The sequence below is a fragment of the Nonomuraea sp. NPDC049784 genome, from assembly GCF_040659615.1.
Taxonomy (GTDB): domain Bacteria; phylum Actinomycetota; class Actinomycetes; order Streptosporangiales; family Streptosporangiaceae; genus Nonomuraea.
Genome location: NZ_JBFAMX010000015.1, coordinates 1 through 56,506 on the forward strand (window position 1 = coordinate 1; position 56,506 = coordinate 56,506).

Below are 56,506 nucleotides of genomic sequence, written 5' to 3' on the forward strand. Positions count from 1 at the left end.
GGGCGGGCCCGTTGAGCCCGGCCAGCCATGCCTTCTCGAAGGAGCGATAGGTCTTGTCGTTCGCCAGCGCGGGCGTGCTCGCGGGCGCCGCCACGGGCCTCGTGCTTGTCGCGTTCGGCAAGAGCATGCAGACGACCACCACCACCCCTACCGCGGGTGTTGTGCCCAAAAGCATCGACATCCCCGCGATCGACCTCGAGGCGCCGCTGATGAAGCTCGGGCTGTCGAAGGACGGCGAGGTCGAGCTGCCGCCGTACGAGAAGCCGAAGGTGGCCGGGTGGTACTCCGGCAGCGCCGTGCCAGGCGAGAAGGGCGCCTCGGTGATCATCGGCCATGTCGACACCAAGACGGCCCCCGCCGTGTTCTACCGGCTCAGGCAGTTACGCAAGGGCGAGACCGTCAAGGTCGAGCGCAGTGACGGCAAGGTCGTGAGCTTCAAGGTCGACTCGATCGAGCAGGTCCACAAGGACAGCTTCCCCAGCAGACGCGTGTACGTCGATGACGGGCTCAAGCTGGTCACGTGCGGCGGCAAGTTCGACTACGCCAAGGGCGAGTATGTGGACAACATCATCGTGTACGCCTCCAAAGCCTGAAAACGGCTTGCACCCCCCGAGACCATAGAGGCATGAGCGTAGACACGAATCCGCCCGCGTCCGGCGTACGGGTGCCCTGGCACGAGGTGCACCCGCAGGTGCGCACGGCGGTGGAGGAGTTCCTGGGCGGGCGCGTGGCCGAGGCGGTCACCCAGCCGGGAGGCTTCTCCCCGGCGGCCGCGGTACGGCTCCGCACGGAGAACGGCAGGCGCGCTTTCGTCAAGGCCGTCGGCCCCGAGCCGAACCCCGACTCCGTCCGCCTCTACCGCGACGAGCTCAGGATCGCCGCGGCCCTGCCGGAGTCGGTTCCCGCCCCCAGGCTGCTGACCGGGTTCGAGCTGGAGGGCTGGGTCACGCTGGTCTTCGAGGACGTCGAAGGGGAGCACCCCGAGATGCCGTGGCGGCGTGACCAGCTCGACCTGGTGCTCGACGCCGTCGAACGGATGTCGGCCGCGCTCACCCCGTCTCCGATCGATCTGCCGCCGATCGGAGAGACCCTGGGCGCGTCCTTCCACGGTTGGCGCAACCTGCTGGAGGAGGGCGCCGACGGGCTCGACCCGTGGGTGGCGCGCCACCTGGAGGAGCTCGCCGAGCTGGAGTCCGGCTGGACCGCCGAGGCGGCGGGCGACACGCTGGTCCACGGCGACCTGCGGGCCGACAACATCCTGCTCGCCGGAGATCACGTCTACCTCGTGGACTGGCCATGGGCCTGCGTGGGCGCGCCCTGGGTGGATCTGGTGTGCATGCTGCCGTCGATCGGCATGCAGGGCGGGCCGATGCCGCACGAGCTATTCACCGATCCCGATCCCGCCGTGACCGCGATGGTGGCCGCTCTCACGGGATACTTCGTGGAGCACGCGCGGCTGCCTGACCCGCCGGGGCTGCCCACGGTCAGGGCGTTCCAGCGGGCTCAGGGGGTCGTGGCGCTCGACTGGCTCAAGCGCCGTACGGGCTGGGCATAAGTGCATACGGGCTGGGCCTGACCTGTTCGGCGGGTAGGCTAGACAGCCGTGCTGGTCCTGGCCTTTGATACCGCGACACCCGCCGTCACCGCCGCGCTCCACGACGGCGAGCGGGTGCTCGCCGAGCACACGACGATCGACGCCCGGCGTCACGGCGAGCTGCTCGTGCCCACCATCGAACGTGTCGTGAGCGAGGCGGGCGCGACGCTGCGCGACGTGAGCGCCATCGTGGCCGGCAGCGGCCCCGGCCCCTACACCGGGCTGCGCGTGGGGTTGATGACCGCGCAGGGGCTCGCCACCACGCTGGGCGTGCCCGCGTACGGCGTGTGCACGCTCGACGCGGTCGCCTACGGCAGCGGGCTGGCCGAGCCGTTCCTGGTGGCCACCGACGCGCGGCGCAAAGAGGTGTTCTGGGCGCGATACTCCAATATGCGCACCAGGCTCGACGGGCCTTTCATCGACCGGCCCGCCGACGTGCCGGTGGAGGGAGTGCCGGTCGTGGGAGCCGGCGCCGCGCTCTACGCGGAGATCCTCGGGACGAACGACGCGCCACCGTACCCGTACGCGGGAGCCCTGGCCGCGCTGGCGGCCGAGCGCCTCTCCGAGGGCACGCCGCTCGGCCCGCCGCGCCCGATCTACCTGCGCAGGCCCGACGCCGTGGTGCCCGGGGCGCCCAAGAGGGTGACGGCGTGAAGATCAGGCAGATGACCGAGGCCGACCTGCCGGCGGTCATGGCGATCGAGCAGGCCACGTTCCCGCTCGACGCGTGGAGCGAGGGCATGATGCGTGGCGAGCTGGCCGACGTGCCGCGCTCGCGCCACTACGTGGTGGTGCTCGTGGACGACAAGATCGTCGCGTACGCGGGGCTCGCCGCCGCGGCCGACCAGGCCGACGTGCAGACCATCGCGGTGCTCGAGCAGTACCGTGGCACGGGCATCGGCGGCGCGATGCTGACCGAGCTGCTGGCCGAGGCACAGCGCAGGGGGGCGCGGGAGATCTTCCTGGAGGTACGCGCCGACAACCCGCAGGCGCAGGCGGTTTACCGGCATTACGAGTTCGAGGAGATCGGCACCCGCCGCCGCTACTACGACGACGGCACCGACGCGATCATGATGAGAAGGAAGCTTGGTGACTGACGCACCCCTGGTCCTGGGCATCGAGACCTCCTGCGACGAGACCGGCATCGGCATCGTCAGGGGCCACACCCTGCTGGCCAACTCGATCGCCTCCAGCATGGAAGAGCACGCGCGCTTCGGCGGCGTGGTGCCCGAGGTGGCCTCTCGCGCCCACCTGGAGGCCATGACGCCGACCGTCGAGGCGGCGCTGGCCGAGGCGGGCCTGAAGTTCTCCGACATCGACGCCATCGCCGTCACCGCGGGCCCCGGGCTGGCGGGCGCGCTGCTGGTGGGGGTGGCCGCGGCCAAGTCCTACGCGCTCGGCCTCGGCGTCCCCCTCTACGGTGTCAACCACCTGGCCGCTCACGTCGCCGTCGACCAGCTCGAGCACGGGCCGCTGCCCAAGCCGTGCATCGCCCTGCTGGTGTCGGGCGGCCACTCGTCGCTGCTGCTGGTGCCCGACGTGGCCCAGGACGTGATCTCGCTCGGCTCGACGGTCGACGACGCGGCCGGTGAGGCGTTCGACAAGGTCGCACGGGTGTTGGGGCTGCCGTTCCCCGGCGGGCCGCACATCGACAGGTCCGCCCGCGACGGCTCGGGCACGGCCATCGCGTTCCCGCGCGGCAAGCTCGACGACGGCACGCTGGACTTCTCCTTCTCAGGGCTCAAGACGGCCGTGGCCCGCTGGGTCGAGGCCCGCGAGGCGTCAGGGCAGTCCGTCCACGTGCCCGACGTGGCCGCCTCGTTCCAGGAGGCCGTGGTGGACGTGCTGACCCGCAAGGCGCTGCAGGCGTGCCGGAAGTACGACGTGCACGACCTGCTGATCGGGGGCGGCGTGGCGGCCAACTCGCGGCTGCGCGCGCTGGCCCAGGAGCGGTGCGACGCGGCCGGCGTGCGCCTGCGGGTGCCCCGCCCGGGGCTGTGCACCGACAACGGCGCCATGGTCGCCGCCCTGGGCTCCAACCTGGTCACGGCGGGGATCTCCCCTTCGACCCTGGAGATCCCCGCCGACTCGTCGCTGCCGATCACGACAGTCCACGTGTGAGCCCCTCCCGCACGCTCGGGTAGACGGGAGTCCACCCGAGCTCACGCTTCGCTCTGCCGTTTTCCTGCCGGATCCGCGTGCGGACGGCCGGCGCGCACAGGACGGGGGCTGCCTACGCCCCCGGTCCTGTCCGACGGCCCTTCAGTCCTTGGTTCGGCTCGGGCGTAGCAGGGCCTCGGCCAGGGCCAGCATGGTCTCCTCCAGGGCGCCCAGGCGCTTGGTGAGGTCGTCGGCGGCAGGCTGGACGATGCCGGTGACCGTCTCGGCGAGCTGGTCGCGGTCGGGGCGGGACGTGACGAGCTCTGTGAGGACGTTCGTGGCGGCGGCTAGGCGTTCTGCCTGGTCTCCCGTGTGCGTCTGGAGCAGCTCGCCCTGAGTGGCCAGAGCGTCCGGGAGCCGGCCCACGCGCTCACTGACGGCCTCGATGCGGTCGTCGACGGACTCCAGGTGCGCGCCGGTCTGCTCGGCGCGGGCGGCCAGGCCGTTCATGTGGGTGTCGAGCCCGTTGAAGCGGGTGTCGATGCCGTCGAAGCGGCTGCTCAGGTGCTCCTCGGCCTCGATCAGGCGCTCGTCGATGGCGTCGATCTGGGTGTCGAGCTTGTTGAAGCGGCCCTCGTTGCGGGTGGCCGTCTCGTTGAGCCGCTGGTCGCTCGTCACCATGCGATCATCGAGCGCGGTGAAGCGGGCGTCGATGCGTACGTCGAGAGCGTCGAACCTGTCGTCGTGGCGGCCCAGGTGGCCGTCCACCGTGCCCAGCCGCTTGTCGACCCCGCTGAGCTGGCTGTCCACGGACGTGAGCCGCTTGTCGACGCCGCCCATCCTGCCGTCGAGCCCGTCGAGCCTGGTGTCGATGTCGGCCAGGCACTCGTCGGCAGACTCCAGCCGGCTGTCGAACCCGGTGAGCCTGGAGTCGAGGCCCGTGAGCTTGCCCTCCACCCGGTCGAGCCGGGCGTCCACGCCGCTGAGCCTGGCGCTGAGGCGCTGCTCGCTCTCTCCGAGCTGGACGGCGAGGTGCTGGTCGGCCTCGTCGAGCCTGGTGGTGAGCCGGAGCTCGACGTCGGACAGGAGGCAGGAGAGCTGGTCGTCGGACTCCTTGAGGCGGCTGGCGAGCCGCTCGTCCGCCTCGACAAGGCTGGTGGCCAGGCGCTGGTCGGTCTCGTCCATCCGGATGGTGAGCCGCTGGTCGGTCTGGTCGAGTCTCTTGGTCAGGCGCTGGTCGGTCTCGCCCAGTCTCGCGCTCAGGCGCTGGTCCGTTGCGTCGAGCCTCGTGCTCAGGCGCTCGTCGGTTTCGTCCAGGCGTGTGGCCAGATGCTGGTCCTGCTCGCTCAGCCGGGCCGTCAGGTGCTCTGACATGTCGGTGACCACGACCTCGACCCGATCAGTACGGGTGGTCAGCTCGGCCATCGACTTGTCGAGCCTGGTGAAGCGGCTCGCCGCGGCCTCCATGCTGGTGTTGAGGGTGGCCAGCTTGGTGGCGAAGTCGGACATTCCCCTCGTGATGCCATCGGTGGAGTCGAGCACCGATTGCAGGCGGTTGAGGGCTTCGTCCACACTCTCGCCCACCGTGCCCAGGTCGGCCCACAGGCTCGGCAGCTCGGCCACGGGGCCGAGGTGGACGTCCACGTGGCCCACCTTCTCCCCGACGGCGTCCACGTGGTCGCGCACCGCCTCGACGTGCTGGGCCAGCCCCTCCGCCCACATCGGGGGCTTGGCGGCGATGTCGTCGAGCCGCCCGCTGACCGCGTGCAGCGTGCCGCTGAGGCCGCCGAGCTCGCGCTCGCGCACCTCGCGCAGGAGCCATTCCATGCCTTCGAGCCGCTGGCGGATCTCGTCTAGTACTGCCCCCTGTGTGCGCTGCTCGTACACGTGATCCTGTGCGGCACGCGCGAGCAGATCCCGCATCCTCTCGGAGATGCCGGATTGGCCTCCTGCCTGGAGAAGGGTGGTGTGGTTGGAATGGTCCACCGAAAGCTCCTTTGGCTCGCCGACGGTCTGCCGCGCAGCGGTGGGGATAGGTCCGATTTGCAGATTGAAAGAGCGAGAACGCGGTTAACCGCGTCAGGGGGAGCACTCCCGCCCGCCCACCTTAGTCTTTCGATCAAGGTCCGTCAGCGGCGAATTGAAAGATCGTCGTTAACGGAAGAATGTCAGGGTTCATGCAGGTAGGGCGGTGTCGCAGATGATGACTGATGGCTTATCGATGATCCTGGTAAGGATGATTACCGCGGATTTTTCGCCATTTAGTCGGAGGTCTGACCGGAGGCGTTCGATGTCGACAGCAGAGCCACGCTTCTTGATGGTGACATTGCCGATTCGCCGCTCACGGAGTAGCGCGCGCAGCTTTTTCAGCGAAAATGGAAGAACGTCTGTTATTTCGTATCTGGTTGCCCATGGGGTGTCGATCGGATTGTCGCCGGTGATGTAGGCGATCATCGGGTCGAGCAGGCGTCCGTTCACCATTTCGGACACCTCACCCACGAGGTGTGCCCGGATGGCCGCGCCGTCCGGCTCGTAGACGTACCTGCCGACGGGGCCGACCGGGGCCTCGGCTCCTGTGGCGGTCAGCGTGTGCCCGCCGGGCAGCAGGGTGGCGCGCCGCTCGGCCCCAGGGAGGCCGGTCCAGAGCGCGGCCTCCTTGACCTCGCCCTTGTACGAGACCCACTCGGCCTCGGCGCCGCCCGGGATGAACTCGTACGGGATGCCCGGGGCGACCTTGACGCATGCGCGGGCGGCCCTCGAGATCAGGTCGAGCACCACCGGCCAGGGCGGGGAGTAGGCCATGGGGTCGAATGTCCTGCCTCTGCTCGTCCGCCTGGCCGGGTCGGCGAACAGCACGTCGTACGCCTCCGGCCGGACGTCGGCCGCGTCCGTCACGGACACCGTCACTCCGCCGCCCAGCCCGAGCGCCTCAGCGTTGGCCCTGGCTACGGCGGCGGTCAGCGGGTCGGTGTCCACGGCGGTCACGGTGGAGCCGGCGCGGGCCAGCGCGAGGAAGTCGCCGCCGATGCCGCAACAGGCGTCGACCACGCGGGGCGGATTCGGCCATGATCGGGCCAGACGGCGGGCGCGGTGCTCGGCGACCTCTGCCCGGGTGGACTGCTCCAGGCCGTGCGGCGTGAAGTACATACGCTCGGCGTCCTCGCCGAACTTGGCCCTGGCGCGCTCCCTCAGCCCGGCCTGGGTCAGCGCGGCGGAGGTGAGGGCCGCGTCGTACGTCTTGCGCAGCTTCGTGGCGGCCGCGACCGGATCCGCGCCCACCAGCTCCCCGGCCTCCGCGAGGGCTCGCTGTCCGCGCGGGGTCAGCAGCTCGTTGAAGGCGTCGAGGTCCACATCACCCGACGTTAGCGCCACGCCCGAGCGAGTCGGACCGTCGACGTAGTGTGGAACGGGCACAGTTGGGGTGCTTATCGCTCTCAGCAGACGCGTTCGTGTTGACTGTCAAGCCCCTCTTGCATATGTTTCCTGTTGGCACTCTCCCCTTGAGAGTGCCAACGTGCGACGAGGCAGGTCTGACACCCGCGACGGCAGGCCCAGCTGGTCGCCTCTTCTAGATCATTCAAATCTGAAGGGGAGGTCCGATCGTGACGACCGCCACTAAGGTTCCCGTTAAGCCGCTCGGCGACCGCATTGTGGTTCAGCCGCTTGAGGCCGAGCAGACAACCGCATCCGGCCTGGTCATCCCAGACACCGCGAAGGAGAAGCCGCAAGAGGGCAGGGTCCTCGCGGTGGGTCCGGGCAACTGGGACGAGGACGGCGACAAGCGGATTCCGCTCGACGTCTCTGAGGGCGACATCGTCCTCTACAGCAAGTACGGCGGCACCGAGGTCAAGTACGGCGGCGAGGAGTACCTCGTGCTCTCCGCCCGCGACGTTCTCGCGATCATCGAGAAGTAAGCCGGTGTGTCGGGCCCCGGGCGCTCTTGAGGGCGGCCGGGGCTTTCGACGCTAGGAGAGGACTTTCAGCAATGGCGAAGATCCTGGAGTTCGACGAGGACGCCCGCCGCGCGCTCGAGCGCGGTGTGAACGCCCTCGCGGACGCCGTGAAGGTAACCCTCGGCCCGCGTGGCCGCAACGTCGTCATCGACAAGAAGTTCGGTGCGCCGACGATCACGAACGACGGTGTGACCATCGCTCGTGAGATCGAGCTGGAGGAGCGCTACGAGAACCTCGGCGCCCAGCTCGCCAAGGAAGTTGCCACCAAGACCAACGACATCGCGGGCGACGGCACCACCACCGCGACCGTCCTGGCCCAGGCCATGGTCCGCGAGGGCCTGCGCAACGTGGCCGCCGGCGCCTCGCCGCTGTCGCTCAAGCGCGGCATCGACAAGGCCGCCAAGGAGATCAGCGACAGGCTGCTCGCCAGCGCCCGTCCGGTCGAGGACAGGAAGGAGATCGCGAACGTCGCCACGATCTCCGCTCAGGACGCGCAGATCGGCGACCTGATCGCCGAGGCGTTCGACAAGGTGGGCAAGGACGGTGTGCTCACCGTCGAAGAGTCCAACGCCATGGGCATGGAGCTCGAGTTCACCGAGGGCATGCAGTTCGACAAGGGCTACGTCTCCCAGTACATGGTGACCGACCCCGAGCGGATGGAGTCCGTCCTCGAGGACGCCTACATCCTGCTCACCCAGGGCAAGATCTCCTCCATCGCGGACTTCCTGCCGCTGCTGGAGAAGATCGCCCAGACGAAGAAGCCGCTGCTCGTGGTGGCCGAGGACGTCGAGGGCGAGGCCCTGGCCGTCCTGGTGACGAACAAGATCCGCGGCACGTTCACCTCCGTGGCCGTCAAGGCCCCGGGCTTCGGCGACCGCCGCAAGGCGATGCTGCAGGACATCGCCATCCTCACCGGCGGCCAGGTCGTCAGCGAGGAGGTCGGCCTCAAGCTGGAGCACGTCGGTCTCGAGGTGCTCGGCCAGGCCCGCCGCGTCGTCGTCACGAAGGACAACACCACCATCGTCGACGGCGCCGGTGACCAGGCGGCCATCGAGGACCGCGTCAAGGAGATCAGGCTCGCGATCGAGCAGTCCGACTCCGACTGGGACCGCGAGAAGCTGCAGGAGCGCCTGGCCAAGCTCGCCGGCGGTGTGTGCGTGCTGCGTGTCGGCGCCGCCACCGAGGTGGAGCTGAAGGAGAAGAAGCACCGCCTCGAGGACGCGATCTCCGCGACGCGCGCCGCGATCGAGGAGGGCATCGTCTCCGGCGGTGGTTCCGCGCTGATCCACGTCTCCAAGGTTCTCGACGACCTCGGCCTGTCGGGCGACGAGGCCACGGGTGTCGGCGTCGTCCGCCGCGCGCTGGTCGAGCCGGCCCGCTGGATCGCCGAGAACGCCGGTCGCGAGGGCTACGTGGTGACGCACAAGGTCGCCGAGCTGGAGGCCGGCCACGGCTTCAACGCCGCGACCGGCGAGTACGGCGACCTGATCGCGCAGGGTGTCATCGACCCGGTGAAGGTCACGCGCTCCGCGGTGCAGAACGCGGCGTCGATCGCGGGCATGCTGCTCACGACTGAGGCGCTCGTCGTCGAAAAGCCTGAGGAGGAGGCCCCGGCCGCCGGCCAGGGTCACGGTCACGGCCACGGCCACTGACCCGTCCCCCTTCTCTCGTCACGGCCCGCACCCTCAGGGGTGCGGGCCGTGCGGCTTTTGCGGGGTCCGAAGCCCTGTGCGGAACTGGCCGCCTCAGATATCAACGCCCTGGCCAACCTGGCCCGTACCGTCTCTGAGCTGGTCACGGCCACTGGTACGCGCCCCACCACGCTGACCGGCCAGGTACGCGGGAGCGTCGCGGGTGCAGCCACATGTCGGCGACGCCTGCGGCCAGGCTCGGCCACGGCCGGATGCCCGCGGCCCGGATCTCGACCTCCAAGTCGGACCCCAGCGCTCGCGGAAGGCGGCCGGGTAGAGAGCGACGAGCCGACTGGCGAGACCCGTGCCTGGCGGCTATTCGGGCGTGTTGAGCATGCCGGGTTCGTACGGCGGGGTTTCGGGCGTGCGGCTCATCTCGGGTTCGTACGGAGGCTCTTGAGGCGTGCGGCTCATGCGGGGTTCGCCCCGAGGCTCTTCAGACCCGCTGCGGCTACCCGAGCCATGACGCGCGGCTCCTGCTCCATCACCTCGCGGCACCGCGGTGGTCGTGTCCGCCTGGGGGTGTGGGAGCTCGCCCCCACAGGGCGCTACCCGAGCTCCCGGCGCGCGTGGCGCCCCTCTGCGAGCACCTCGCCTTCGGGGGGATCGAAAGGGGGCTTGCCTCCCTGGGAGGGGCCGTCTGGAGCCGGCTCGCGCGAAGCGCATCCCCTGCGGAGGGCCATGCGGTTCCCCGGGGCGTCCTGGGCAACCCTTGCTACCCCCTTGGAGTCTGGGATCGGCTCACGGCGTTTGGGGGGAAGTGGGGGAAAAGGTGGATTATTGGAGTAAACCGGAAGTGAGGGATAAGCGTCGGGGGTCTGACAATTATCGCGCATTCCGGGTTATGAGGTGAAATATTATGTCAACGGTTAAGGCTTAGTGTGGTCAATCGATTACTGCTGGTTATCGTCGCTTCAATGTGACCAATCCGTAGCCGTTCGCCATGACGACAGGCCGGATCAGTGCGGGCATCATGCCTATCGTGAGCGAGGGAAGCGTCGCCGACGCCAAAATTGGGGTAAGGCTCGCGTCGAGACTTCCGGCACGGACGGATGACTCCGACCTTAGGGAACTGACGAGCCTCGCCGTGCAGGGAGATCGCACTGCGATCGAATCCCTGCTCGGTGAGTTGCGTCCGATGGTGGTGCGGTATTGCCGCGCCAGGCTGGGCAGGGTTTCAGGGCAATATCACATTGCCGATGACGTAGCCCAGGAGGTGTGCATCGCGGTCCTGTTCGCGCTGCCGCGATACCGGGATATGGGGCGGCCGTTCGCCTCCTTCGTGTTCGGGATCGCCTCGCACAAAGTGGCCGACGCGCTGCGGAGTTCGGTGCGCTCGGCCGTACCGACTCAGGATCTGCCCGACGGCCCGGACGACGGGCCGGGGCCCGAGGAGACGGTGGTCCGCTACATAGAGGTCGAGCACGCGCGCAGGCTGCTGGCCAGGCTGCCCGATAATCAGCGCGAGTTGCTGCTGTTGCGGGTGGTATCGGGATTGTCTGCTGAGGAGACCGGTAATGTACTCGGTATGTCACCGGGTGCAGTACGCGTCGCCCAGCATCGGGCGCTGGCCAGGTTGCGGCAGATGGCCGAGCTGGAGTCGGCTTGACGCCAGAGGAAGAGACCGACGCGCTGCTCGATGCGCTCGGTCGTGGAGAGACGCCTGACTCAGGCGATCCAGCAGTGCGGTTGCTGGCCGCGCTGCTCGATGATGTCGGTCAGCGGCGCTCCTCCGTGTCGATGACGCCGTCGACATAGCCTCTGGCGTACTCCCAGCTGACATAGTCCGCCGGGTCCGGGTGAAAGGCCGGCTCGTGGACCTGCGGCTGGCCCTTCTCGATCATTTGTCGTAGGTTGCCGCGCAGCAGCTCCCAGTCGAAGAAGTGCTGCTCGCCGCATTCAGGGCAGTCGAGTACGAGACCCAGCACTCCCTGCGGCTCTAGCAGGGAACGAAAGACCTCGACGTCGGCGAGGTCCGTGATGGCCTCGTCACGCTCGGCCGCGGTGAGTGGCTCGGCGTCGTCGAGCGCGCCCATCGCCGAGGAAGGGTCGTTCGGGTCGTCCGCGAACGGGTCGCGGGGGACGTCTTCCAGCACCTTCCCACCATATGACCGAAGCGGCCTGAGCGGTGGACATTACCTCAGCCATCCGCGCCGGGCGGCTTCCACACCTGCGTGGAAGCGTGATTGAGCACCCAACTCCGTCATGGCGTCCGCGAACCTCGCCCTGACCGTTCGGACCGAAACCCCTAGCTGGCGGGCTATGGAGTCGTCGCACATGCCCTGGGCCGCCAGACGGAGGACTTGGACCATCCCCTCGCTCCTGCGGCCCCACGGCAGCGGCACGGCCCTGGCCCACAGCTCTCTGAACAGCGCCCGGAGCAGGCCCACGACGATCGGCGTGCGTATGAGATAGAAGTTGTACGCGTGATCGGGCAGGTTGCCGCCCCAGAACGGGGGCAGGCCCGCGACCTCCGACCCCGCGGTCATGAACCAGCTCGGCACCCGGTCCAGCGTGCGTACCTTGCCGCCCGTCTCGAGCAGGCGCATGAGTTGGTCGCGTACGCCGGGCAAAACCAAGGTCGATACCGGGATGATCGCATGAACCGTGAGAAGTTTTCGTTTCTGCGCATCAATCCACGGATCCGCAAATTTCCGGGCAAAGTCTGTCATCGTGCGCTCGTCAGGAAGCGCGGTCATTAATTCCATTGGCGGGGACTGTACGGCTATGCCGACCACGCTCTCGTACAGCACGTCCGCCCCGTTCACCATCTCCACAGTGAAGGGGCCGCTCTGGTAGTCGCGCCCGGCGTCATAGTCGCGGATCAGCGACCGGATAGAGCCGAGCGCGGTGTCGATCCTGCGGCTCTCCTCCGCCAGCCGGTCGAGCCGCTCGGCGATCACCCTGCCCAGGGCCGCCGCGGGGTGTCTGGCCAGGTATTCCCCCGACTGCTCGTCGACCACGCCCAGCTTGACGAGGTCATTCAGCTGGCGGCCGACCTTCTCGACGGGACCGTCCATGGCCTGGGCGAGATCGGTGAGGGTCGCTCGGTGCAGGCGCAGTACCGCGGAGTACAGCGCGGTCTGCGCCGAGTCGAGGCCCAGTGTCTCAAAAGGATCAGACACTGTACGGGGATGGTTGCGCATTTGGGGCGGCTCCGGCGGGGGGACACGGGCGTGCCGTGAGAATAACCCCGCATTGGGCTCGTGTCCCCCCGTTGCTGTGACTAGGCGGAGGCGAAGTGCAACTTCGTGCACTTTCACCTTTTCACATTGCGTTGTGCCGTTGAGTAACGCACTCTTTACCTAGCGTCGGCATCCTGCGAGGGTTGTGGTGGCACCGGCCATCAGGACGCGGAGGGGGGTTCGGTGGCGTAGGGCGCTGCCTCACCCGGGTGCCGGTGGCCGGGGGATGGGACGGATCACCGACCGGCCCATCCCCCGGCACTTTTCATGCCGGGGGTACGACGGGCCGTGGGGGTCATCGTGCTCCCGGCATCCCTTCCGGCATCGACTGAGGACCCTTTTGGGTGAATGGCGGGGCGACGGCGCTGTGAGGGGCGGTGGAGTGAGGCGCCGCGGGGGTGCGGGCGTAGCCGGGTCCGGGGTGTGCGGGGCTCGAGATTGGCGTGGGCGTGGGCGCTGGGGCGCGGTTTGGAGGCAGGGCCTAGACTTGGCTCAATCAGAGCAACGGCAGGAGGGGGCCGCAGCATGTCCAAGTTCACCGAGATGGGTTTGACCTTCGATGACGTGCTGCTGGTGCCCGCATATTCAGACCTGCAACCAGGCGAGGCCGACACCAGCTCCCGCCTGTCCCGCAACATCACGTTGTCCATCCCGCTGGTCTCCGCGGCCATGGACACCGTCACCGAGGCCCGCATGGCGGTCGCCATGGCCCGCCAGGGCGGCATCGGCATCCTGCACCGCAACCTGTCGGTCGAGGAGCAGGCCCAGCAGGTCGACCTGGTCAAGCGGTCCGAGGCCGGCATGGTGACCAACCCGGTGACCTGCAGCCCCAACGACACGCTGGCCGACGTCGAGCGGCTCTGTGGCACGTACCGGATCTCGGGTGTGCCCGTGACGGACGTGGACGGCACGCTGCTCGGGATCGTGACAAATCGCGACATGCGCTTCGAGACGGACCAGTCCCGCCTCGTACGCGAGGTCATGACCAAGATGCCGCTCGTCACCGCCCCGGTGGGCGTGTCGCGCGACGAGGCGTTCGCCCTGCTGAGGCAGAACAAGATCGAGAAGCTGCCCCTGGTCGACTCCGACGGCAGGCTGCGCGGCCTGATCACGGTCAAGGACTTCACCAAGAGCGAGCAGTACCCGCTGTCCACCAAGGACGCCGACGGCCGGTTGATCGTGGGGGCGGCCGTCGGCGTCGGTGGCGACGCCGAGCTGCGGGCCAAGGCGCTGATCGAGGCCGGCGTCGACGTGGTGGTCGTCGACGTGGCCCACGGTCACTCCAAGGGCCTGGCCGACATGGTCGGCAAGATCAAGGCCAACAGCAAGGTCGAGGTCGTCGCCGGCAACATCGCGACCAGGGCCGGGGCGCAGATGCTGGTCGACGCGGGAGCGGACGCGGTCAAGGTGGGGGTCGGGCCCGGCTCGATCTGCACCACGCGGGTGGTGGCCGGGGTCGGCGCGCCGCAGGTCACGGCCATCTACGAGGCCTCCAGGGCGTGCGGGCCCGCGGGCGTGCCGGTCATCGGCGACGGCGGCCTCCAATACTCCGGCGACATCGTCAAGGCCATCGCGGCCGGCGCGGACACGGTCATGCTTGGCTCGCTGCTCGCCGGGTGCGAGGAGTCCCCGGGTGAGCTGATCTTCATCAACGGCAAGCAGTTCAAGTCGTATCGCGGCATGGGGTCGCTCGGCGCCGTGCGCAACCGCGAGCGCGGCGGCACCTCCTTCAGCAAGGACCGCTACGCCCAGGCCGACGTCGGCGGCGAGGACAAGTACATCCCCGAGGGCATCGAGGGCCAGGTGCCCTACCGCGGCCCGGTCGCGGCGGTCGCCCACCAGCTCGTCGGGGGCCTGCGCCAGGGCATGTGGTACGCCGGCTGCCGCACGATCGTGCAGATGCACACCGACGGGCAGCTCATGCCGATCACGTCGGCGGGCCTCAAGGAGAGCCACCCCCACGACATCCAGATGACCGTGGAAGCTCCGAACTATCACAGAAGGTAAGTTCATGACTCAGCAGGTGGAGATCGGCCGGGGTAAGACCGGGCGGCGGGCGTATTCGCTTGACGAGATCGGCCTGGTTCCCTCGCGGCGCACCCGGGACCCGGAGGAGGTCTCGATCGCCTGGCAGATCGACGCCTACCGGTTCGAGTTGCCGGTAGTGGTCGCCCCCATGGACAGCGTGGTGTCGCCGGCCACCGCGATCGAGATCGGCCGGCTCGGCGGTCTCGCGCCGCTCGACCTCGAAGGGCTCTGGACGCGGTACGAGGACCCCTCTCCGCTGCTGGAGGAGTGCGCCGCCCTCGACGCGGCGGCGGCCACCAAGCGGCTCCAGGAGATCTACGCGGCCCCCATCCAGGAGGAGCTGATCGGCCGGCGGATCGAGGAGATCCGTGCTTCCGGCGTGACCGCCGCTGTGCGGCTGTCCCCGCAGCGCACGGTCCAGTACCACAAGGCCGTGATCGACGCCGGCGTCGACATCTTCGTCATCCGCGGCACCACCGTGTCGGCTGAGCACGTGTCGGGCCGGGCCGAGCCGCTCAACCTCAAGCAGTTCATCTACGAGCTCGACGTGCCGGTCATCGTGGGCGGCTGCGCGACGTACACCGCGGCCCTGCACCTCATGCGCACGGGCGCGGCGGGCGTGCTGGTGGGCTTCGGCGGCGGCGCCTCTCACACGACCCGCAACGTGCTGGGGGTGGCCGTGCCGATGGCCACCGCGATCTCCGACGTGGCGGCGGCGCGGCGCGACTACATGGACGAGTCGGGCGGGCGTTACGTGCACGTGATCGCCGACGGCGGCATGGGCACCTCCGGCGACATCGCCAAGGCCATCGCCTGCGGGGCTGACGCCGTGATGGTGGGCTCGCCGCTGGCCCGGGCGGCCGAGGCCCCCGGCCACGGGTTCCACTGGGGCTCGGAGGCGCACCACCCGGACCTGCCGCGTGGGCGGCGGGTCGAGTTCGGCACGGTGGGCACGCTCGAGCAGATCCTGCACGGGCCGTCGAGCGTGGCGGACGGCTCGATGAACCTGATGGGCGCGCTGAAGCGGACCATGGCCTCCACCGGCTACTCGGACATCAAGGAGTTCCAGCGGGTCGAGGTCGTGGTGGCTCCGATCCAGCGCTGACGCTCATGCCGGAGGCCGCGGTCGAGCGGGTGTTCCGCGAGGAGTACGGCAGGGCGGTCGCCGTGCTCGTGCGGGTCTTCGGCGACATCGACGTCGCCGAGGAGGCGGTGCAGGAGGCCTTCAGTGTGGCGGTGAAACAGTGGCCGTCCTCCGGGGTGCCGCCGAGCCCAGCGGGATGGATCATCACGACCGCACGTAACCGGGCCATCGACCGGTTGCGCAGGGAGTCGGCGCGGCCTGGCAAATACGCGCAGGCCGCGCTGCTGCAGGCCGCCGGCGAGCCCCAGGACGTGGGGGCCGTACACGACGACCGGCTGCGGCTGATCTTCACCTGCTGTCACCCCGCGCTCGCCACGCATGCGCGGGTCGCTCTCACGCTCCGGCTGCTCGGCGGGCTGACGACGACGGAGATCGCCCGCGCGTTCCTGGTGCCGGAGCCGACCATGGCGCAGCGCCTGGTCAGGGCGAAGAGCAAGATCCGCGGTGCCCGGATCCCGTACCGGGTCCCGGAGGAGGCCGACCTGCCCGAACGGCTGCGGGCGGTGCTGGCCGTGGTCTACCTGATCTTCAACGAGGGGTACACGGCCAGCTCCGGCGATCGGCTGGTCCGGGAGGACCTGTGTGCCGAGGCCATCCGGCTCGGCCGGCTGCTGGCGGAGCTCATGCCGGACGAGCCCGAGGTCATGGGGCTGATCGCGCTCATGCTGCTGACCGAGTCGCGGCGCGCGGCCCGTACCTCCGAAGGGGGCGAGCTGGTGCCGCTCGCCGAGCAGGACCGGGAGTCGTGGGATCGCGCGCTCATCGCGGAGGGGCAGGAGATCGTCCGGTGGTGCCTGCGGCGCAACGAGCCCGGCCCGTACCAGATCCAGGCCGCGATCAACGCCGTGCACAGCGACGCGACGGCGGCGAAGGACACGGACTGGCGGCAGATCGTGCAGCTGTACGACCTGCTGGCGGCGTTCGATCCCGGGCCGGTCGTGGCGGTGCACCGGGCGGTGGCCGTGGCGGAGGTAGAAGGGCCCGAAGCGGCGCTGGGGCTGCTCGGAGGGCCCGATGATTACTACTTGTTCCACGCGGTCAGGGCCGATCTGCTGCGGCGGCTCGGGTGCGAGGAGGAGGCCGCGGCCGCGTACGAGGCGGCGATCGCGCGGGCGGGCAACGAGGTGGAGCGGGACTTCCTGCGGAGACGGGCGGGGTCATGACGAGGATCTGCGTGGTCACGGGGGCCAACCGGGGGATCGGGCTCGAGGTGGCCCGGCAGCTCGCGCTGGCCGGCGACACCGTGGTGCTGACGGCCAGGGACCTGCGGAAGGCCGAGAAGGCTGCCGCCGGGCTGCACGGGGCGGTGCAGGCCAGGCAGCTCGACGTGTCCGATCCCGGGTCCGTCGAGAGGTTCGCCCGCGAGCTGGCTCATGAGCGGGTCGACGTGCTGGTCAACAACGCGGCCATTCACTACGACACCTGGCAGCGGGCCTCCGGCGCGGATCTGGGCGTCGTACAGGAGGCGCTGGACACGAATCTGCTGGGGGCGTGGCGGGTGACGCAGGCGCTGCTGCCGCTGCTGCGGGCAAGCGAGCACGGCCGGGTGGTGAACGTCTCCAGCGAGGCCGGGTCGCTGGCCTCCATGGGGGCGGGGACGCCTGCCTACGCGGTCTCCAAGGCCGCGCTGAACGCGCTCACCAAGATGCTCGCCGCCGAGCTGCGCGGCGAGGGGATTCTGGTCAACGCGGTCTGCCCCGGGTGGGTCGCGACCGACATGGGCGGCCCCGGCGGGCGGCCGGTCGCGGATGGCGCGAAGAGCGTGTTGTGGGCGGTCGATCTACCGGACGGCGGGCCCACCGGAGGGTTCTTCCGCGACGGGCGCGCGCTGCCCTGGTGATCATGGACGTGGCCTAGCATGCGGGCATGGCCGACCTTCGCCACACGCACGAGCTGGCCTTCGCCGGCGACGTGGTCATCAAGCGCTACATGGACTGCAAGCCCGGCGCGGCCGAGCGCGAGTGGCGCGCGCTGAACCTGCTGGCCGAGTACGCCCCCGGCCTGGCCCCCGAGCCGATCGGCTACGAGGACGGCGTGGTGACGATGTCCCGGATCGACGGGGTGCCGCTGCGCGGGCTGCTCGCGAAGACCGTGCATGTCGCGGCGCTGGTCGAGGCGCTCACCGAGCTGCACACGGCGGTGCCGCCCGACGTGCTCCAGACCGTCCCGCTGCGCCCGTGGCAGCTCGAGGCGGTCGCCGACTGGGTACGGCGGCGCGGCGCGAGCTGGGAGCCGAGGGACCCGCTGGCGGACCGGGCGGTGAAGGAGGGCCTGCGGTGGCTGGAGGGCTGGTCGCCGGGCGAGTCGGGGATCACGCCCGTCTTCGGGGCGGGCGACGGCAACCTGGCGAACTTCCTGTGGGACGGCGTACGCGTCCGCATCGTCGACTACGAGGACTCGGGCCGCAGCGACCTGGCCTTCGAGCTGGCGGAGATGGCCGAGCACGTGTCGATGTGGGTGGACGGCGAGGTGGAGATCGCCCACCGGTTCGAGCTGAACCCGCGGGAGGAGCGGCGGCTGCGCGAATGCCGCAAGGTGCATGCCATGGTCTGGTTGTTCCTGCTCTCGCGCGAGCACCCACGCAATCCGCCGGGCACCTTCCTGCGACAGGTCGAACGCGTGCTGGCAACATTGGGCGCATGAGACTGGCAGGGAGCGCCGACAAGGCCGTCGTGGAACGCTTGGTGCACGACGCCTACTCGCCGTGGATCGAGGTCATCGGCATGCGGCCGCTGCCGATGGAGGCCGACTACGCCGCGCTCATCGACGCGGGCAGGGTGCACGTCACCGACGAGCTCGACGGGCTCATCGTGCTCGTCCCCGAGGACGGCGTCCTGCTGGTGGAGAACGTCGCCGTGCGCCCCGACCGCCAGGGCGAGGGCCTCGGGCGCGCGCTCATGGCGTACGCCGAGGAGGAGGCGCGCAGGCTGGGGCTGCCCGCGCTGCGCCTCTACACGAACGTCAAGATGGCCGCCAACATCGCACTGTACGAGTCGCTCGGCTACGTCGAGACCGGCCGCCAGGGCGTCGAGGGCCGCTCCGCGGTGATGATGCGCAAGCAGCTCACCCCGTGAGGACTCCAAGGAGGTGGCTGACCTCCCTGGCCACCGCGTCCCGCCCGGCCTTGAGGTATTTGCGGGAGTCGACGACACGCTCGTCGTGGGCCAGGTAGTCGCGCACGGCACCGGTGAACGCCTTGTTCAGGTGCGTCGCGATGTTGATCTTCTTCATGCCGTTCCGCACGGCCTCGCGCAGCACGTCGTCGGGCACCCCTGACGAGCCGTGCAGCACCAGCGGCACCGGCACCGCGGCCCGCAGCTCGGCGATGAGCTCCAGGTCCAGCACCGCGTCCTTGGTCGTCATGGCGTGGGAGGTGCCCACGGCCACGGCCAGCGCGTCCACGCCGGTCCTGGTCACGTAGTCGACCGCCTCGTGTGGCTTGGTACGCGCGCCGGGGGCGTGCACACCGTCCTTGCCTCCGACCTCGCCCAGCTCGGCCTCCACCCACACGCCTCGCTCGTGGCACCAGGCGGCGACCTCGGCGGTCGAGCGTACGTTCTCCTCGTCGGGCAGTGCCGAGGCGTCGTACATGACCGAGCCCAGGCCCAGCTCCACCGCCTCCTCCACGAGCGCCCGGTCGGTGGCGTGGTCGAGGTGGACGGCGACCGGCACCTCGGCGCGCCTGGCGACCGCCAGGGAGGCCAGCGCGACGGGCTCCAGCGCGCCGTGGTAGCGGACGCAGTTTTCGCTGATCTGCAGCACGACGGGCAGGCCCAGGGCCTCGGCGCCGGCCACGATGGCGGTGGCGTGCTCGAGCTGGATCACGTTGAACGCGCCCACCCCTGCGGGGGACTGGCTGACGATGTCGCCGATGGCGGCGAGGGGCATGACGTGCTCCTTACGTGATGATGATCTGGGGGTGTATGTCGGCGTACACGTCGGGGTCGAAGTCGCCTGCCACGGGCGCGGCCACGGCGGCCGCGCCCAGCGCCGCCGCCCGCCGGAGGCTGTCGGGCCACGGCGCCGACTCCACCAGGCCCAGCGCCAGCCCGGCGACGAGCGAGTCGCCCGCCCCCGTCGGGTTGCCCTGCACTTCGTACGGCATGCGCGCCGTGAACGTTCCCTCCCTGGTGACCGCCAGCAGCCCTTCGGCACCCATGGACACCACCACGGCCTCGGCGCCCTGGCTGCGCAGCGCCTGAGCGCCCTCGGCCGGGCTGCCGCCGGGCACGGCCCTGGCGAGCTCCTCCTTGTTGGGCTTGACCACGGTGGGACGGCCCTTGGGGGCGTGGCGCAGGGGGTCGCCGTCGGCGTCGACGATTGCCGGAACTCCGCGGTCCGCGGCGATGGAGGCCAGCCTGGCGTAGGTGTCGGCGGGGACGCCCCGGGGGAGGCTGCCCGAGATCACGACCGCGTCGGCGGTGGCCAGCAGCGATTCGTAGCGCCGCACGAAGCCCGCCAGCTCGCCGGAGGTGACCTCGGGTCCCGGCTCGTTGAACAGCGCGGTGCGCGTCCCGCGCTGCTCCGAGACGGCCAGCGTGGTGCGGGAGTCGGCGGCGATGGCGCACAGCGCGCCGGGCAGGCCCGCCGCCCGCAGGTCGTCCTCGATCGCCTGCCCGGTGGGTCCGCCCGCCAGCCCGGTGACCAGCACGTCGTGGCCGAGCGCGGCCAGCACGCGGGCCACGTTGACGCCCTTGCCGCCCGCCCGTCTGTGGACCGCGCTGACCCGGTTGACCCCGTCCCAGTCCACGTCAGGGACCTGGTAGGTCACATCGAGAGCGGCGTTGAGCGTAACGGTGAGGATCATCGGGGCTCCGTGACCCAGACGCCGTCCTTCATCACTCCGGCCACCTCCAGCGAGTCGGACAGCACGACCAGGTCGGCCGCCTTGCCCACGGCGATCGAGCCGATCCTGTCGGCCAGCCCCAGCACCCGCGCGGGCGTCAGGGATGCCACCTGGACCGCGTCGGGCAGCGACATCCCGACCTCCTGGACGCTGCGCCGGAACGCGACGTCCATGGTCAGCGTGGACCCCGCGATCGAGCCGCCCTCGACCAGCCTGGCCACGCCGTCGTCCACCCGCACCCGCATGGGGCCGAGCACGTAGTCGCCGTCGCCGAGCCCGGTGGCCGACATCGCGTCCGTGATCAGCGTCGTCCTGCCGGGGCCCGCCACCTCGTACGCCAGGCGCAGCATGGCCGGATGCACGTGCACGCCGTCGTTGATCAGCTCGACCGTCACCCGCTCGTCGTCGAGCAGCGCGGCCACCGGGCCGGGCGCGCGGTGGCCGAGCGGCGGCATCGCGTTGTAGAGGTGGGTGGCCACGCTCGCGCCCGCCTCGATGCCTTGGAGCGTCGTGTCGTAGTCGGCGTCACTGTGGCCGAGCGCCGCGATCACGCCTTCCGCGGCGGCCATGCGGATCGTGTCGAGCGCCCCGGGCAGCTCGGCCGCGATGGTCACCATGCGCACGTGCCCGCGCCCCGCCTTCACCAGCTGCGCGAACTCCCGCGGCGACGGCTCCCGCAGCAGCGTCGGGTCGTGCGCGCCGCAGCGGGCCTTGGAGATGTACGGGCCCTCGAAGTGGATGCCGGCCAGCAGCCCCTCATCGCACAGCTCGGCCAGCGCCGACGCGGCCCGGGTCAGGCCGTCGAGCGAGTCGGTGACGAGGCTGGCCATCGTCGTGGTGGTGCCGTGGCGCCGGTGCAGCTCGACAGCCTCACGTGCCTTGTCCTGCTCGCCGGTTGGGAACGAGCCGCCCGCCCCGCCGTGGTTGTGGATGTCCACGAACCCCGGTATGACGTGCCGCCCGCCCACGCTCAGGCCCTGACCTGGGGCGGATCCGCGGCCGACATGCGTGATGCGGCCGTCTTCGATGGTCAGCCACCCCTCGTGGATTCCCTCAGGGGTCACGATCCTGGCGTCGGCAAGAGTAAGGCTCATGAAGAAAGGATCACAGATCGCGTGAGGTGCATGGGCTCGTCGGGGTTCAGCCCTTGGGCGAACGCCCTGGCGACGGCCACCCGCTGCGCCCTGATCAGTTCGGCCATCGGGTCGAGCGCGGTCTCGAAGAACGTCCCGCCGGTCTCCTCGACCTGCCCGCGCAGGCCCTCGGGCGCGGTGCCGAGCATCCACGTCACGCGCCCGGGGGCGGCGATGCTGATCGGGCCGTGCCGGTACTCCATCGCCGGGTACGCCTCCGTCCACGAGCGGGACGCCTCGCGCATCTTCAGCGCGGCCTCCTGCGCCAGGCCGACCGACCAGCCGGTGCCGAGGAAGCTGAACTGCCCGGCCTTCACCAGCTCGTCCGGCAGCGGCGTGGCCAGGGCCTCCTCGGCGTCATCGATGGCCTGCGTGAGGTCCTCGCCGAGGCTGGCGCGCAGCAGGGCGAGCTGCGTGGTCGCGAACCTGGTCTGCACGACCGACCGCTCGTCGGCGTAATCGAGCACGACGACCTCTTCGGCGGCCTTCATGATCGGCGTGTTGGGGTCGGCGGTGATGGCCGTGGTCTTCGTGGACGTCCTGGCGAGCAGCTCCAGCACCTCGGTCGTGGTGCCGGAACGGGTCAGGGCGAGCACGCGGTCGTACGAGCGGCCGACGGGGGCCTCGGAGGCGGCGAAGGCGTCGGTCTCGCCGTGCCCGGCCCGCTCGCGCAGCACGGCGTACGCCATCGCGATGAACCACGACGTGCCGCAGCCGACGACGGCGACCCGCTCGCCCTGGCGCGGCAACGCGTCGGCGGGAACGCTCGCGACGGCGCGGCGCCAGCACGACGGCTGGGACGCGATCTCGGCTTCGGTGTGGGTGGTCACCCTTTGCCTCCCGGCGATTGATTGTTTCTGCTGGTTTTATACCAGGAAAGTGCATTAATGGACACCGATGGCTCTGGCCTGGGCCGCTGTGCCAGGCTTGCCCTTGTCCCCATTGCCCCTAGGAGGCCTCGTGTCCCGCTACGACCGCTGGAACGCCATCCTCGAGCTGCTGGCCCAGGAGGGCAGGCTGTCGGTGGAGGAGGCCGCCCAGGCGCTCGACGTCTCCACCGCGACGATCAGGCGGGATTTCGACCAGCTCGCGCAGCAGCAGATGCTCATGCGCACGCGGGGCGGGGCGGTCGCGCAGAGCGTGAGCTACGACCTGCCGCTGCGGTACAAGACGGCCAGGCATGCCGACGAGAAGCACCGCATCGCCAACGCGGCGGCCCAGCTGGTGACGCCCGGGGCCGTGGTGGGGCTCAACGGCGGCACCACCACGTCGGAGCTGGCGCGCACGCTGGCGACGATGTCGACGCTGGAGAGCGGGTTCACGATCGTCACGAACGCGCTGAACATCGCGGCCGAGCTGACCGTCCGGCAGCACGTCAAGATCGTGGTGACGGGTGGGGTGGCCAGGCAGCAGTCGTACGAGCTCATCGGGCCCCTGGCGACCGGGGTGCTGGAGCAGGTGACGCTGGATGTGGCGTTCCTGGGCGTGGACGCGCTGGACGTCGAGGTGGGCGCTTCGGCGCATCACGAGGGAGAGGCCAGCGTCAACAACCTGCTGATCAGCCGGGCGGCGCAGGTCGTCGTGGTGGCGGACTCCTCCAAGATCGGCAAGCGGGCGTTTTCGCGGATCTGCCCCGTTGGTCAGATCGACACGCTGGTCACCGACGCTCAGCTCTCCGATGCGCTGGCTGGGGAGCTCACGGACGCCGGGGTGAAGGTCGTCCGCGCCTGACCCGCCGTCGTCTCTTTCGAGGGCGTTGCGGGTCGGGTGAGCGCCGCGCACGGCCGCCCCGAACGGGCCTCCACCGAAGGACGCAGAGGAGGAGGGGTGCCGGGGCGGGCCTGCACCGGGCTGGGCGGTGGCGTTACAGGGGAAGGGCCCCGAGGGTAGGTATGGAGCGCAGGCGACGAAGCCGTACCAGGGGGAAATATGACACCGGCAAGGTGCGTGGCTCGGCTCGGGCCAGCGGAGCGGACCGAGGCGTTGGAGCGCATGGCCGCCCAGGACTTCGACCTGGTCGTGGTGGGCGGCGGTGTCGTGGGTGCGGGGATCGCGCTCGACGCCGCGACCCGTGGGCTCGACGTGGCCCTGGTCGAGGCCAGGGACTTCGCCTCCGGTACGTCCTCTCGCTCGTCCAAGCTCATCCACGGCGGCCTGCGCTACCTGGAGCAGCTCAACTTCGAGCTGGTGCGCGAGGCCCTGCAGGAGCGCGCGCTGCTGCTGCAGCGGATCGCGCCGCACCTGGTCAGGCCGGTGCCGTTCCTCTTCCCACTGACCCACTTCGTGTGGGAGCGGCCGTACGTCGGCGCGGGCGTGGCGCTCTACGACACGCTCGGCATCGCGACCGGCATCACCCGCGGCGTGCCGGGCCACCGGCACCTGTCCAGGTCGCGGGCGTTGCGGCTGGCCCCGGCGTTGAAGAAGACCGCCTTCACGGGCGCCGTACAGTACTGGGACGCGCAGGTGGACGACGCGCGTTACGTGACGACCCTGCTGCGCACCGCCGCCACGTACGGCGCCCGCATCGCGCCGCGGGCGCAGGTGGTGGGGTTCCTGAGGGAAGGCGAGCGGGTCACCGGCGTACGCGTGCGCGACCTGGAGCTCGGGGACGGACTGGAGATACGCGCCCAGCAGGTGGTGAACGCCACCGGCGTCTGGACCGACGACATCCAGCAGCTCGTCGGCGGTCGCGGCCAGATCCACGTACGCGCCTCCAAAGGCATCCACCTCGTGGTGCCCAGGGATCGGATCCACTCGCTGACCGGGATCATCCTGCGTACGGAGAAGTCGGTGCTCTTCGTGATCCCCTGGGGGCGCCACTGGATCATCGGCACCACCGACACCGAGTGGACGCTGGACAAGGTTCACCCGGCCGCCTCCCGCGCGGACATCGACTACCTGCTCGACCACGTGAACGCCGTCCTGTCCACCCCCTTGACCCGCGACGACGTCGAAGGCGTCTACGCGGGGCTGCGGCCGCTGCTGTACGGCGAGTCCGACGACACGTCCAAGCTGTCCAGGGAGCACGTCGTGGCCCACCCGGTGCCGGGCCTGGTGATGATCGCCGGGGGCAAGTACACGACGTACCGGGTCATGGCCAAGGACGCGGTGGACGCGGTGGTGCACGGGCTGGACCTGCGGGTGCCGAGCTCGTGCACCGACCGCATCCCGCTCGCCGGCGCCGAGGGCTACCAGGCGCTGTGGAACTCCAGGCACCGCCTGGCCCAGACCTCGGGGCTGCACGTGGCCAGGATCGAGCACCTTCTGCAGCGCTACGGCTCGCTGATCGACGAGGTGCTGGAACTGGTCGAGCAAGACCCGTCGCTGGGCAGGCCGCTCTCGGGGGCCGACGACTACCTGCGCGCCGAGATCGTCTACGCCGCCACCCACGAGGGGGCCAGGCATCTCAACGACGTGCTGACCCGGCGCACGCGCATCTCCATCGAGACCTTCCACCGCGGATTGGCCGTGGCTCAGGAGGCGGCCGAACTGCTGGCGGGGCCGCTCGACTGGGACGGCGAGCAGGTGAAGCGGGAGGTGGAATACTACGCCAAGCGCGTCGAGGCCGAGCGCCGCTCGCAGGAGCAGGACTCCGACCAGGAGGCCGACGCGATCAGGCTCGGCGCGCCGGAGATTGTTCCCGTCGTCCTACCGGAGCATTCCCCATGAGTGAGCCTTCTAAGAAGTTGTCGGACCCTCGCCAGTTGCTGGAGGGCTATCTCGACTATTACCGGGAGGAGATCCTGCGCAAGCTGGACGGGTTTCCCGAGCCCGGGTTGAGCCGGGTGCCGTCCGGATGGACGCCGGTGGCGATGTTGAAGCACCTGGCGAATGTGGAGCGGCGCTGGTTCCAGTGGGACTTCGCGGGCGAGCAGGTGGCGAATCCGAATGGAGACCGCGACGAGGAGGGCGCGCTCGTCGCGACCGAGTCGCCGGCGGAGGTCAAGGAGGTTTACCTGGTGCAGTGCGAGCGGTCCAGGCAGATCGTGGCGGGGGCGAGCCTGTCCGACGTGGCCTCGCGGATCGGCAGGTTCCAGCCGCCCGAGGAGCCGCCGACGCTGGGGTGGATCATGTTCCACGTCCTGGAGGAGTACATGCGGCACGCCGGGCACCTCGACATCGCCCGCGAGCTGGCCGAGGCCTGAAGAGAAGGGGGGCGGCACGCGGCGCTGCGGGATCCGCGTACCGCCCTTTCCAGGATGGTCTTCTAGTACTGCGTGGAGTCGTGCACGTCGAGCAGCGGCTCCTTGACGCCGTCGCCGGAGTCGTCGGTCCAGTTGGAGTTGCCTGTGGAGATCAGCTTGCTCCGTACGGCCAGCGCGCCCGCCCTGTTCGTCGGCTTGCGCGTGCCCGAGGTGAGGATGCCGGCCGCGCCCGCCACGTGGGGGCTGGCCATCGAGGTGCCGCTGATCGTGTTGTAGCCGCCGTTCATCCACGTCGAGTAGATGCAGGTGCCGGGTGCGGTGATCTCGACGGTGGAGCCGTAGTTGGAGTAGAACGCCGAGGTGTCGTCCTGGTCGGTCTCGCTGCGGCACGAGAGCGTGCTGCCTCCCGCGCCGCCGGCGAGGCCGTCGTTGTCGGTCAGCGCCGAGACGGTGACCACGTCCGGGTGGTTGGCGGGGAAGAACGAGGACGTGTTCGCGTGGCTGTTGCCCGCGGCCACGACGACCACGATGCCGGCGTTGACGGCGTTCGTGATCGCGCTGCTGATGGCGCTGCTCGAGCAGCCGCTGCAGCCCAGGCTGAGGTTGATGACCTCGATGGTGGACGCGCGCGCCACGACCCAGTCGATGCCGGCGGCGATGGCGGACAGGGTGCCGGAGCCTGCCGCGTTGAGCACCTTCACGCCGTGGATGCGGGCGCCGGGTGCGACGCCGACCGAGCCGACGGTGTTGTCCTTGGCGCCGATGATGCCCGCGACGTGTGAGCCGTGGCCGTTGTCGTCGGTGCCTGAGTTGTTCAGGCAGAGGCCGGTCACGCAGTTGGCGCGGGCGACCACGTTCAGGTCGGGGTGGGTGTAGTCCACGCCGGTGTCGACGACCGCGACGTCCACGTCGATGCGTACGTCATCGACGCCGTCGATGTCCAGGTTCGGGTTGCTGGGGCCGAAGATGCGCCTGACACCCGTGGGCGTGGTCTGTGCGAATGTCGTCACCACGGCGTCGGGCTCGACGCTGAGCACGTTGGGGTTCTGCTTGAGCCGCTCGGCGGCGGTCGCGCTCAAGCGGGCGGTGTAGCCCTTGAACGCGTGCTCGTAGACGCCGACGAGCTCGCCGCCGTACTGGGACACCTGGTCCTGGGCGGCGGAGCGGGGTGCCGCCCGCATCGTGGGCTTGAGCTGGACGATGTACGTCTCCTGCGCGGCCTGAGCCTCTTGCGCCGCCGCGAAGACGGGCAGCGGCGTCATGGTTAACGCCAGCGCGCTGACGAGCAATGCGAGCAGGGGGGTGCGTGGTCGCATGGCAGCGTGAGCCCTTCCTGATGAAGGGAGTGGAGGGGCCTGTGAGATGACAAGCCCGACCAATCCGACATTACATGGTTAGTAAAGTTTTCATCACCTGTGAAGAGCTGTCCATGGAGAAAGGTGCCAATTTCGTACGAAATCAGCACCTTTTCTTGCTTAACGCAGCGAGATCCAGGCCTGTTGTGCCAGCGTGGCGGCGTCGTTGACCTGGACGCCGTCGTACGAGAGCGTCCAGAGCGAGTCGCCGATGACCATCGCGCGCTCGATCCCGGCCTGGTTCACCGAATGCTTGATCATGCCGAGCTTCGACACGCCGGAGTCGTCGATCTTCAGCACCATGGCACCCGACTCGGTCTGCTGGAACAGCGGAATCACCGCCAGGCCGGTCTTGGGCCAGTACAGGAACGCGTGCGGGTCCCACTCGGCCGTCGAGCCCGAGTCCTTCTGGAACAGCTGCGACAGCCTGCGCGGGTTGGCCGGGTCGCTCACGTCGAACAGCGAGATCTGCGTGCCCAGCGTCCGGCCCTTCTCGCTGGCCTCCTGGCCGATGCCGATCAGCCGGCCCTCGGCGCCGGGGTGCAGGTACGCGGAGTAGCCGGTGATCTTCAGCTCGCCCGTCACCTTGGGCGCCGCCGGGTCACGCAGGTCCAGCGTGTAGAGCGGGTCCACCTGCTTGAACGTGACGCAGTAGCCCACCGGGCCGATGAACCTGACGGAGTAGATGCGCTCGCCCTCGCCGAGACCGCCGACCTCGCCTGTCTTGGCCATGGTGTCGGACTTGAGCACGTACACGGCGCTGGAGCTGCTCTGGCCGTCCTGAGAGGTGAGCGTGGTCGCGACGCGGAGGTGGCCGTCGTACTCCGACAGCGAGTACTGGTTCAGCAGCCGCCCGGGGACCTTGCCCGACGCCACGTAGGAGGGCGCGCCGGGCGAGGAGATGTCGAACCGGTGGACCTCCGTCTCCTCCGGCGGGACCGTCGGTGTGGGCTCGGGAAGAGCGGACACCGTGGGCTCAGAAGAGGCGGACGTGGGTGCCGGGGCATCCGTGCGCGGGGAATCCGTGGGCGCGGGGTCCGTGCTGGGCCTGGGCTCCGTGGGCGTGGGCTCTTCGGCCGGGGCGACGCCCGCCGAGGTCTGCGTGGTCGCCGGGGTGTCCTCCACCGGCCGGAGCACCGGCATCCACCAGCGCGGGTTGCTGGCCACGTAGAGGCTGCCGCCGGTGCCGTACACGGTGTCGCCGTCAGCCGCGAGGCCGATCGGGTCGGTGCCGGCCGCGGTGACGCCCTGCGCGAGGTCGATGGTGTGCACGGTGAGCAGCGACGTGCCGGTGTAGTCGGCGGGGTGGCTGATCCGCTCGCACTTCACGGAGTCCTTCTTGACGGTCCCTGACGCGTCCGTGATCTCGATCTTGGGGAGCCAGGCGTCGGCCGGGGCCTTGCGGACCGCCTCCTGGTTGCGCTTGACGCGCTCGGCCTCCGAGGCGTCCTCCTTGATCTCGGGGAACGCGATGTCCGGCTGACTGCGGGTGACCAGCCTGACCGTGGAGCCGACCATCCTGGCGTCCACGTACGATCCCTGCGGCTTGATCGTGCTCAGCACCTTGGGCTGCCCCGAGAGGTCGACCAGCACGTATTTCGTCTCGCCTGGCCGGACGAAGTCCCTCGCCTTGTACATGATGTCGCCGCCGCGCATCAGCACCAGCGCGCGGTCGCCGGAGACCAGCAGGTCGGCGGGCGGGCCGGGCTGGTCGCCCTCCGTCAGCTTGAGCGCTCCGGTGACCTTCCGGGTAGCCGTGTCGATGATCCGCAGGATGCCGTTCGAGACGGTGATGACCCGGTTGCCGTCGGTCTTGACCACGTCGGGCTCGTCCACGCCGGCTTCGTGCACGTTCGTCGTGGAGTGCTCGGGGGCGTCCGTCTTCGCGTTGGGGATGGCCGAGCGGGCGTCCTCCGCCAGGGCCGCGAAGGGCAGGATGTTGCCGAAGCCGTACGCGGAGACATTCTGGGCGGCGTGCTCGCGCAGCCCGGACAGCAGGTCGTCGCAACTGGAGTAGGCCACAAGGCGGATCGCGCCGAGCGGGCTCGTCTTCAGCCTCGGAGGCGGTCCTCCGGCCGTTGAGGTGCAGGCGACCGTTACCGTCGCGAGCGCCGCGGCGGTCGCGGCCGTACGGATCAGCGTCTTCATGCCCTCATTGACGGCTGTCCCGGCCGGATGGTTCAGGAGCCCTTGTTGGGGTTGACAGTGAAGACCGGGCTGAAGTCGACCTCGTCGGGCACCTCCACCAGCTTGCGCACCAGCTTTCCGTTGAAGTCGACGACCTGGATCTCGTCGTTGGCGCTGTTGTCCTGCTCCCAGCAGTAGAGGTGGGTCTCGTCGTAGAAGCCGAGGACCTTGTCGCAGTCGGAGGAGAACTTGCGCATGCGATCGCCCGAGGTGGAGTCCCAGATGCAGTGGTCACCGTCGCCGCCGTTGGGGCAGTTGGTGACGAACCTCTTGCCCGAGGGCGAGAAGATGTCCTGCGTGCCGGCGGACAGCGTGCCGATGCTCGTCGCGGAGCGCGTGGCCTTGCCTTCGGCGTTGAAGAAGCGCAGGCTGCGGTTCTTCTCGTCGCCGTAGACGTTCACCGTGCCCTCGTCGTCGCCGTCGAAGCCGAAGGCCGTCTGGCGCACTGAGGTGTCGGAGACGCTGACCGTGGTGGCTTGTTTCTTGGCCACGTCGACCAGCACGAACCCGAGGTAGAGCCAGTCCTTGCCGCTCTTCTTCTCGGTGTTGAGCAGGATCTTGGAGCCGTCCTTCGACCAGGCCCTGATGCTGCTGATCAGCGGGTCCTTGACGGTCTTGATCGTCGTATGCTCGCCGGACTGCCTGTCGGTGATGACGAGGAAGTCGAAGTCGTCCGAGCTGTAGCTCCTGCCCCTGGTGGCGAGGTAGCGGCCGTCAGGGGAGACCATGGACTCCCAGTTGGCGGCGTACTTCGTGTACGTGCCGTGCAGCGAGGTTCTGGCGTAGTCGATCCAGTCGTCCTTCTTCTTGTCGTAGACCTCGTACGACGTCAGGACGACCGCGTCGTGCGGGTTCTCGAAGAGGAACATGTCGTCCGCGCCGGGGATCGACAACCTGTCGCCCGTCGTCGGCACGGGCGACTGGCTGGGGGGCCGGCTGGTGGTCGTCTTGGACCTGGCCGGGCCGGGCGTCGGGGTTTCGGCGGGGCCGGCCAGTGAGCGCTTGTCGACCTGGATGATCACGACCACGCCGGCCAGGATCAGCAGCGCGACCGCCACCGTGATGCCGGCGATGAGCGGGGCCCTGCTCTTCCTCTGCGGCGGGCGCGACTGGTCCACCCAGCTCGGATGGGTGGGCTGCTGCCCGTAAGGGCCCGGAGGAGGCCACGACTGCTGGGGAGACGGGGCGACGGAGCCCGTGTGCGGGACCGGGCCCGAGTACGGGGCAGGGCCGGACGGCGGGCCCTGCGGGGCCGACCCTGACGGCGGACCCGTGTACGGCCCCGACGGCGATGCGAAGGGGGAGGCGGGCGCAGGCGTGGGGGCGGCCTCGGCGGCGGCCTGCGCGAGGATGCCCGGGTCCGGCGCGGACGCCGGTGCGGAGCCGGGCGCGGGGTGCCGCAGCAGCCGCATGATGACCTGCTCGGCCGTCGGCCGCTGCGCCGGGTCCTTGGCCAGGCACGCGGCCGCCACGTCACGCAGCTGACCGTCCAGCACGCCCAGGTCGGGATGGTGGTTGAGGACGCGGTTGATCACCGCGGGCATCGTGTCGCTGCCGAACGGCGCCTGACCGGAGGCGGCGAAGATCATCGTGCTGGCCCACGCGAACATGTCGGAGGCCGGCCCGACCGTATGACCCATGATCTGCTCGGGCGACATGTACGCCGGCGTGCCCACGACCATGCTGCTGATCGTCGCGGTGGCGTTCAGAGCCCGCGCGATGCCGAAGTCGATCACCCTGGGCCCGTCGGCGCCGATGATCACGTTGGCCGGCTTGAAGTCGCGGTGCACGATCCCGGCCTGGTGGATCGCGGCCAGCGCGGTGGCGGTGCCGATGGCCAGCCGGTGCAGGACCGAACCCGTGCGTGGCCCCTCCTCCTGCACGACCCGGTGCAACGAGGGGCCCTCGATGAACTCGCTGACGATGTACGGCCGATCCTGCTCGACCCCGGTGCCGAGGACCGCCGCGGTGCAGAACGGCGCCACCTGCTGGGCCACCTGGACCTCGCGCAGGAACCTCTCGACGCTCACCTGGTCGCCCGACAGGTCGGGCCGCAGCCACTTGACGGCCACGCGCGAGTCATTGTGGCCTTTGGCGAGGTAGACGACGCCTTGACCGCCCTCGCCAAGCCGGCCGAGGAGATCCAGGCCCCCTAACCGCTGTGGATCTCCGGGGCGTAGCGGAGCGAAGGATGCCATGAAGGGATTCTGGCCCTATGCCGCGCATCCGCAAAAACTACCCGCCGGTAGCCAGGCGGAATATCCTTCTGGCATGCACGTGACGTCCAGCGGTAGGACACGGCACATCATCGCCCCATTTACCGGCGAAGCCCTCGTCGAGCTGCCCGTATCGGACGTCGACGACGTCCGCAGGGCGTACGAGAAGGCCCGGGCGGCCCAGGCCGAGTGGGCGCGCAGGCCCGCGGCGGAGCGGGCTAAGCCGTTCCTGCTGCTGCACGACGCGATTCTCGACCGTAGGGACGAGATCCTCGACATCGTCCAGAACGAGACCGGCAAGGCCCGCAAGCACGCCTTCGAGGAGGTGCTCGACGTCGCGGGCTGCAGCCTCTACTACGCCCGCCGGGCGCCCGGCCTGCTCGCCCCGCGCGCCCGCAAGGGCATCTTCCCCGTCGCCACCCGGGTGGCGGAGCTGCGCCGGCCCAAGGGCGTGGTCGCGCTGATCTCCCCGTGGAACTACCCGCTCGCGCTCGGCGTCACCGACGCGGTGCCCGCGCTGCTGGCCGGCAACGCGATCGTGCACAAGCCGGACACGCAGACCGCCCTGTCCACACTGTGGACCATCGACCTGCTGGCCGAGCTGGGCATGCCACGCGAGATCTGGCAGGTGGTGCTCGGCGAGCCGGCCGAGATCGGCGACGCGCTGCTCGACCACGCCGACTATGTGGGGTTCACGGGCTCCACGCGCGGCGGCAGGAAGATCGCCGAGGAGGCGGCCAAGCGGCTCATCGGCTGCTCGCTGGAGCTCGGCGGCAAGAACCCGATGGTAGTGCTCGGCGACGCGGACCTGGACATGGCCGTGCATGGGGCCATCCGGGCCTGCTTCGCGAACGCCGGGCAACTCTGCCTGTCCATCGAGCGCCTGTACGTGCACGCGTCCGTCTTCGACGCGTTCGCCGAGCGCTTCGTCGCCCAGGTCAGGGGCCTCAAACTCGGCGCGGGGCATGACTGGTCGGTGCAGATGGGCTCGCTCACCTCGCAGCGCCAGCTCGACACGGTCAGCGCCCACGTCGACGACGCCCTGGCCAAGGGCGCGACCCTGCTGACCGGCGGCAAGGCCAGGCCCGACCTGGGCCCGCTGTTCTACGAGCCGACCGTGCTCACCGGCGTCGGCGAGGACATGGAGCTGTGCCGCAACGAGACGTTCGGGCCGGTGGTCGCGCTCTACCCGTTCTCGTCCGACGACGAGGTGGTCGAGCTGGCCAACGACACCATCTACGGCCTGAACGCCTCCATCTGGACCTCCAGCCTCCCGCGCGGCCGCGCGCTCGCCGCCCGCGTCAAGGCCGGCACGGTCAACATCAACGAGGGGTACGCCTCCGCCTACGCCTCCTACGACGCACCCATGGGCGGCATGAAGGCGTCCGGCCTGGGCCGCCGGCACGGCGCGGAGGGCCTGCTGCGTTACACCGAGTCCAAGACCGTGGCCTCGCAGGCGGGCTGGCTGGGCTTCGAGCCGCCCTTCGGGCTGCCGTACGAGAAGTGGGCCGCCACCTTGGCCACCACGCTCAAAGCGATGCGGCGGCTCCGCCTGAAGTGACGTCTACGCTGTAAACATGAACGATCAGGGCACGGCCGGGCGCATCGTGGCCGTCGCGCAGCGGATCCTCCTGGAGGAGGGCGCCGGCGCGGTCAGCATGCGGCGTGTGGGCGACGCCGTGGGCATCACGGCCATGGCCATCTACCGGCACTACCCGAACAGGGACGCCCTGCTGCGCGCCGTCGCCGACCGCAGCGCCGGAGAGCTGGCCGCGATGTGGACGCGGCGCTCTCCCTCGGGGGACTGGGATGAGCGGATCTCGGCCGCCCTCGACGACTTCCTCGACTTCGCGCTCGGAAGCCCGCACCTGTACGAGTTCCTGATCCTGGAGGCCTGGGCGGGAGCGCGGCGCTTCCCCGAGGACTTCCGCGACGGTCAGGGCCCGCCCTTCAGCGTCGTCACGGGGCTCGTCGAGGAGGGCATGCGTACGGGATGGCTGCGCGAGGACGACCCGCTGGAGACCGCGATGACGGTCACGTCGAGCGCGCAGGGGCTGGTCCAGCAGTACCTGAGCGGGCGCATCGGGATGGAGGAGGCCGACTTCCGCGCGCTTTGCCACCGGTCGACGTGGCGGGTCATCCGCGGGCTCGTGGCGAAATGACCGGTCATACCGTGGTGTCCATGGATATTCGTTATGTCGGAGGGCCGACGGCGGTCCTGGAGATCGGCGGGGTGCGTCTGCTGACCGACCCCACGTTCGACGCGCCCGGCGACTACCCGATCGGGAACAGGGCGCTCACCAAGACCTCGGGGCCTGCCGTCGAGGTCTCCTCGCTCGGGCCGGTGGACGCCGTGCTGCTCTCGCACGACCAGCACCCGGACAACCTCGACAAGGCCGGACGGGACTACCTGGCGTCCGTGCCGCTGATCCTTTCCACGGGGTCGGCGGCCTCGCGGCTGGGCGGCTCGGTGCGTGCGCTGCCCAACTGGACGTCTGTCACGGTGGGCGACGGGCTCGAGGTGACCGGGGTCCCGGCGCAGCACGGGCCGGACGGGACCGAGCACCTGGTGGGCGAGGTCACCGGGTTCGTGCTCAGCGGCGAGGGGCTGCCGACCGTCTACGTGAGCGGGGACAACGCCTCGCTCGACGTCGTGCGGGAGGTCGCCGGGCGGGTCGGCTCGGTGGATGTGGCGCTGCTGTTCGCGGGCGGGGCCCGCACGCCGCTGGTGGACGGCTACCTGACGCTGACCAGCGACGACGCGGTCGCGGCAGCCGAGATCCTGGGCGCCCGGTACGTGGTGCCGCTGCACTTCGAGCACTGGGCGCACTTCACGCAGGGGCGGGAGACGGTGGAGAAGGCGTTCGCCGGGTTCGGCGACCGGCTGCGCCTGCTTGCTCCCGGTGAGCGCACACAGCTCCCCTGACCCGCAGCCCGCGCCCGCCGCGCCTGCTCGATCGGAAGGTTCGGGGTGGTAGACGGAGGGCGGCGGGTCGCCGGTGTTGGGCTGGTCTCAACCATTGGCGGTGGCTCGGCTCGTGGCGAACGGGGCAGCCCTTCCGGCCCACGCCTGGCAGGGTGAAGGGGTGAGCTGGAACGCGCGAGCGCTCGACGTGCTGGCGGCGGGGGAGCCCACCCCGCTGATCGACTTCCCGGTGCAGGCACCCGGGATCAGGCTGCTGCTGAAGGACGAGTCCGCGCAGCCCACCGGGAGCCTGCGGCACCGGCATGCCAGGGCGCTGTTCCGCCGGGCGATCCTCGACGGGCTGGTCACCGAGGGCACGACCGTGGTGGAGGCGACGGGCGGCAACGCGGCCGTGGCGCAGGCCTGGTTCGCCCGGCGGCTCGGGCTGCCGTACATCGTGGTCATGCCGGGCGAGTGGAGCGAGGCGCGCGCCCGGGCGGTGGAGGCGCTGGGCGGGGAGTGCAGGTTCGTGACGCCGCCGCTGGCGATCTACGACAGGGCACGCGAGATCCCGGGCCATTTCCTCGACCAGTTCGGGCGCGCGGCCGAGCACGACCTGGGGGAGGAGCTGTTCGCCCAGGTGCGGCCCGACTGGGTGGTGACGGGGGCGGGCACGGGCGCCACGTCCGCCACGCTCGGCCGCTGGATCCGCGCCCACGATGTGCCAGGCCGGGTCGCGGTGGCGGATCCCGATAATTCGGCATATTTCCCGGGATGGACCCTCGACGTGCCCGACTACGCGACCGGGATGCCGTCGCGGATCGAAGGCATCGGGCGGCCCCGCATGGAGCCCGGGTTCCGGCCTGACCTCGTCGACCTGGTCATCCCTGTGCCCGACGCGGCGAGCGTGTCGGCGGCCAGGCACATCAGGGAGGTCACGGGGCTGCCGGTGGGCGGTTCGTCGGGCACGGCGCTCTGGGCGGCGCTGGAGCTGGTCGAGCGCATGCGGGCCAGGGGCGAGACCGGCACGGTGGTGTCGCTGCTCGGAGACGCCGCCGACCGCCATCTGGCGACATATCACGATGAGGCGTGGGCCGCCGGAAAAGGGCTGGACGCCCGGCAGTACACGGACGAGCTGCGGAGCCGTACCGGCGTCTGACATCACTCAGCTCAGGGGATGGGTGACCCAGACGTTCGGCTCCACGTACACCGCGTGGTCGTGCTCCACGTCGCAGTGCACCGGGGTGAGCGCGCCCGGCACCTCCAGCGGGCCCGAGCGGTCGAACGGCAGGCCCGTCCACGCACGCCACTCCGCCAGCGTGCCCGCCACCACCATCGACCGGGGCGCCACCTTGACGATCTTCCCGCCCGCCCGCACGTGCACCCGCAACCAGGCGTCATGGGGCAGGCCGTCGGCGCGGGTCCTGAAGGCGTACTCGGACATGGGGGTGTGCGGTTCGAGGTGCTTCCTGTTGGGCCTGACGGGCGCCACCAGCTCGGAGTAGCCGAGGCGGGCGGCGTGGTCGCGCATGGCCGCCAGCATCACCGAGGAGAGGCCCGTCCCCTGCAGGTCGCGGCGGACGCTGATCTCCAGAGCGGAGATGCCGTCGGGCCGCTTGCCGCGTTCGCGGGCCAGCCAGCCGGACCTGATCACACCGTCCCACCCGTCGTCGGGCAGCTCGGAGCCCTCCAGGAGGAACGGGGTCATGCTGCCGCGCGCCACCAGCCGCCCGGGGTCCGCCTCGTCCTCGGCCACCAGCACGTGCTCGGCATGGGTCGTGGTGGCGAAGGGGTAGAACAGGTCCGCGATCGGATCCTGCAGCACGAACTCCTGCCACGTATGGTCCATCTCGAACAACGACGGCGCGAACTCCGGACGCTCCGCGAGCGTCGTGATCTTGATAGCCATGTGGATCATTCTCACATTACGGCCGACCGGTATGCGCGCGAATAATCCGGGGTGGAAAGCGTGCGCTACCGTCGGCCGCATGACAGAACTTGACGCCAGGCTGCGAGCCATCACCGACCTGATCGTGGCCGAGGCGCGCGAGGGCGGCGGCAGGCACGAGTACGACGGCCGGATCCAGGACCTCTCACCCGAGGGCGTGCGATCCGGGCTGGCGCGGCTCGGCGAGGGGCCCGCGCCCGCGGACGCGCATGACGCCGAGCACCTACAGGTGTTCGAGGAGAGCCTGCGTACCCAGTTCGGCGAGTTGGAGCTGCATCGCAAGAACCCGCTGATCCACCTCTCGAACCTCGACCTCGCCTGCTACGACCGCGACTACGCCCCCGAGGAGGAGCGCGCCGCGGCCAAGGCGGCCCACCTCGCGCTCTGGCCCGAGGCTGTGGACCAGGCGATCGCCTCGCTCGACCAGGTCCCGGCACCCGTCGCGACGTCCCTGCTCGCGGCGGTCAAGGGGCTGGCCGCCGGGGTCACGGACGAGGCCGCGCTCGAGGCCCACGGACGGCTCGTGGCCCACGTCGAGCGGGCCGCGGCCGAGGGCGACCCCGACGCCGCGCTCGGCGGTGAGGCGCTGGCCAGGCTCATGGGCACGGCCGAGGGCCTGCCGGTCGATCTGGGCAGGCTGGCCGAGCGGGCGGACGCCGAGCGGGACCGGCTGATGGCGCTGCTCGCCGAGTCCTGCGCCAAGCTGGGGGAGAAGGGCAGGGCGCCGCTGGACGTCGTACGTGAGCTGGTCAAGGACCACCCCGACGCGGACGGCGTGATCGAGGCGGCGCGGATCGGCACGGAGAAGGCCATCGCGTTCACCCGCGAGAAGGACCTTGTGCCCTACCACGACGGCGAATGCCAGGTGGGGCTGGCGCCCGAGTCGCGGCGCTGGGCGATGGCCATGATGGCGTGGAACTCGCCCGGCGAGCCCGAGGGCCCGTCCTGGTACTACATCACGCCGCCGGAGCCGTCGTGGCCGGAGCGGGACCAGGAGGAGTGGCTGGAGGTCTTCAGCCGTACGACGCTGCCGGCGATCAACGTGCACGAGGTCGCGCCCGGGCACTTCTCGCACGCCCGCGCGCTGCGGCGGGCGAAGTCGGACGTGCGCAGGCTGCTGCAGTCGATGGCGTTCATCGAGGGATGGGCCCATTACGCCGAGGAGCTGTGCGTGGAGGAGGGCTTCGAGGCGGACGACCCGCGGTTCGAGATCGGGGTGTGGGTGGAGGCGCTGATCCGCGTCACCCGGCTCGCCTGCGCGATCGGCGTGCACACCGGGCAGATGACGGTCGAGGAGGGGGCCAGGCGTTTCGAGTCCGACACGCATCTGGCGGGGCCCGCGGCGCTGTCGGAGGCCAGGCGGGCGTCGTTCGACCCGACGTACGGGCGTTACACCTGGGGCAAGCTGCTCATCCTCGACCTGCGGGAGCGGGCGCGCAAGGAGTGGGGCGCGGGCTTCACCCTGCAGCGCTTCCACAAGGCCCTGCTCGACCTCGGTTCCCCGCCCCTCGGCCTGATCGACCGCATCCTCTAGAACCGCCGGGAGCGGGGGAGGGCGCGTCGGCCAGTGGGGGCGCCGCCTCCCTCCCCTCCCCGAAGTGCGGAGGGAGTGCTGCTCAGTGGGGGTGCCCGCCTCCCTCCCTCCCCAAAAGAGACCTCAGCCCAAGTGCGGAGGGGGTGTTGATCCCACACGGTGGGGGACGCATTCTCCAGAGCGTGCTCTAGGGCGGCGACGACACCTCCGGTAGCGTCGGGCGCGAGCGAGGAGGTTGGGCCTGTGCGGGAGCTCTCCGGAAAGATCGCCGTGGTGACCGGCGCGGCCAGCGGAATCGGGCGGGCGCTGGCGCTCAGGTTCGCGGCCGAGGGCATGACGCTGATGCTCGCCGACGTCGATCCCGGCGGCCTCGCGGAGACGGCCGCCCAGGCGGGCGACGGCAAGGTGCTCACGCAGGTCACCGACGTCTCCGACGCGGCGGCCGTACAACACCTGGCCAACCGCTGCTTCGGCGAGTTCGGCGCCGTGCACGTGCTCTGCAACAACGCCGGCGTCTTCCAGGGCGGCCACATGTGGACCCGGGGCGAGGAGGACTTCGCCTGGCTGCTCGGCGTGAACCTGTGGGGCGTGCTGCACGCCATCCGAGAGTTCGTGCCGCGCATGATCGAGCAGGACACCGAGGGGCACATCGTCAACACGGTGTCCGTGGCCGGGCTGTTCGCCACGCCCGGGGCCGGCGGGTACGCGGTCACCAAGCACGCCGCCCTGGCAGCGTCCCAGGCCCTCGCCGAAGACCTGGCCGCCACGGGCTCCAAGCTCCGCGTGACCGCGCTCTGCCCCGGCGCGGTCAGGACGCGCATCGCCGACTCCGCCCGCCTGCGCCCTCGCACCCTGGTCAACACCCCCACCCAGGACGAGGTGGCGGTTCAGGAGTCCGTCAGCAGGGCGGCGGAGCGTGGCATCGAGCCGTCCCAGGTGGCCGACCTGGTCATGGAGGCCATCCGGGAGGAGCGGTTCCTGGTGCTGACCGATCCCAGGTACGCCGACTGGCTGCGGCAGCAGACCGAGACCCTGCTCACCGGCAACCTGCCGCCCTACCAGTGACGTTCGTGGCCGAGCATCCGCACCACCCTGCCGCTGCGCGGCTTGACCAGCACCCGGACGAAGTCGCCCGGCAGCACGTCATGGTAGACACCCTCTTTGACCAGATATGACGTGGCCTTTTCCGAGCTGCCGTCATGGAGGGCGACGTAGTAGGCGCGCCTGCTGCTCATCGAGTCGGGGTCCATGTCGGTGACGGCCCAGCGCTTGACGATGTAACCGGAGACCTCCTGCCGTTTGGGGACGGGAGCGGAGGAACCGGGCGGCTCGATCTCGACGCCGCGCCAGCCGCTGCCGGTGTAGATCCACTGCTGCCGCGGGTCCAGCGGCGCGCGATCGGACCCGGCGATCTCCCGCCCGGCCTCGGTCGGCAGGAAACCCCTTCCGGCCATGAGCAGGCTTCCCCCGGCCACGAAGGACACCATTGTCGCGATCATCCCCGGCCACGAGAGCCCGGCCGCCGAAATGGTGGCGTACCAGGGGATCACGAGCCCCATGGCCAGCAGCAGCGGCACGATCATGGTCTGCCAGCGCCTCCGCGCCAGCCCGAGCTCGATGGCTGTCTGCCGGACGAGCGGGACGAGGTCGCTGTCCAGATCGGAACCTTCGGGCATGAGCGCTATCACCGGCGCATACGGCTTACTTCCCAGCCGGGCGGCCACCCGTTCCAGGACCCATCGCTCATATGGCCGGAGCGGCGCCTGCCCCGGGGGCGCCGATGAGAGGCGGTCGCCCTCGATCGTCACCCACCCGCGGCCCGCCAGGTCGAACAGCGCCGCTTGGAACACGTCCTGAGACCGCATCCCGCGTAAAAGCTCGACCACGGGCGCGGGCGCCTCGTACCGGGGCGCCTCCTGGGGCCGTTCGCGGCTGGACACCTTGAAGGCGGCGGCCAGCGCGGTCACCCACAGGGCCCACGCGGTCACCGGCCAGGCAAGATCCATCGTTCTGTGTTAGCACGAGTGTCGTTGGCAGGCCAGGTGTAATGCACAGGGCCGATAGACTGTGGTTACCGCATTTCGCCTTTGGGGGGTTTCTCACGGTGTCTGAATTCGACACAGTGCTGGTGGTCGACTTCGGCGCACAATACGCGCAGCTGATCGCCAGACGCGTACGCGAGTGCCACGTCTACTCCGAGATCGTGCCCTCGACGATGCCTGTCGAGGAGATGTTGGCGAAGAAGCCCAAGGCGATCATCCTGTCCGGCGGCCCCTCCTCGGTCTACGCCGAAGGTGCGCCGCCGGTGCCTCACGGGCTGTTCGACACGGGCGTGCCCACGTTCGGCATCTGCTACGGCTTCCAGGCCATGGCGCAGGCGCTGGGCGGCGAGGTGGCCCGCACGGGCGTCGCCGAATACGGTGGCACCGCGCTGGAGGTGCTCAGCGAGGGCATCATCTTCGCCGGCCTGCCGGCCGCACAGACGGTCTGGATGTCACACGGCGACAGCGTCGCGGCCGCCCCCGCGGGCTTCACGGTGACCGCCTCGACGCGCGAGACGCCGGTCGCCGCCTTCGAGCATCCTGGGCGCGGCCTCTACGGCGTGCAGTTCCACCCCGAGGTGCTCCACTCCGAGCACGGCCACACGGTGCTCAAGCACTTCCTCGACGCGGCCGGCTGCCGCCCGTCGTGGACCATGCTCAACATCGTCGAAGACTCCATCGAGGCCGTGCGCCGCCAGGTCGGCGACGGCCGCGCGATCTGCGCGCTGTCGGGCGGCGTCGACTCCGCGGTGGCGGGCGCGATCGTTCAGCGGGCCATCGGCGACCGGCTGACCTGCGTCTTCGTCGACCACGGCCTGCTGCGCAAGGGCGAGGCCGAGCAGGTCGAGCGCGACTTCGTGGCCGCCACGGGCGTGAAGCTCCGCGTGGTCGACGCCGCCGACCGCTTCCTCAAGGCCCTTGAGGGCGTCACCGACCCGGAGGAGAAGCGGAAGATCATCGGCCGCGAGTTCATCCGCGTCTTCGAGGACGAGCAGCGCGCCATCATGGCCGACGGGCCGGTCGAGTTCCTGGTCCAGGGCACGCTCTACCCCGACGTGGTGGAGTCGGGCGGCGGCACCGGCACCGCCAACATCAAGTCGCACCACAACGTCGGCGGCCTCCCCGACGACCTGCAGTTCAAGCTGGTGGAGCCGTTGCGGGCGCTGTTCAAGGACGAGGTCCGCCGGGCGGGCGAGGAGCTCGGGCTGCCGGCCGCCATGGTCTGGCGCCAGCCGTTCCCCGGCCCCGGCCTCGGCATCCGCATCATCGGCGAGGTCACGCGCGAGCGCCTCGACCTGCTGCGCGAGGCCGACGCGATCGCCCGCGAGGAGCTGTCCCGGGCCGGGCTGGACCGGCAGATCTGGCAGTGCCCGGTGGTGCTGCTGGCGGACGTGCGCTCGGTGGGCGTGCAGGGGGACGGGCGCACGTACGGGCACCCGGTGGTGCTGCGTCCGGTGACGTCGGAGGACGCGATGACGGCGGACTGGGCGCGCGTGCCCTACGACGTGCTGTCGCGCATCTCGACCCGGATCACCAACGAGGTCCGCGAGGTCAACCGCGTGGTGGTCGACGTGACCAGCAAGCCCCCCGGCACCATCGAGTGGGAGTGACTCCCTTTCCTGGGCACACGGGTTAAGCCGCGCAGCCCTTCGGCATCCGCACGAGCAGTCGTTCCCCGGCGCCGTCCGCGCCGCGTGTATGACGCGCGGAATCCGGTCGTTGTGCGACGCCCGCCTGATGGCTCACGTGGCCCTCTGTGCCGGCGTGGTCCGTCATTTGCGGGTAGCGGTGATCAGGTGCCGTGCTCCCTGATGCAGCAGGTCGGATGCCACACGCGAACCCAGTGTTGCCGGGTCGCCAGGGTCGCCCCACAGGTGCGAGCGGACGAACTTGGAGCCGTCGTGGTTGAACACCATCCCATGCAGCGACATCTGACCGTCCGCCGTGGTCGAGGCATGGCCTGCGATCGGGCTGTTGCAGTGCCCGCGCAACATGTGCAGCATCGTCCGCTCGGCCAAGATGTGGCCTGCCGTCGCCGGGTCGTTCAGCTCATCCAGCAACCGCATGATCGGGCTGTCTGCGGTGCGCGCTTGGATGCCGATCACTCCTGCGCCCACGGCGGGAACCATGCTGACGATCCCGCCATCTGTCGGGTGGAACTCCACCGGCAAGACCTCGTAATGGCGATCCAGCGCATCGATGCGGCCCAGCCCGGCCCGCGCGAGAATCAGCGCCGTGTACGTGGGATCTTCGTCCAGCTTGGCCAGGCGACTGTTGACGTTGCCCCGGATGCGTTCGGTACGCAGGTCGGGCCGGTACATGTGGAGTTGAGCGCGCCGCCGTACGCTGCTCGTGCCGATCATCGATCCCGCCGGGATGTCAGCCAGGGGTGTGCCGTCGCGCGTGACCACGACATCGTGTACGTCCTCGCGTTCCAGGTAGGCACCGAACGCGGTCCCTTCCGGGAGCGGCACATCGCCAGGTACGTCCTTCATGCAGTGCACCGTGATGTCCACCTGTGCCGACATCAGGGCCCGGTCGATCTCCTTGGTGAAGAGCCCTTTCCCGCCGAGTTCGGCCAGATCCCCCGGCCATAGATCCGCCTTCGTCGTCATCGGCACAAGTTCAACGTCCAGATCTGGCACGCGCTTGCGGATCCGGTCGCGTACGTCGTTGGCCTGATGGAGGGCCATCGGTGAACTCCGCGTGCCGACCCGCAGGGGCCGGTCAGCGAAGGCATCGTTCAGCAGGTCTATCAAGGCATCGCTCATGCTGCTCTCCCCGGTCGCGGTTGATGGTGAGCATACGGTTACTGACACTCAGGGTGATGGGCACCATCGAGTAGCGGAGCCCTTGGCCAACCCCGGCACGGGAGACGACTGGTGATCGGCCAAGGGCTCCATATCCCCGAGCGCCCAGTGCCTTGTCGCCCGCCACCGGGGCCGCTTGTTGTCAGGGACAGGCCGTGTCCGTCGTAGAGCCGGAGCCACCGACCCCCTCCAAGATCAGGATCGGCCGGCGCTAGTCTGGCGTGTCTTTGGACCGCGTTTCACGCGGATGAGCGCGTCGATCAGCGAAACGAGGCTCGACTGTGGGAAACGGCCATGCGCACACTCCCGCCTGGCTTTCGAGGGGAAGACCTGACGGATTGGCTGGGAACTGTAGCAGCCAATGAATCCGTAATGCCGTCATTACCGGGCTTACTCCGGGACGGGTCCCGAAACGGTGGGAGTAAATTATGATCGTTCCTTTTGGGGAGGGGGCATGCGAGGGGGCCCGCGCCGTGTGACGTGGGCCGGAAGGTCATGGAGTTCGTTGAAAGTTAATTGAAGCGTTGCCTTAGGGGAGGCTTCATCCCCTACTCTTGGCGGGATCGCCACTTGTCCGATTATGCGGCTTTTAGGCGTATTTGGCATACACACAGGAATTCCGATTTATCATGACTTATCAGTCTTATCCGTTAGATCGTCCGACTCCTCCTGACTCGGCCTTGGTGGAGAGGGAGGACACTGCCCCGGCCAAAGAGGCGGAAGGAGAAGAGGAAGCGGACAAGGGCGGCATCCTTGACGTCCTCGAGAAGATCGGCTCGGTGGTGGTTCCGGCCGGCGTCACGCTGTACGCGGTGCTGTACATGGGCTTCCAGGAGATGTACGCCGTCTTCGGCATCACGCCCGAGCAGGCCGGGCTCGACCAGTCCGTGCTGCTCGGACGGCTCCTGGGCACCCTGCTTCCGCTGCTACTGCTCCTCGCCGCGGGCATTGGCTTCCTCGTCGGACTCGGCTGGTTGCTCAACCTGATCACTCGGGGCCGGGCAGGGCGCCTCTTCAAGGCCCTCAGGGAACGCCCATGGATCGTCGCGGTGATCGCCGGAGTGTGGGCCGGCCTGTCCTACCTGGGCTTCTTCTCGTACGTGTCAGTCGGGGAGTCAGAGTCACTGGACAGCGGGGACGTCATCTTCGCGGTCGCGCTGGGCGTTCTGGCCTACGTGGTGCCCTTCCGTCTGCTGCGCCGTAAGTCGATGGGCCGCGCCGGCATGAAGGTGATGATCGGCGCCTTCACGGGTGTCGGGCTTGGATACCTGCTCATCATCCAGATGGTCTTCGGCGCGGTGGAAGTGCAGGAGACCGGCCAGTCCAACACCCTCCTCGACACTCTTGGTTTCCAGGACCAGTGGGCCAGGCTCCAGGACAGTAGCGGCAAGACGCTCTACGACGGGCGCTGGATGATGCTGCTGGGCGAGTTCGAGGGCGGCTACGCGTTCTACGACTGCGACAAGATGCAGACCTTCCGGAAGTTTTCGGAGAGCACGATCCTGGTCGACATCCAGCTCCAGCCCGATCGGGAGAAGGGATTCACCTGCGGCACTCTCGCCGAGGGCGCCAAGAAGGGTCAGTGATCGGGCGTCGTCCATGTGCCGGCTCGTTCATGGCGCAGACCATCTTGTGCGGGTCCGTTCGCGGCGCAAAAACTCCATCCTGTACGGCGGAGCACGGTGGGCGCCTACCGCCGCACGTGGCCGGGGCCTTCAGGGTGACGCTCGCTGACCCGCACGTGGCCGGCCGCCGCAACGGCGCCTCCTTGACCATCTAAGGGGGTAGGGCGCAGGGGGCGTCCGAGAGGGCCGGGCGCAGGGACCTCCTGAGGGAATCCGGGCGCGCGGGCGCCTAGCGTTCCGGCGGCTCCGTGCCCGGGCCGTCCGCGTGCTCGCCGATCAGGGGGACGAAACGGGCAGGGGTCAGCAGGCGCTCCTGGACCAGGCGGCCGTACCGCTTGGCGAAGAGCGTGACGATCTCGTTCAGGTCCTCCTGGATCGGCATGACCAGGCGCCCGCCCTCGGCCAGTTGTCCGGCGAGCGGGGCGGGCACCGTCTGGGCTGTGGCGGACACGACGATGGCGTCGAAGGGCGCGTGTTCCGGGAGGCCGGCGGTGCCGTCGCCGACCACCACCTCCGCGTTGGCCACCCCTGCTGCGGCGAGGTTGGCCAGCGCGTGCTCGGCCAGGTCGGCGTGGCGCTCCATCGAATACACCTGGCGGGCCAGGCGCGCCAGCAGGGCGGTCTGGTAGCCGTACCCGGTGCCGATCTCCAGGACCGTCTCCGTGCCCGACAGCCGCAGGGCGTCGATCATCTGCGCGATCAGGGACGGCTGCGAGGTGGGCTGGCCGTGGCCGATCGGGATCGGTTCGTCGTGCGGGGCCCGTGAGGCATAGCGTGGCGGTACGAACCGGTCACGTGGCGTGGCGGCGATGGCGGCCAGCAGCCGCGGATCTTCCACCCCGGCCCACTGGGCGGCCTCCACCAGCGTGTCGTACTCCATCGGCGGTCACCGGTCGCGGGTTCCCGCCGGCGCGCTTCTCCGAGCCATGCCCACCTGCTTCCCCGCAGGCCAGGTTCGATACCGCCTTCGACGACGTCGCCTATCCACGCGCGACACCACACCGCGGAGGGTGTGGTGTCCGGTCGCCGGGCGTTTCGGCGTCAGCAGTTCTCTCCGCTGTTGATGCAGCGGACGACGGTGCTCATGAGCTCCTCGTTCTCGCCCGCTTGCGGCTGCCAGCGGGGACCTGACGGATGTCGACGAAATCGCCGGCCGAGCAATCCCGCGTGGATCCCAGCCAGAAGGGGGCGGCCGGGCCACTCCTGACCAGCCCGAATGCGTATTTATCCACATTCCAGGATTGAACCCGGCGCCAGACGCGGGTCGTACAACCGTGCGCCATCCATAAGATCAACCCCGCGTACACGTCCCAGACGTGCCCGGAACCTGCGTGCGGGAAGGTGGACGAGAAGAGCCGCAAGGGCCGAGCGATCTTCTCCTGCACTTCTTGCGGGCACACCGAGCACGCCGACATCGTCGGGGCGAGGAACACCAAGACCAAAGGACAGGCGGCCGGGCTGGTCGTCTCAGGGCGTGGAGACCCACCCGGGTCCGCGAAACGTCAAGCACCTCGTTCCACAGCACGGGCCGCGCAAGCGGCACGAGCTGCCGCATAGCGGCACGGGAATCCCCGTCCCTTCAGGGCGGGGAGCAGGTCAAACCGGCACCCACAGCCCCACCTTGCACTGGCGTCCCTGAGCTAGGTACCTACGTAGTCCGGATTAGGTACCTATATAGGGATTTCTCACCTCACCTCCGGGTGGCGCGCTGAGGCATTCTCGTGGTGTGAGCAAATCCAGGCTCACTTGAAGAGAGGACCGGGGGGAACCGGACGGGCAGCGCCTCAGCTGCCACTCGGGATGTAGGGCAATGAACAGGGTTTTGTGGAGCAGGATCTCGACCGCGGTGACCGGCCGTCGCTCGCAGACGTGTCGGACGGCCTCGTGGTGGCTGTCGCCTGACCTCGGCTCGGTGCGCGGTGCGCGCCGGCTGACGCGTGAGAAGCTCGCCGACTGGGGCTTCGAAGAGCAGGTGGAGGTCGCTGAACTGCTCGTCAGCGAGTTGGTCGCCAACGCGCTGGATCACGCGTACGGACAGGTCCGCCTCAGCTTCTTCGCCGAGGACGGCCTGCTGCGTTGCGAGGTCGAGGACGCCAACCCCGAACTGCCGACCATGCACACCGTCGATGTGGATGCCGAGCGCGGACGCGGACTGTTCCTGGTCGACGCGCTCTCCGGCTCCTGGGGCAGTGTCCGCACGCGCCGCGGCAAGGCCATCTGGTTCGAACTACCGGCGTTCGCCCACGCCGAAGTCCACTCCTTGAACGCCCTCGCGGTCGCCGCCTGAGCCTGGCATTCCTGACCCCCTTCTATCGCTGCGGCTCATCTGCGCTGGTCGTAACGTCAGCCACTTGGACTGAACCCTTGAGCCCGGGTTGGCAGCCGAGGCGAGTCATCTGTCCAGGGCAAAGGGACGGTGCGCGCGGCTCCCTGTCCGAACGTCTCGGGTTTCGCGGTTCTGGGGTTGATTACGGATTGATCACGGCTGGTGTGCTGACCACAGCAGCTCACACGGTCACGGCCATCCTGCGCCGGTCGGACTGGCGCCGCCGCCACCAAGCCACGGCCCGACGCTGCCACTACCAGCGCAGATCCCTACCATGATCGCGAAAGTGTCACTGGAGTGCTAGCCGGGCCCGTGTCCAGGCGCCTCCGGCTCGTCCCGCGCGGGCTCGCTCGATGGGGAGTCGTCGGTTGCGGGACGGCTCGGTGAGCGGGGTGAGTCCTCTGAGGACTCGACCGTCTCAGGGTCCGCCGGTACGGGACGCAGCGCGCGCCCGACCCGTCGCACGGAAGCGACCGCCAGCCGCCCCACACTCCCCAGCAGCAGCGGCACCAGCAGCACCCCGATGAAGATGGGGGAGGCCATGTACCGGAAGTCCTGCGCCGAGATGTTGGCCAGGATGGCCAGCTGCTGCCCGGCCACCACGGCCGCCACCCCCAGCACGTACCGGTTCCGGAGCGCCCAGGCCGCCAGCCCCACGGCCAGATAGGACACGTACGCCCACAGAGCGCCCCGCCACAGCAGCCAGTCGTACTGCGGTGCCAGCGCGTCGGTCAGCCAGGGGTCGGCCACCCGGTTCAGCTCCGACGACAGTGGCCGCAGCGAGTAGACCCACCGCCCGGGGAAGTCGGGCACCTTGTTCGGCCCCACGTAGGTGTCGGCATTGGGCCGCCGCGAGAACCGGTACGTCATCCCCCCGATCGCGAGATCGTCCTGCACGGGCCTCCACGCGATCGCCCCCCGGCACAGGCGGGCGTCCACGATCATGCCGGGGTCGGAGGTCAGCAGCCGCTTCCACAGGTCGAGGAGTTGGGAGGCGTGCGCGTCGGCCTGCTGCCAGCTGAAGTCCCGTCGCCAGATCAGCGGGTTGATCGTGTAGCAGGTGCCGCCCTCCCACCACCGCGTCAGGGGCGCCACGGAGGTCATGAGCGCCTTGTCCTGTTCGGTGAACAGCTGGGGGTGGTCCCGGTACGCCACCGCGATGTCGCCGAAGGCCGTGTGGTACACGTACGTCTTGGACGGGGCGACGATGCCGAACTGCGGAAACACCAGGTTCGTGAGCACGAGCGGGAGGGCGGCGGCAAAGGTGCCGGCCAGCAGCAGCCGTACGCGCATGGTCTTGACGATCACCAGCAGCGCGACGACGGCGACGCCCACGACGAGGAAGCCGTTCGCACGGAACAGCCCGAGCAGCGTGAACAGCACCCCGAGCCCGACCAGCCCCGGCACGGTGACAGCGCGCCTGGCCGCGATCCGCGCGCACACTCCGGCGATGGCGATCGCGCAGATCGTGAACGGCACGTCCTTCCACAACGTCACCGAGAACGCGCCCACGGGCGGCGCCAGCGGCATCAGCATCGCGACGAGAGTGGTCGGCAGGCGGGGAGCGCCGAGTGCCTTCAAGGACTGTGCCAGGTACGTGAGCGCCGCCGCCATGGCGGCGGTCTGCGCGAACGTGACGGCGCCCAGGTCACCGGTCTTGGTGAAGCTCAGCCACAGCAGCGAGTCGTAGAGCACCGAGTGGTCGCTCACCCAGGGCCCGACGACGGTGTGGCTGAGATACAGGACCGAGTCGCGGCTGAACAGGCCGGGGTAGAAGGCCGCCCACCAGCATCCGAGGACGGCCTGCACGATGAGGAAGGTCGCGAGTGCGACCCACGGCCTCCGCTTGCCCATGGTCCTGATCAGGGGTAGCTGACTCCAGGCTCCGGCCCCTTGCCGCGTAGCAGCGTCGGGACCGTGACCAGGTGGTAGCCGCGTTTCTTGAGCTCCTTGAGGATCTCGGGCATGACTTTCACGGTCTCCGGGACCGTGTCGTGCATGAGGATCACGCCGTCCCGTTTGGCCAGCCTGAGCACGGCGGCCTTGATCTTCTTGGTGTCACGCAGCTTCCAGTCGAGCGTCGTGCCCGTCCACAGCACCTGGGCCAGGTCCACCTGGTTGGCCAGCCCGAGCACACGGTCGTCGGTGTGCCCGTAGGGCGGGCGGAACATCTTCGGCCGCAGCTTGGTGGCCTGCTCGATCGCTTCCTGGGTGGTCTTGAGCTCGTCGAGGATCTCGTTGTCGGACAGGGCCGGCAGCGAGTTGTGGGAGTAGGTGTGGTTGCCGATCGCGTGCCCCTGCGCGAGCGCCTGTCTGGCGATCTCCGGCCGCAGCTCCACCTGCTTGCCCACCAGGAAGAACGTCGCCTTGACCCCCGCCTTCTTGAGCGTCTTGAGCAGGGTGGGCGTCTTGACGCCCGGGCCGTCGTCGAACGTCAGCGCCAGGCATTTGACCCGGGCGCAGTCGACCGTAGTCGCCTGAGCGGGCAGCGAGGTCATGGCCAGCGTGACCGCGAGCAGGGCATGAATCACCACGGGTCACAGCCTAGGGCCAATGTCCCCAGACCGTGGCACACCAGCACGTCTCGTTCTGAATACGCTGCCGATACGGAGGAACAACGTCACCTGACGACGGTCACCAGCCGCGTGAACTCGGCCGGGAGATCGAACCCGTCCCACACTCGATGGAAGCTCAGCGCGCTCCCGACCGGCACCATGCGATCGACCCCGCGCCCGGCCAGCTCTCTGGCCAGGTCCTCCAACTCGTCCTTGCCGAACCCGAAGTGCGTCATCGTCTGGTCACGCCGCTCGACCAGCGGGACCAGCTCCGCCAGCGAGCCGAGCCTGGCGTGCGCGAACGTTCCCGCTCCCAGCCACCGCCTCGGTGCTGCGGCCGCCGCCGCCAGCGTCACGTTGGCCAGCGCGTTGCCCCGGAACTCGATGCGCTCCGCCAGCCCGTCGGCGGCCAGCCCGTAGGTGGAGACCCGCTTCTCCACGGCCATCGCCGCATCGACCCCCCACCCGCGTACGGCGACCACCCGCGCCACGTGCTCGCAGAAGTCGGCCCGCGCCGGGTCGCAGTCGCCCTCCGCACCCACCCAGAACACGGTCCTGGGCGAGGAGCAGGCGGCCTGGTCGAACCAGTAGGTGTCGTTCACGAACCCCTCGGCCACGGTGACCCGCGCGGCCCTGGGCGCGCACAGCCAGGCCGCCGCGCGCACGACGGCGAACGAGGAGCGGTCGGGGAAGACCAGGTCGCGGGCGTGCGGGGCGAGCAGATGCCGCCGCATCTCCCGTACGGTGCCGTCGCCGCCCCACACCACCCGCAGGTCGCAGGCGGCGGAGAGCGCGGCGGTGATGCCGTCGCTGCGGCCGTAGGAGACGATGCGCTGGGTGGCCGCTATGACGGGATCGGCGTCGGCCAGCGCCTCGTGCAGGGTCTCCAGGATGACCTCGGCGACCGCGCCGGAGCGGGGAGAGAGGCGGACGATGTTGCGGTTTCCCATCAGGGCCGACAAGGCCCAGGAGTAGACGAAGACGGTGTCGACGTTGGCGGGCGGGATGTGGAAGACCAGGCCGCGCGGCACGCGTACGTGCTCGGTTCCCAGCCCGTCCACGGTCCGGGCGAGCTCGCTGGGTCGCAGGAAGAAGCCGAGCGAGCCCAGCTCGGGGTGGCGCCGCGCCAGCGCGGGCCGCAGCAGCCGCCTTCCGAAGGCCGCGAGGAACTCGCGCACCCGCTCGTCGCCCACGTCCAGACCGCTGCCCAGCTCTCCGAGCAGCCCTTCGACCGGCACGTGGCCCACGGCGGGGAAGCGGACATCGAGCTTCGGGTCGTCCAGCATCAGCCCTGCCCCATGGTGTCGCTGCAGCCGCGTGCCTCCGCCCTGGGCAGCCTGCCCAGGACCTCGAACCGCTTGCCCGGCCAGCATCCGTCATCGACGCCGCGGACCACGCCCAGGTCCTCGGTCATGAGGACATGGCCGGGATATGACGTGGGGAGCGTGCTGACGACCTCGATCAGCCCCGGCTCGCCGACGGGCGCCTCCTGCCAGGTCTCCGGATCACGGATCACGACATCGGCGAAATCGGGGCAGTAAAGCCCATCGCCGTCGGGGCCTTCCAGGAAGACCGTGCCGATCTGCTCGACCATCCCGTAGAAGTTGTGGATTCGGGTAAGCCCGCACTCGGCCGCCAGCCGCCGTCGGAACTCGGCGTTGTCCACCGCCTGCTCGGCCAGCCGCTTCCACCCGCCAGAGTGGATCAGCACCCCCTGCGAAAGGTCCGCCCCGAGACCGCGCAGATGGAGCCAGACCATGAACGTGAACCCGAAGACCAGGAACCGCTCGCTCCCGTGGCGCGCGAGGAACGCCTTGACCGCCTCCGCGTCCACCCGCCCCTTCTCGTCGAGCACGAACGTGTGGTCCCTGCCGAAGTTCATCATCCCGAGCACGCCGGCGCCCCGGGCGCTCAGCGTGGGGTCGCGCACGACGGAGCGGCTGTCCACGACCAGCATCGGCAGCCGCCGCTCGCCGAGCACTTCCCTGAGCGTGGCCGCCAGCATCCGCGTCTGCGCGGCGGCCGCCTCACGATCGAGATAGACCCGGCTGGGCTGCTGCCCGGTGGTCCCGCTGGAGGTCAGCACCCTGAACACCTGATCTTCGCGCACGCTGCGCAGCTCGTGCGTCTTGAACAGCCGCACGGGCAGCCAGGGGAGGTCGACGAGCCGCTCGTACGGGGGTTGCGCGCCGATGGCGTCGAGGATCCTCCGGTACGGCAGGCACGCCTCCCTGTGCCGCTCGGTGAGCGCCGCCAGCTCGCTCACCAGCACCGCCTCCCGCTCGGGCTCGGCCAAGCCGAAAACGCTCACCCGCCACCCCCCGCCTCAATGCGCAGCCCGGCCGTCATGTGCGCGACTCCAGGGCCCGGTAGTCCACCTTGCCGGTGGACAGCAGGGGCAGGCTGTCGATGCCGCGCACGTCGAACCCGCTCCAATGGACCCGCAGCTCGGCCCCCAGCCTCCGCGCCAGCCCCGCGCAGCCGGCCGCGTCGAGGCCCTCGGCCCACACCGTCACCCGGTCGTCGCCGCTGGTGGCCGCCACCGGGACCGAGCCGCGCAGCAGCCGCTCGACGTCATCGAGATTGACCCGCACGCCGAAGACCTTGGCGATCCGCTTCAGCCGCCCGGTGATGTAGAGGAACCCCTCGGAGTCGAGCCGCCCCAGGTCGCCCGTACGCAGGACGCCGCCCAGGTCGTCGCCCCGAGCGAGGTCGGCGGCCGTCTCCGCGTAGCCCATCATGACGTTGGGCCCGTGGTAGACGATCTCGCCTTCGTCGACGGCCAACCGGCCCCCGGGGATGGCCGGCCCGGCGGAGCCTTGCTTGTCGTCCAGCCGGTCGGGGGGCAGGACGGCGATGCGGGCCGTGGCCTCGGTCTGCCCGTACATCACGAAGAACCGATCGGCCTGGCCCGAGAACTCCTTGACCAGCTCCGGGCTGAGCCGCCCCCCTGCCTGGGTGAGCGTGGCCAGCGTCGGGTGCTCGGACCGGTCGTAGCGCAGCCGCCGCAGCATCTCGTACTGGTACGGGACGGCGGCCAGCGACGTGCATCGGTGCGCGTCAAGATGCGTCCAGAACGACCGCTCGAGGAGCCCCGCCTCCGTCAGCATCACGGTCGCCCCCGCCGCCAGATGGCTGTTGAGCACCGACAGCCCGTAGCTGTAGTGCAGCGGCAGGCTGGTCGGCGCGATCTCGTCGGGGGTGATGGACAGCGCCGCGGCGATGGCTGCGGCGTTGGCCAGCACGGCCTGGCGCGACAGGCGTACGAGCTTGGGGTTGCCCGTCGAGCCCGAGGTGGCGAGGAGAACGGCCAGGTCGGGATGCGGCTCCGGCGCGTGAGCTCCGTCGAGGCGCGGCGGTCGTGCGCCGTCGGCGGCGTGCGTGAACCCGAGCAGCGCCGTGGGCCTGAACCGGCCCACCAGCTCGGCCAGCGCCGCCGGGGAGAGGTCGGGATCGAGCAGCGCGACCGGCCGGCCCGACCTCCACGCGGCGAGATAGCGCAGGACCGACGTGAGGTTGTTGCGCATGCCGCAGAACAGCGGCCCGGGCTGCAGCCGGGCCAGGGCCTCCGCGGTGCGGTTGACGTGGTGGAGCAGCTCGTCGCCGCTGAGGCTCGCCGGCTCTCCCGCGACGACGAGGCGGGCCTGTGGGTGCGGGAACATCACAGCACCAGCCCGCCGTCCACGCCGATGACCTGGCCGGTTATGAAAGCGGCGGCCGGCGAGAGCAGGAACGCGACGGCGTCGGCGACGTCGGCGGGCGTGCCGAGCCGCCTCAGCGGGGTCGCGGCGACCGTGGCCGTGCGGGCGTTCTCGTCAAGTGTGGCGAGCATGTCGGTCTTGATGTAGCCGGGGGCCACGGCGTTGACCCTGATCCCGGTCGGCCCCAGCTCCTTGGCCGCGGCCAGGGTGAGGCCGATCATGGACGCCTTGGTGGCGGAGTAGAGCGCCTGGCCGGCGCCGCCCATGCGGCCCATCATCGAGGAGACCAGCACCACGGCGGGATAGGTGCCGCGGCGCAGGAGCCTGAGCGAGGACTGCAGGGTGTACGTCGCGCCCACGGCGTTGACCTGGAAGAGCCGATCGACCGTGTCGTGGCGGGTCATGCCGAGCGGGCCGGCGGCGTGGACACCGGCGTTGATCACGAGCGCGTCGAGGCGGCCGTGCCGCTGGTAGATCTGCCGCATCACGGCCGAGACGGCCCCGGAGTCGGCCACGTCGCAGGCGACCGAGTCGGTGAGCCCGCTGGTCTCCTCCGCGACCTCGGCGGCGGCCTTCGCGGCCCGCTCCTCGTCGCGCCCGTGGAGCACGACGCCGTGGCCGGTCGCGGCCAGCGTGGCCGCGACGGCCCGGCCGATGCCCGTCGTCGAGCCGGTGACCAGGACGACCCTGGCCTCAGACGGCGGCGACGCCGATGCCATGCTTCTCCAGCAGCTCGGACGCCTTGGCGAACGAGCTCATGTCGATCATCTCGTCGGTGTCGATCATGATGGTGAACTCGTCCTCCATCGCGGCGATCAACGCCATGTGGGCCAGGGAGTCCCACTGGGGGATGGCGCGGTATTCGAGCCCGTCGACGTCGGCGTCGGCCGGAAGGTTGAGCGCGCTGCGGAAGACGGTCCGCAGGCGACCGAGATGACTCATGATCACTCACTCTCTGTCTTCAAGGCGCGACACAGTGTAGCGGGATCTGGGGGTGAGGAAAAACCAAGACCCCGTCTCCAGTAATGGAACCGTATAACGGCGCGTGGCGCTCGTTGTGGGCTGGGAATGTCGGACGGGACACGGTCCACCGTACGGGGGGAATGATGGACGAATCCAATCACTGGTATGGGCATTCGCGTATTCTCAGTAGATACTGCGGCCTGCCGGAGGAGTCGCCGAAACGCATCCAAGGTTTCCTCCAGCACGGCTGGAACTATCTCCACGGATTTCCGCCCAACGACCACTGGTGCAGCCCCGGATATCCCCGTTTCATCTGGTCCGACGTGCTGCGCCGCCGCGGCTGGTCCATGGGCCGCAGAGGACACTACCTCATCGGCGCGCCCTGGATTTACCTTCTTTGCCTGGAGCCTGAGCTGGGCGTGGTCCCCGAGCGCAAGGGTACGATCTGGTATCCCTTTCATGGCTGGGAAAAGCATTCCGTCAGCGGCGACCACGCCCGCCTGGCCGACGAAATCCGAAATGTCGAGACCGGGCGGGTCACGGTCTGCCTATATTGGCTGGAATTCGCGAATCCGGACATTCGGCGGGCGTACGAATCGAGGGGGTTCCGGGTCATCTGCCATGGCGAGCGCGGCTCCCGCTGGGAGGGAAAGGGTCGCGACTTCCTGCGCAAGCAGCTGGTCCAGTTGCGACGCCACCGCAGGGTGGCCTCCAACCGGCTCGGCAGCGCGCTGTTCTACGGCGCCTCGGTGGGATGCGAGGTGGCCGTGTACGGGGATCCGATGCAGTTCGAGGACGAGCGTCCCGAGTACGGCGGGACGGCGCGCCGCATGCGGCTCTGGCCCGAACTGCACGGCACGCACGTCGACCGTGAGCTGGCGGCGGAGGTGGCGCGGCGCGAGCTGGGATTCGAATATCAGGCGACACCGGAGGAGCTACTGCGAATGTTCGGATGGAAGCGGCCCCGCGAGGGAGCGCCGCCGCCTGGACTGAGGAGCGTCGGGAGCGTAGCGACCAGAGCGACGAGGGAAGGCGGCGGCCTTCGAGCGACCGAGCCGCCTCACGGAGTGAGGCCATGAACACGTATGAGGCGCCCGAGAACGTCCGGTTGATCGGCGGGGAGATGCTGCTGTGGTCCGACATGTCCAACATGGGCGGCATCGCGGACTGGCGGGGCGCGGCACTCGAGCTGATCAGGCGGCTCGTCCCGGCGAGCGGCCGGGTGCTGCTGGTCGGGCCGCATCCACAGGGACTGGTGGACGAGGTGGTCTCGCGGGCCTCATCGGCCGCCGTGCTGCTGCGCTCCTACCCTGACGCCTGCGCTCTCGGCGAGCGGCATCCGGGGCTGGCGGTCTTCTGCGGGCGGCTGGAGGTGTTCGCCGCGGAGGAGCCGTACGACCTGGTGCTGGCGCTGGACGGGCTGCTGCGCACGCACTCCGCGGAGGCGCCCGCGGCGGCCTGGCGCGAGTCGCTCGGGGCGCTGGCCGGGCTGATGGCGCCCGGGGGGCGGCTGGTGCTCGGCGTACGCAACGATCTGGGCGTCGACCGGTTCCTGGAGGCCAGGCCCGCGGACCGGGAGGGCGGCGACGACCAGTGGGCGCCGCACGGCTTCGACCCGACCTACCCCAGCGGTCCCGCGGCTCTCGACCGAGGGCTGGAGTCGGCGGGGCTGAGCGTGGGGCGGTGCTACGCGGCGTATCCGGTCAGGCAGGCCCCCAGAGCCCTGCTGTCCCGCGAGGCGCTGGCCGCCGACCTGCCGGACGCGCTCACGTTCCCGCTGAGCGCGCGGGGCGGCGACCGCATGCTGGTGGCCGACCCGCTCCGGCTGACCCGCCTGGTGTTCAGGCACCGCCTGGGGGAGGAGCTGGCGCCGCTGTGGCTGGCCGTGGCGACACGCCCGCCGCACGACGATGGGATGGAGTTGCCGCTCGGGCTCGTCGAGGAGGGCGCCGCGCTGTACGAGCTCACCCACGACGGCGCCAGACGCCTCCCGGACGGTGAGGAGCGCCTGATTCCGGCGGGCAGGGTCGTGGAGGAGATCCTCGTCGAGGCGTGTGCCCGCGAGGACGTCAAGACCGTGCGCGAGCTGCTGAAAGAGCTGGCCGAATGGCTGGAGGCGGGCGGCGACGTGTCGGCCGCGACCGACAGCCTGGTGTACGACGGCGAGCGGTTCGCGGCCATCAACCCCTTGGCGGGCCCGTCCTCGCCACCCGCGCCAAGAGTCGTCCTGTGCAGGATCCTGTGGCGGTTCGCGGTCAGGCTGCTGGCGGCCGGCCATCACCACCCGTGGCCGTGGCCGCTGGAGGCCGACCAGCTCACGCTGACCCTGTGCGGCATGGCCGACCGCCCCTGCGACCAGGGCGACCTCGACTGCGCCCGCAAGCTGGACGCGGAGCTGGGCTGCGCCGGCGAGGAGCACGTGCCCACGTACAGGGACCTGCTCGGGGCCCGCGACCGCCTGGCCGACCAGCTCACCGCGGCCCTGGCCAGGATCTCCCGACTGGAGACCAAGCTCTCCTA

General features: G+C 69.9%; 51 protein-coding genes (1 of these 51 cut by a window edge). 29 read left to right on the top strand and 22 right to left on the bottom strand.

Translation table 11 applies throughout. From position 1 onward, the window contains the following. Positions 1-53 precede the first annotated feature (53 nt). Genes AB0J09_RS06390 through tsaD form a run of 5 tightly spaced genes read left to right on the top strand, consistent with a single transcriptional unit; the run spans position 54 to position 3,715 of the window. Positions 54-593: a class F sortase gene (locus AB0J09_RS06390; protein WP_360686071.1), complete on the top strand. Its 540-nt coding sequence runs from the start codon at positions 54-56 to the stop codon at positions 591-593. 32 nt (positions 594-625) lie between these two features. After that, positions 626-1,555, top strand: coding sequence for an aminoglycoside phosphotransferase family protein (locus tag AB0J09_RS06395; protein WP_360686074.1), 930 nt, complete (start codon positions 626-628; stop codon positions 1,553-1,555). A 48-nt stretch (positions 1,556-1,603) separates the two neighbouring features. After that, a complete protein-coding gene (tsaB, locus tag AB0J09_RS06400) occupies positions 1,604-2,248 on the top strand; it encodes a tRNA (adenosine(37)-N6)-threonylcarbamoyltransferase complex dimerization subunit type 1 TsaB (RefSeq protein ID WP_360686077.1) in 645 nt (214 codons plus the stop codon). A gap of 11 nt (positions 2,249-2,259) precedes the next feature. After that, positions 2,260-2,691 (top strand): ribosomal protein S18-alanine N-acetyltransferase, encoded by a 432-nt coding sequence (gene rimI / locus AB0J09_RS06405; protein ID WP_360686217.1) that lies wholly within the window; start codon positions 2,260-2,262, stop codon positions 2,689-2,691. Next, a complete protein-coding gene (gene tsaD, locus AB0J09_RS06410; RefSeq protein ID WP_360686080.1) occupies positions 2,684-3,715 on the top strand; it encodes a tRNA (adenosine(37)-N6)-threonylcarbamoyltransferase complex transferase subunit TsaD in 1,032 nt (343 codons plus the stop codon). Before rimI ends, tsaD begins: the two co-directional genes overlap by 8 nt. A 141-nt stretch (positions 3,716-3,856) precedes the next feature. Here the strand turns inward: tsaD and AB0J09_RS06415 are convergent, their stop codons facing one another. Both AB0J09_RS06415 and AB0J09_RS06420 read right to left on the bottom strand, forming a co-directional pair. After that, positions 3,857-5,680 (bottom strand): hypothetical protein, encoded by a 1,824-nt coding sequence (locus tag AB0J09_RS06415; RefSeq protein ID WP_360686083.1) that lies wholly within the window; start codon positions 5,678-5,680, stop codon positions 3,857-3,859. Positions 5,681-5,869: 189 nt separating this feature from the next. Continuing rightward, positions 5,870-7,045, bottom strand: coding sequence for a class I SAM-dependent methyltransferase (locus tag AB0J09_RS06420; protein WP_360686086.1), 1,176 nt, complete (start codon positions 7,043-7,045; stop codon positions 5,870-5,872). Between the two features lie 248 nt (positions 7,046-7,293). On the opposite strand from AB0J09_RS06420, the gene groES reads away from it, so the two are divergent. The 3 genes from groES to AB0J09_RS06435 all read left to right on the top strand — a co-directional run bounded on the left by groES (position 7,294) and on the right by AB0J09_RS06435 (position 10,947). Continuing rightward, entirely contained in the window at positions 7,294-7,608 is a 315-nt protein-coding gene (groES, locus tag AB0J09_RS06425) for a co-chaperone GroES (protein WP_205315022.1), read from the top strand. Positions 7,609-7,679: 71 nt separating this feature from the next. Next, a complete protein-coding gene (gene groL, locus AB0J09_RS06430) occupies positions 7,680-9,299 on the top strand; it encodes a chaperonin GroEL (RefSeq protein WP_360686089.1) in 1,620 nt (539 codons plus the stop codon). A 1,012-nt stretch (positions 9,300-10,311) separates the two neighbouring features. Beyond that, positions 10,312-10,947: a sigma-70 family RNA polymerase sigma factor gene (locus AB0J09_RS06435; RefSeq protein ID WP_360686220.1), complete on the top strand. Its 636-nt coding sequence runs from the start codon at positions 10,312-10,314 to the stop codon at positions 10,945-10,947. Positions 10,948-11,056: 109 nt separating this feature from the next. Here AB0J09_RS06435 and AB0J09_RS06440 read toward each other — a convergent pair whose 3' ends face one another. Next, entirely contained in the window at positions 11,057-11,434 is a 378-nt protein-coding gene (locus AB0J09_RS06440; protein ID WP_090930411.1) for a DUF5319 domain-containing protein, read from the bottom strand. 39 nt (positions 11,435-11,473) lie between these two features. Next, the gene (locus AB0J09_RS06445) at positions 11,474-12,463 is read right to left on the bottom strand and encodes a LuxR C-terminal-related transcriptional regulator (RefSeq protein WP_360686092.1); all 990 of its coding nucleotides are present in this window, start codon (positions 12,461-12,463) and stop codon (positions 11,474-11,476) included. A 585-nt stretch (positions 12,464-13,048) separates the two neighbouring features. Here AB0J09_RS06445 and guaB point away from each other — a divergent pair. The 6 genes from guaB to AB0J09_RS06475 are packed head-to-tail and all read left to right on the top strand — an operon-like array spanning position 13,049 to position 18,769. Next, complete coding sequence (guaB, locus tag AB0J09_RS06450) at positions 13,049-14,530, top strand: IMP dehydrogenase (RefSeq protein WP_360686095.1); 1,482 nt, start codon at positions 13,049-13,051, stop codon at positions 14,528-14,530. A 4-nt stretch (positions 14,531-14,534) separates the two neighbouring features. Then, positions 14,535-15,656: a GuaB3 family IMP dehydrogenase-related protein gene (locus AB0J09_RS06455; protein WP_360686097.1), complete on the top strand. Its 1,122-nt coding sequence runs from the start codon at positions 14,535-14,537 to the stop codon at positions 15,654-15,656. A 5-nt stretch (positions 15,657-15,661) separates the two neighbouring features. Then, the gene (locus tag AB0J09_RS06460; protein ID WP_360686099.1) at positions 15,662-16,858 is read left to right on the top strand and encodes a sigma-70 family RNA polymerase sigma factor; all 1,197 of its coding nucleotides are present in this window, start codon (positions 15,662-15,664) and stop codon (positions 16,856-16,858) included. Continuing rightward, a complete protein-coding gene (locus tag AB0J09_RS06465; protein ID WP_360686102.1) occupies positions 16,855-17,535 on the top strand; it encodes an SDR family oxidoreductase in 681 nt (226 codons plus the stop codon). The genes AB0J09_RS06460 and AB0J09_RS06465 overlap by 4 nt, the downstream gene beginning before the upstream one ends. 26 nt (positions 17,536-17,561) lie before the next feature. After that, positions 17,562-18,338, top strand: a complete 777-nt coding sequence (locus AB0J09_RS06470; RefSeq protein ID WP_360686105.1) for a phosphotransferase — start codon at positions 17,562-17,564, stop codon at positions 18,336-18,338. Continuing rightward, on the top strand, positions 18,335-18,769 hold the full coding sequence (locus AB0J09_RS06475; protein ID WP_360686108.1) for a GNAT family N-acetyltransferase: 435 nt from the start codon (positions 18,335-18,337) through the stop codon (positions 18,767-18,769). The genes AB0J09_RS06470 and AB0J09_RS06475 overlap by 4 nt, the downstream gene beginning before the upstream one ends. Here the strand turns inward: AB0J09_RS06475 and AB0J09_RS06480 are convergent. Genes AB0J09_RS06480 through AB0J09_RS06495 form a run of 4 tightly spaced genes read right to left on the bottom strand, consistent with a single transcriptional unit; the run spans position 18,759 to position 22,504 of the window. Further along, complete coding sequence (locus AB0J09_RS06480; RefSeq protein ID WP_360686111.1) at positions 18,759-19,583, bottom strand: class II fructose-bisphosphate aldolase; 825 nt, start codon at positions 19,581-19,583, stop codon at positions 18,759-18,761. The two genes, AB0J09_RS06475 and AB0J09_RS06480, sit on opposite strands and share 11 nt — an antisense overlap. A 10-nt stretch (positions 19,584-19,593) precedes the next feature. Continuing rightward, the gene (locus AB0J09_RS06485) at positions 19,594-20,502 is read right to left on the bottom strand and encodes a 1-phosphofructokinase family hexose kinase (RefSeq protein WP_360686114.1); all 909 of its coding nucleotides are present in this window, start codon (positions 20,500-20,502) and stop codon (positions 19,594-19,596) included. After that, positions 20,499-21,635 carry an N-acetylglucosamine-6-phosphate deacetylase gene (nagA, locus tag AB0J09_RS06490; RefSeq protein WP_360686117.1) on the bottom strand — a complete coding sequence of 379 codons (1,137 nt, stop codon included), beginning with the start codon at positions 21,633-21,635 and terminating at the stop codon, positions 20,499-20,501. The genes AB0J09_RS06485 and nagA overlap by 4 nt, the downstream gene beginning before the upstream one ends. Beyond that, positions 21,632-22,504 (bottom strand): sugar isomerase, encoded by an 873-nt coding sequence (locus tag AB0J09_RS06495; protein WP_360686120.1) that lies wholly within the window; start codon positions 22,502-22,504, stop codon positions 21,632-21,634. Before AB0J09_RS06495 ends, nagA begins: the two co-directional genes overlap by 4 nt. 130 nt (positions 22,505-22,634) lie before the next feature. Between AB0J09_RS06495 and AB0J09_RS06500 the strand changes: the two genes are divergently transcribed. From AB0J09_RS06500 to AB0J09_RS06510, 3 genes are all read left to right on the top strand, one after another. Further along, the gene (locus AB0J09_RS06500) at positions 22,635-23,405 is read left to right on the top strand and encodes a DeoR/GlpR family DNA-binding transcription regulator (protein WP_360686123.1); all 771 of its coding nucleotides are present in this window, start codon (positions 22,635-22,637) and stop codon (positions 23,403-23,405) included. A 198-nt stretch (positions 23,406-23,603) separates the two neighbouring features. After that, positions 23,604-25,343 carry a glycerol-3-phosphate dehydrogenase/oxidase gene (locus AB0J09_RS06505; RefSeq protein ID WP_360686126.1) on the top strand — a complete coding sequence of 580 codons (1,740 nt, stop codon included), beginning with the start codon at positions 23,604-23,606 and terminating at the stop codon, positions 25,341-25,343. Then, the gene (locus AB0J09_RS06510; RefSeq protein ID WP_360686129.1) at positions 25,340-25,819 is read left to right on the top strand and encodes a DinB family protein; all 480 of its coding nucleotides are present in this window, start codon (positions 25,340-25,342) and stop codon (positions 25,817-25,819) included. The genes AB0J09_RS06505 and AB0J09_RS06510 overlap by 4 nt, the downstream gene beginning before the upstream one ends. 62 nt (positions 25,820-25,881) lie before the next feature. Here AB0J09_RS06510 and AB0J09_RS06515 read toward each other — a convergent pair whose 3' ends face one another. The 3 genes from AB0J09_RS06515 to AB0J09_RS06525 form a co-directional block, all read right to left on the bottom strand. Next, positions 25,882-27,135, bottom strand: a complete 1,254-nt coding sequence (locus AB0J09_RS06515) for a S8 family serine peptidase (RefSeq protein WP_360686132.1) — start codon at positions 27,133-27,135, stop codon at positions 25,882-25,884. A gap of 159 nt (positions 27,136-27,294) precedes the next feature. Next, the gene (locus tag AB0J09_RS06520) at positions 27,295-29,322 is read right to left on the bottom strand and encodes a beta-propeller domain-containing protein (RefSeq protein ID WP_360686135.1); all 2,028 of its coding nucleotides are present in this window, start codon (positions 29,320-29,322) and stop codon (positions 27,295-27,297) included. Positions 29,323-29,354: 32 nt separating this feature from the next. Beyond that, entirely contained in the window at positions 29,355-31,559 is a 2,205-nt protein-coding gene (locus AB0J09_RS06525) for a protein kinase (protein WP_360686138.1), read from the bottom strand. A gap of 73 nt (positions 31,560-31,632) precedes the next feature. Here AB0J09_RS06525 and AB0J09_RS06530 point away from each other — a divergent pair, with 73 nt between their 5' ends. The 4 genes from AB0J09_RS06530 (at position 31,633) to AB0J09_RS06545 (ending at position 35,641) form a co-directional block, all read left to right on the top strand. Next, positions 31,633-33,138 (top strand): succinic semialdehyde dehydrogenase, encoded by a 1,506-nt coding sequence (locus AB0J09_RS06530; RefSeq protein ID WP_360686141.1) that lies wholly within the window; start codon positions 31,633-31,635, stop codon positions 33,136-33,138. A 16-nt stretch (positions 33,139-33,154) separates the two neighbouring features. Beyond that, on the top strand, positions 33,155-33,739 hold the full coding sequence (locus tag AB0J09_RS06535) for a TetR/AcrR family transcriptional regulator (RefSeq protein ID WP_360686143.1): 585 nt from the start codon (positions 33,155-33,157) through the stop codon (positions 33,737-33,739). A gap of 20 nt (positions 33,740-33,759) precedes the next feature. Then, complete coding sequence (locus AB0J09_RS06540) at positions 33,760-34,503, top strand: MBL fold metallo-hydrolase (RefSeq protein WP_360686146.1); 744 nt, start codon at positions 33,760-33,762, stop codon at positions 34,501-34,503. 160 nt (positions 34,504-34,663) lie between these two features. After that, positions 34,664-35,641: a pyridoxal-phosphate dependent enzyme gene (locus AB0J09_RS06545; protein WP_360686149.1), complete on the top strand. Its 978-nt coding sequence runs from the start codon at positions 34,664-34,666 to the stop codon at positions 35,639-35,641. A gap of 6 nt (positions 35,642-35,647) precedes the next feature. Here the strand turns inward: AB0J09_RS06545 and AB0J09_RS06550 are convergent, their stop codons facing one another. Then, the gene (locus AB0J09_RS06550; RefSeq protein WP_360686152.1) at positions 35,648-36,391 is read right to left on the bottom strand and encodes an N-acetyltransferase; all 744 of its coding nucleotides are present in this window, start codon (positions 36,389-36,391) and stop codon (positions 35,648-35,650) included. Positions 36,392-36,470: 79 nt separating this feature from the next. On the opposite strand from AB0J09_RS06550, the gene AB0J09_RS06555 reads away from it, so the two are divergent. Then, complete coding sequence (locus AB0J09_RS06555) at positions 36,471-37,964, top strand: DUF885 family protein (RefSeq protein ID WP_360686155.1); 1,494 nt, start codon at positions 36,471-36,473, stop codon at positions 37,962-37,964. Between the two features lie 243 nt (positions 37,965-38,207). Beyond that, positions 38,208-39,029: an SDR family NAD(P)-dependent oxidoreductase gene (locus AB0J09_RS06560; RefSeq protein ID WP_360686157.1), complete on the top strand. Its 822-nt coding sequence runs from the start codon at positions 38,208-38,210 to the stop codon at positions 39,027-39,029. Here AB0J09_RS06560 and AB0J09_RS06565 read toward each other — a convergent pair. Further along, positions 39,020-39,970, bottom strand: coding sequence for a hypothetical protein (locus AB0J09_RS06565; RefSeq protein WP_360686160.1), 951 nt, complete (start codon positions 39,968-39,970; stop codon positions 39,020-39,022). The two genes, AB0J09_RS06560 and AB0J09_RS06565, sit on opposite strands and share 10 nt — an antisense overlap. A gap of 41 nt (positions 39,971-40,011) precedes the next feature. On the opposite strand from AB0J09_RS06565, the gene guaA reads away from it, so the two are divergent. Then, complete coding sequence (gene guaA / locus AB0J09_RS06570) at positions 40,012-41,616, top strand: glutamine-hydrolyzing GMP synthase (protein WP_360686163.1); 1,605 nt, start codon at positions 40,012-40,014, stop codon at positions 41,614-41,616. A 162-nt stretch (positions 41,617-41,778) separates the two neighbouring features. Here guaA and hemC read toward each other — a convergent pair whose 3' ends face one another. After that, positions 41,779-42,777 (bottom strand): hydroxymethylbilane synthase, encoded by a 999-nt coding sequence (gene hemC, locus AB0J09_RS06575; RefSeq protein WP_360686166.1) that lies wholly within the window; start codon positions 42,775-42,777, stop codon positions 41,779-41,781. A gap of 722 nt (positions 42,778-43,499) precedes the next feature. On the opposite strand from hemC, the gene AB0J09_RS06580 reads away from it, so the two are divergent. Beyond that, positions 43,500-44,402, top strand: a complete 903-nt coding sequence (locus AB0J09_RS06580) for a hypothetical protein (RefSeq protein ID WP_360686169.1) — start codon at positions 43,500-43,502, stop codon at positions 44,400-44,402. A 268-nt stretch (positions 44,403-44,670) separates the two neighbouring features. On the opposite strand, the gene AB0J09_RS06585 is transcribed toward AB0J09_RS06580, so the two are convergent. After that, the gene (locus AB0J09_RS06585; RefSeq protein ID WP_360686172.1) at positions 44,671-45,321 is read right to left on the bottom strand and encodes a protein-L-isoaspartate(D-aspartate) O-methyltransferase; all 651 of its coding nucleotides are present in this window, start codon (positions 45,319-45,321) and stop codon (positions 44,671-44,673) included. Positions 45,322-45,731: 410 nt separating this feature from the next. On the opposite strand from AB0J09_RS06585, the gene AB0J09_RS06590 reads away from it, so the two are divergent. Together AB0J09_RS06590 and AB0J09_RS06595 are read left to right on the top strand one after the other, a co-directional pair. Then, on the top strand, positions 45,732-45,998 hold the full coding sequence (locus AB0J09_RS06590; RefSeq protein ID WP_360686223.1) for a zinc ribbon domain-containing protein: 267 nt from the start codon (positions 45,732-45,734) through the stop codon (positions 45,996-45,998). Positions 45,999-46,251: 253 nt separating this feature from the next. Beyond that, positions 46,252-46,728, top strand: coding sequence for an ATP-binding protein (locus AB0J09_RS06595; protein WP_360686175.1), 477 nt, complete (start codon positions 46,252-46,254; stop codon positions 46,726-46,728). 339 nt (positions 46,729-47,067) lie between these two features. Here AB0J09_RS06595 and AB0J09_RS06600 read toward each other — a convergent pair whose 3' ends face one another. The 7 genes from AB0J09_RS06600 to AB0J09_RS06630 all read right to left on the bottom strand — a co-directional run bounded on the left by AB0J09_RS06600 (position 47,068) and on the right by AB0J09_RS06630 (position 53,965). Beyond that, positions 47,068-48,621: a hypothetical protein gene (locus tag AB0J09_RS06600; RefSeq protein WP_360686178.1), complete on the bottom strand. Its 1,554-nt coding sequence runs from the start codon at positions 48,619-48,621 to the stop codon at positions 47,068-47,070. 8 nt (positions 48,622-48,629) lie between these two features. Continuing rightward, entirely contained in the window at positions 48,630-49,301 is a 672-nt protein-coding gene (locus AB0J09_RS06605; RefSeq protein ID WP_360686181.1) for a polysaccharide deacetylase family protein, read from the bottom strand. 86 nt (positions 49,302-49,387) lie between these two features. Next, a complete protein-coding gene (locus AB0J09_RS06610) occupies positions 49,388-50,608 on the bottom strand; it encodes an acyl-CoA reductase (RefSeq protein ID WP_360686184.1) in 1,221 nt (406 codons plus the stop codon). Continuing rightward, on the bottom strand, positions 50,608-51,633 hold the full coding sequence (locus AB0J09_RS06615) for an acyl-protein synthetase (protein ID WP_360686186.1): 1,026 nt from the start codon (positions 51,631-51,633) through the stop codon (positions 50,608-50,610). The genes AB0J09_RS06610 and AB0J09_RS06615 overlap by 1 nt, the downstream gene beginning before the upstream one ends. 34 nt (positions 51,634-51,667) lie before the next feature. Further along, on the bottom strand, positions 51,668-52,984 hold the full coding sequence (locus tag AB0J09_RS06620) for an AMP-binding protein (RefSeq protein WP_360686189.1): 1,317 nt from the start codon (positions 52,982-52,984) through the stop codon (positions 51,668-51,670). Continuing rightward, positions 52,984-53,742 carry an SDR family NAD(P)-dependent oxidoreductase gene (locus AB0J09_RS06625; protein ID WP_360686192.1) on the bottom strand — a complete coding sequence of 253 codons (759 nt, stop codon included), beginning with the start codon at positions 53,740-53,742 and terminating at the stop codon, positions 52,984-52,986. The genes AB0J09_RS06620 and AB0J09_RS06625 overlap by 1 nt, the downstream gene beginning before the upstream one ends. Beyond that, positions 53,717-53,965 carry an acyl carrier protein gene (locus AB0J09_RS06630; RefSeq protein WP_360686195.1) on the bottom strand — a complete coding sequence of 83 codons (249 nt, stop codon included), beginning with the start codon at positions 53,963-53,965 and terminating at the stop codon, positions 53,717-53,719. Before AB0J09_RS06630 ends, AB0J09_RS06625 begins: the two co-directional genes overlap by 26 nt. Positions 53,966-54,129: 164 nt before the next feature. On the opposite strand from AB0J09_RS06630, the gene AB0J09_RS06635 reads away from it, so the two are divergent. Then, on the top strand, positions 54,130-55,065 hold the full coding sequence (locus tag AB0J09_RS06635; RefSeq protein WP_360686198.1) for a hypothetical protein: 936 nt from the start codon (positions 54,130-54,132) through the stop codon (positions 55,063-55,065). Then, positions 55,062-56,506 carry the 5' portion of a hypothetical protein gene (locus AB0J09_RS06640; RefSeq protein WP_360686200.1) on the top strand. Its footprint extends 154 nt past the window's final position, so only the first 1,445 of its 1,599 coding nucleotides appear in the window; its start codon is at positions 55,062-55,064; the stop codon falls past the right edge of the window. Before AB0J09_RS06635 ends, AB0J09_RS06640 begins: the two co-directional genes overlap by 4 nt.

What these genes read in the sequence shown, in the direction of transcription:
- hemC (WP_360686166.1), bottom strand. Translation starts at nt 42,777, where the DNA reads ATGAGCGATGCCTTGATAGACCTGCTGAACGATGCCTTCGCTGACCGG.
- AB0J09_RS06505 (WP_360686126.1), top strand. Translation starts at nt 23,604, where the DNA reads ATGACACCGGCAAGGTGCGTGGCTCGGCTCGGGCCAGCGGAGCGGACC.
- AB0J09_RS06485 (WP_360686114.1), bottom strand. Translation starts at nt 20,502, where the DNA reads ATGATCCTCACCGTTACGCTCAACGCCGCTCTCGATGTGACCTACCAG.
- rimI (WP_360686217.1), top strand. Translation starts at nt 2,260, where the DNA reads ATGACCGAGGCCGACCTGCCGGCGGTCATGGCGATCGAGCAGGCCACG.
- AB0J09_RS06620 (WP_360686189.1), bottom strand. Translation starts at nt 52,984, where the DNA reads ATGTTCCCGCACCCACAGGCCCGCCTCGTCGTCGCGGGAGAGCCGGCG.
- AB0J09_RS06625 (WP_360686192.1), bottom strand. Translation starts at nt 53,742, where the DNA reads ATGGCATCGGCGTCGCCGCCGTCTGAGGCCAGGGTCGTCCTGGTCACC.
- AB0J09_RS06540 (WP_360686146.1), top strand. Translation starts at nt 33,760, where the DNA reads ATGGATATTCGTTATGTCGGAGGGCCGACGGCGGTCCTGGAGATCGGC.
- AB0J09_RS06460 (WP_360686099.1), top strand. Translation starts at nt 15,662, where the DNA reads ATGCCGGAGGCCGCGGTCGAGCGGGTGTTCCGCGAGGAGTACGGCAGG.
- groL (WP_360686089.1), top strand. Translation starts at nt 7,680, where the DNA reads ATGGCGAAGATCCTGGAGTTCGACGAGGACGCCCGCCGCGCGCTCGAG.
- AB0J09_RS06535 (WP_360686143.1), top strand. Translation starts at nt 33,155, where the DNA reads ATGAACGATCAGGGCACGGCCGGGCGCATCGTGGCCGTCGCGCAGCGG.
- AB0J09_RS06565 (WP_360686160.1), bottom strand. Translation starts at nt 39,970, where the DNA reads ATGGATCTTGCCTGGCCGGTGACCGCGTGGGCCCTGTGGGTGACCGCG.
- AB0J09_RS06595 (WP_360686175.1), top strand. Translation starts at nt 46,252, where the DNA reads ATGAACAGGGTTTTGTGGAGCAGGATCTCGACCGCGGTGACCGGCCGT.
- AB0J09_RS06510 (WP_360686129.1), top strand. Translation starts at nt 25,340, where the DNA reads ATGAGTGAGCCTTCTAAGAAGTTGTCGGACCCTCGCCAGTTGCTGGAG.
- AB0J09_RS06475 (WP_360686108.1), top strand. Translation starts at nt 18,335, where the DNA reads ATGAGACTGGCAGGGAGCGCCGACAAGGCCGTCGTGGAACGCTTGGTG.
- AB0J09_RS06635 (WP_360686198.1), top strand. Translation starts at nt 54,130, where the DNA reads ATGGACGAATCCAATCACTGGTATGGGCATTCGCGTATTCTCAGTAGA.
- nagA (WP_360686117.1), bottom strand. Translation starts at nt 21,635, where the DNA reads ATGAGCCTTACTCTTGCCGACGCCAGGATCGTGACCCCTGAGGGAATC.
- AB0J09_RS06465 (WP_360686102.1), top strand. Translation starts at nt 16,855, where the DNA reads ATGACGAGGATCTGCGTGGTCACGGGGGCCAACCGGGGGATCGGGCTC.
- guaA (WP_360686163.1), top strand. Translation starts at nt 40,012, where the DNA reads ATGCACAGGGCCGATAGACTGTGGTTACCGCATTTCGCCTTTGGGGGG.
- AB0J09_RS06530 (WP_360686141.1), top strand. Translation starts at nt 31,633, where the DNA reads ATGCACGTGACGTCCAGCGGTAGGACACGGCACATCATCGCCCCATTT.
- AB0J09_RS06515 (WP_360686132.1), bottom strand. Translation starts at nt 27,135, where the DNA reads ATGCGACCACGCACCCCCCTGCTCGCATTGCTCGTCAGCGCGCTGGCG.
- AB0J09_RS06630 (WP_360686195.1), bottom strand. Translation starts at nt 53,965, where the DNA reads ATGAGTCATCTCGGTCGCCTGCGGACCGTCTTCCGCAGCGCGCTCAAC.
- AB0J09_RS06480 (WP_360686111.1), bottom strand. Translation starts at nt 19,583, where the DNA reads ATGCCCCTCGCCGCCATCGGCGACATCGTCAGCCAGTCCCCCGCAGGG.
- AB0J09_RS06520 (WP_360686135.1), bottom strand. Translation starts at nt 29,322, where the DNA reads ATGAAGACGCTGATCCGTACGGCCGCGACCGCCGCGGCGCTCGCGACG.
- AB0J09_RS06550 (WP_360686152.1), bottom strand. Translation starts at nt 36,391, where the DNA reads ATGGCTATCAAGATCACGACGCTCGCGGAGCGTCCGGAGTTCGCGCCG.
- AB0J09_RS06435 (WP_360686220.1), top strand. Translation starts at nt 10,312, where the DNA reads ATGCCTATCGTGAGCGAGGGAAGCGTCGCCGACGCCAAAATTGGGGTA.
- AB0J09_RS06470 (WP_360686105.1), top strand. Translation starts at nt 17,562, where the DNA reads ATGGCCGACCTTCGCCACACGCACGAGCTGGCCTTCGCCGGCGACGTG.
- AB0J09_RS06455 (WP_360686097.1), top strand. Translation starts at nt 14,535, where the DNA reads ATGACTCAGCAGGTGGAGATCGGCCGGGGTAAGACCGGGCGGCGGGCG.
- AB0J09_RS06395 (WP_360686074.1), top strand. Translation starts at nt 626, where the DNA reads ATGAGCGTAGACACGAATCCGCCCGCGTCCGGCGTACGGGTGCCCTGG.
- AB0J09_RS06585 (WP_360686172.1), bottom strand. Translation starts at nt 45,321, where the DNA reads ATGGAGTACGACACGCTGGTGGAGGCCGCCCAGTGGGCCGGGGTGGAA.
- AB0J09_RS06555 (WP_360686155.1), top strand. Translation starts at nt 36,471, where the DNA reads ATGACAGAACTTGACGCCAGGCTGCGAGCCATCACCGACCTGATCGTG.
- guaB (WP_360686095.1), top strand. Translation starts at nt 13,049, where the DNA reads ATGTCCAAGTTCACCGAGATGGGTTTGACCTTCGATGACGTGCTGCTG.
- AB0J09_RS06525 (WP_360686138.1), bottom strand. Translation starts at nt 31,559, where the DNA reads ATGGCATCCTTCGCTCCGCTACGCCCCGGAGATCCACAGCGGTTAGGG.
- AB0J09_RS06610 (WP_360686184.1), bottom strand. Translation starts at nt 50,608, where the DNA reads ATGCTGGACGACCCGAAGCTCGATGTCCGCTTCCCCGCCGTGGGCCAC.
- AB0J09_RS06600 (WP_360686178.1), bottom strand. Translation starts at nt 48,621, where the DNA reads ATGGGCAAGCGGAGGCCGTGGGTCGCACTCGCGACCTTCCTCATCGTG.